Source organism: Phaeodactylibacter luteus (assembly GCF_007993045.1).
Classification (GTDB): Bacteria; Bacteroidota; Bacteroidia; order Chitinophagales; family Saprospiraceae; genus Phaeodactylibacter; species Phaeodactylibacter luteus.
The window spans coordinates 1-54,386 of record NZ_VOOR01000035.1 but is presented as its reverse complement, the minus strand read 5'-3'; the positions used below and the strand labels follow the sequence as shown (position 1 = coordinate 54,386).

Genomic DNA, 54,386 nt, shown 5'->3' with positions numbered 1-54,386 from the left:
CTTTATCAACTTTGAGCTGCGCGGTGCCCGCCCTGCCCCCGATGGAATTTTCCGTATCCTGGATGCACAGGGGCGGCTTTTGCAAAGCATCCCGGCACGGGAGGCCCCGGGCACGGTAGTGGTGCCCGTGCACGATTGGGCAGCGGGCGCGTATGTGGTGCAGTACCTGGAAGGCGGGCAGCTCAGGGCGGTGGAGCGGTTTGTGAAGGTGGAGTGAGGGCAGCGCCCCATCACGCCACATGCCGTTCCACCAACGCAATCACCTCCTGCTCAAGGGCATCCGCTTGCCGGGCCATATCCGCTGCAGCCTTCAGTTTTGCCTCCACCCAAGCTTTGTCCTCGATATCGCCGGCATTGATGCGCACATTGAGCCAGGCACCGTGCACGGCGGCCCGTGCACAAAGGGCACCTACGCCTGCATCGCTGGCAGAATTGGGGTTGCCGGCCTCAGCCATAGCCTTGCATAGAGAAAAGCAAGCCAACGCCTGCTCCATCGTCCGGAAAGGGACTTCTGTAGCATATTTCGTAGCCGCCTGCATAGCTTCCCGACGAGCAGCCTTCTCTTCTTCTGTACCTTTAGGCAAGCGTACAGCATCAATGATCGCATTGAAAGAGCGGGTATCCTCCTCCACCAGGTCAAGCAGGGCGCGGCGTATGCGCTGCCCTTCCTCTGCATAACCACTGAACTCCTCCCAGCGGTCGTCCCATACCCGGCGATGAGCAGAAAGATTGGCGACCATAGTGCCAAGCGATGCCCCAAGTGCTCCCACATAAGCTGAAACAGAGCCTCCTCCGGGCGCAACGCTCTCGGAGGCTGTCTCCTCAGAAAATTGGCTCAGCCGCATATCCAAAAGGGGCGTAGGCCGGTCAGCAGCGAGCTGATACTCAATGATCTTTTGCTGTGGGTCGAAAGGGCCGAGCTCGTCCAAGCCCATAGACTTGACCGCGATTTTGATGACCTCAGATTCTGGTATGCCCAGGGAGCGGCGCTGCTTGCGCAGAAAATAGTAGCCAGCGTCTAGCATGACCTGCAAAGGGACCAGCCCCACGAGTTCGGAGCCTGTCACACGGAGCCCCCGCTCGTTTGCGCTTTCGTAACAGGCCTCGTAGGCCATATGGAAGGGCGTTGCCCGTATATCAGTCAGGTTCATGGAAATCTGGGCTACGCCATACTCCTCAATGAACCAGCCGATGGCCTTCACGGCTTTGCAGCGCCCCGGCTCCCTTACCGGATTGCCCTGCTTGTCCTTTACAATTGCCCCATTGACTTTTCCGCCTTCGCGCTTTATGCGGCCTTTTTCCCGCACATCAAAGGCAACGGAATTGGCTCGGCGTACCGAGGTCGTATTGAGGTTGACGTTGTAGGCGATCAGAAAATCCCGGGCACCGATGGCGGTAGCCCCTGCACGGGCATGGAAAACAGCAGGCCCATAATCCGGCTTCCATTCGGGCTTGCCCAGTTTATCGGGCAAAGCCTCGTATTCGCCCGCCCGGACGGTGGCCAGGTTGCGGCGCTCCGGGCGGGTAGCTGCATTTTCGTAAAGGTAAACCGGTATAGAGAGCTCCTGCCCTACCCGCTCTGCCAGGCGGTGCGCCCAACCCGCTACCTCTTCCATGGTAATGCCAGAAATAGGGATGAGCGGGCAGACATCGGTAGCGCCCATTCGAGGGTGCTCCCCTTCGTGCTTGCTCATGTCTATCACTTCGGCCGCGCGGCGTATCGCCTGGAAAGCAGCCTCAACGACAGCTTCCGGGCCGCCTACAAAAGTCACTACCGTACGGTTGGTGGCCTTGCCGGGGTCTACATCAAGCAGCTTAACGCCTTCCACTTGCGCTATGACGCTGGTAATCTCTTTGATGACGGCTGGGTCGCGCCCCTCGCTAAAATTGGGCACACACTCGATCAATGCTTGGTTCTGCATGGTTTTAGTTTTGAATTGCTGGAATAGGGCTATTCAATGTGGTAGCCGGCGGGCAGCCGCTGCTGCCCCTTAGCCTTGGCACACAATTGGCCAATATGGCCATTTGATGAGGCCGAAAAATAAACTTTTCAGGGCGGAGGGCTATTATTTTGGGGATAATATTACCCAAAAGGCAGCAGATGCAGCGGTGCAGCCCCTCCGCTAGCCCTATCGAAAGTACAGCACAAAAACTATGCATTTATCGACACCCTTGCCAGAACCGCACCAAAAATGCATGGCAGAAGCCAGCAAGTTCCTCCGCTTGTTCGCAAAAGAGCAGCAGCATACGGAGCATTGGCTCGGTCAACGCCTGGCCAATGTAGCAGAAGAGCTAGACGAAACAGGTGCTTACCGGCTCACTACCGAAGAGCTGGCCTTCGGGGCTCGCGTAGCTTGGCGCAACGCTACGCGCTGCATCGGCAGGCTGTACTGGAAAAGCCTGCATGTGTTCGACCGCCGGGAAACCACTACTGCAGAAGGCGTTTTTGAAGCCCTCTGCGAACATTTGTCCTTCGCCACCAACGGGGGCAACATCCGCTCTGCCATTTCCATCTTCCCGGAAGCCCGCCGGGGCAAGGCCCCTGTCACCATCCACAACCATCAGCTGATCCGTTATGCTGGCTATAAGGACGACGCCACGGGGCTCGTCATTGGCGATCCGGCCAGCGTAGGCTTTACCCGGTTTTGTGAAGCATTGGGCTGGAAAGGGAATGGCACGGCGCACGACATCCTGCCGCTCGTGGTGGAAACAGCTGGACACCCCCCGGCCTGGTTCGAATGGCCGGAAGCGATCACTTTGGAAGTCCCCATAGAGCACCCTACCGAGCCGGGCATCACTGCCCTTGGCATGAAGTGGTATGCGGTGCCTGTGATCTCAGATATGCGGCTGGAAATAGGCGGCATCAGTTACCCGGCAGCCCCGTTCAATGGCTGGTACATGGGCACCGAGGTGGGCGCGCGCAACCTGGCGGATGCTGGGCGCTACGATATGCTGCCCAAGGTGGCAGCAGCCTTGGGCCTGGATACGGCTCACCACTTTACCCTCTGGAAAGACCGGGCACTGTTGGAGCTCAATACGGCAGTGCTACATTCCTTCCGGGAAAATGGGGTGAAAATGGTCGACCACCATACTGCCGCCGAGCAGCATGAGCACTTTGAGCGCATCGAATGCCGCCACGGGCGGAAAGTAACCGGCGAATGGGCTTGGCTGATCCCCCCTATGTCCCCCGCCGCTACCTCTATTTTCCACAAGGAATATGATGCTACAGTGCTCAAGCCCAATTTTTTCTACCCCGAAAAAGAAGCCCGTGGCTGCCCTTGGTCAATGGGGTAAAACCCTACACCCCAGCTATCCCCAAACCCCTAAATAAAAAGGGGCTGCCTTCGGCATAGCCACTTTACTTTAAAAAACAACACCTTAAGTCCACCCCTTTCATCCACGCGATTTGAGCATTGGCAGCCCTCCAACTAGGGCTACAGCAGGAAGGATTGTGTATTTTCTGCCTGCAGAAGCCATCACCAAATACCACGCAAGGCATGAAACTCCTGACTACCATCTTATTATTGGCCGCTACCGTTGCTACTTGCAGCCCGGCCGAAAATGCCCCAACCCCCGCCTCTGGCGATATGCAGGAAATAACTGATTTTGGAGACAACCCCGGCCAACTGAAAGCCTGGCAATACCTGCCGGAGGGCCTGCCGGAACAAGCAGCCCTAGTGGTTGTGCTTCACGGCTGTGGCCAAAACGCAGCCGAGATGGCCCGCCTAACCGGCTGGAACGCCCTCGCTGCGCAGCAGGGGTTTGCCGTGCTCTACCCAGAGCAACAGGCCTCGAACAACATACAAAATTGCTTCAACTGGTTTCAACAACAAGACATCACCCGCAGCAATGGCGAGAGCCAATCGATTTGGCAGATGGTCTCCTATATGCTGAGCAACTACAATATAGCCCCCAAGCGGATCTACCTCACCGGCATGTCGGCCGGTGGCGCAATGAGCAGCGCCCTTATGGCCGCTTATCCTGACGTCTTCAGCGCAGGCGCCGTACAGTCTGGCGTGCCTTATGGCGCTGCTTTTGACCTGGCCGCTGGCTTTCAGGCCATGCAGGGGCAAGTGTCCAAGTCGCCCGAGGCTTGGCAGGAAGCCGTTGCCAATGCCTACCCCAGCTATGAGGGCGCTTACCCCAAAGCTATGATCTTTCACGGTACAGATGATGCCATCGTGAATGCGCAAAATGCAGAAGAACTGGCCAAACAATGGGGGGCAGTGCACCAAACTGGCCGTACGCCGGCAGCGATAGACACCACGTTTGCCGGGAACCCCGCTGTGCGCCGGCTGAGCTACCAGGAAGCAGGTGGGGAAGAGCGGGTCGTACGCTTTGATATTGAAGGATTGGGGCACGCCATGGCAGTAGACCCCGGAGAGGGGGAGCAGCAGGGCGGAGAAACTGGCCCCTTCGCTAAAGATGTAGATTTCTACGCTACCTACTGGATCGCCCGCTTCTTTGGCTTGCTGTAGAACAAAGAGCGCACTCGCCCTGCTCGGGCCCAAACTAAAAGATGGCTTATGCTTTCCGGGCTTTGGGCTGGCATTGGCCTAGCGCTGCGCAGGGGTGGTAAGCCCGATAGGGCCGAGCGGAAAGCGAGCCCCGTAGCATAGCGGCACCTGCCCGCTGCCCCCTCCTTGCGGCAGGGGCAGGCCCCACACACTATGTAGGGGCAGGCCCAAAAAACGGACAGCCTGGCTAGCGCCCACAACTTGCCCTTACCGCTTCAGTTTTACTTCATATAGATCTTTCCTGCGGTCCTTCAAGGTATTGACGCTGCCATACTCGTGGAGCTCCTTGAGCAGCTCTAGGTTCACGTCGGCAATGACTGTCATCTCAGTGTTGGGGGTGGCTTCAGCCCGCACTGCATTGGTAGGGAAGGCGAAATCAGATGGCGTGAATATGGCAGATTGGGCGTAATTGATGTCCATATTATTCACCCTGGGCAAGTTGCCCACAGCCCCGGCAATAACCACATAGCACTCGTTTTCTATAGCGCGGGCCTGCGCGCACAGCCGCACCCGGTTGTACCCGTTTTGGGTATCGGTCAGGAAAGGGACGAACAGGATCTGCATGCCTTGGTCTGCATATACCCTTGCCAGTTCGGGGAATTCCACATCGTAGCAGATCAGGATGCCCACTTTCCCACAATCGGTATCGAACACTTTGAGCCGGCTGCCGCCTTTCATCCCCCAGGCGTCCCTTTCTGAAGGGGTGATGTGGACTTTCTGGTATTTCTCCCAAGTGCCATCCCGGCGGCAAAGGTAGGAAACATTGTAGAGGTGCCCATCTTCCTCCACCTTGGGCATGCTGCCGGTGATGATGTTCACGTTATAGCTTACCGCAAACTCCGTGAACTTCTCGCGCAGGGCATTGGTATACCCGGCCAGTTCGCGGATAGCGCGGGCCTCCCCCAAATGGTTGTAATCAGCCATGAGCGGGGCTTCGAAAAACTCCGGGAACAGGATGAAATCAGACTGGTAATCGCTGACGGCATCCACGAAGTACTCGACCTGCCGGATGAGCGCATCGAAGTTGGGGAACAAGCGCATTTGCCACTGCACGATCCCCACCCGTATGGTCGTCTTCGTAGCGTTGATCAGTTTTTCCTCCTCTTGGTAGTAGATGTTGTTCCACTCGAGCAGGGTGGCGTACTCTTTTGAGGCTTTATCTTCTGGAAGATAGTTTTTCAAAATCTTACGGACGTGAAAATCGTTCGACAGCTGGAAGGTGAGCGTGGGGTCATAAATCTCCTTGAGCTTCACCTGATCGATATACTGCCGTGGCGTCAGCTCTTTGGCATACTCCCTGTATTTGGGGATGCGCCCCCCGGCAATGATAGAACGGAGGTTGAGCGACTCGCAGAGCTCTTTGCGGGCATCGTACAGCCGCCGCCCCAGCCTCATGCCCCGGAAATCGGGGTGCACAAAAAGCTCTATCCCATAGAGCACGTCCCCCTCCGCATCGTGTGTGGAGAACGTCTCCTGCCCGGTAATGAGGGAGTAGGTGTGTTTATCGCCGTATTTGTTGTAATCGACAATGATAGAAAGCGCACAGGCCGCCACCCGGCCTTCCACGACCACACAGAGCTGCCCTTCCGGGAAAATATCCAGCAGCTTTTTGATGGCGTCCCGGTTCCAGTGCGTCACCCCCCCTCCGGAATAAGCTTGGATCATGGCCTCTTTAAGGCCGATATAATCTTCGAGCGTGAGGTTCCTCAGCTCGATTTTCTTAGTCATTACAGTCTCTTCCATGGTCTTGGTTTGTCCATTCCTATAACATCGGGGCGAATATCGATGTTTGCTGGGAGAAAATAATAGCCCCCGCTGTTCCGCGAAAGCGGCTGCCCGCCTTGCCAGGCAGCCCTCCTGGGCTTGAAGGCGCAAATTGTCAGCCGATACACCATAGGAAAGGCAAATTCGCGTTACCTTGTTGTAGTGGGCTGGCTCAGCCCGTAATTGACATTACCATCCATAATACCCTGCGACTACCATGAAAGTTAATTCCATTCTGCCCCTACTGCTTTTGTTTTGCACAGCCCACCCCTTGTTCAGCCAAAGCGCTGAAAGCCTGGCAAAAGCCCTTCAGTCTGTTTTGGGCCAACCGGAAGTAGAAGAAGCCCTCCAAACCTATTGGCCGGAAGGCACCGCTTTCCACCTCCGTGCCGACGAAGGGCAGAGCCGGCTCAAGAGCAGCTTTTCGCAAGCTTTTACAGCTTTGCAGCCTGGGGATGTGGAGACACCGCAAGGGCGGGCCTTCAACCCTTTGTTCCCAGGAGAGGAAAGCCAGCTGCCGGCAGAATCCAGAGACTGGGGCATCATCGACTTGGGGGGCACATTCCGGGGCGATGTGCTGTCCCTGCATTTTTTTGCCACCCTACCGGGCGGGCGTCAGCAGATGCTGGGCAGCTACGTGCTGCGCCAGAGCGGTGGCAGCTGGGCCATTGAGCAACAACAGTTCAGTATCCGATAATGAAAGGGCGAGCGGTATCATGGCTGCGGGGGCACCCACGTACGGTGCTGTTTTTTTTTGCCGTGCTGCTGGGCTGGTATGCCTTTTCTTTGCCACGCCCGCTGTTCCGCCCCCCGTACTCCCTGGTACTGGAAAGCCAGACAGGCACCCTGCTTGGCGCCCGCATAGCCAAAGATGGGCAATGGCGCTTTCCTGTGCCGGAGGAGCTGCCGCCTAGCTTTACCGCAGCATTGGTTGAATTCGAAGACCGGCGTTTTTACCGCCATCCGGGCATCGACCCTATCGGCCTAGGGCGCGCTTTGTGGCAAAACCTGAAGGCTGGGCGGGTCGTCAGTGGAGGCTCGACCCTTAGCATGCAGGTCATCCGCATGTCGCTTGGCAACCCGCCGAGGACGGTACTCCGGAAAATACAGGAGCTCATCCTGGCCACGCGGCTAGAGCTCAGCTACTCCAAACAGCACATCCTGCAGCTGTATGCAGCACATGCCCCGTTTGGAGGCAATGTAGTAGGCCTGGAAGCTGCCGCTTGGCGGTATTTTGGCAAGCCGCCTGCCCTCCTCACTTGGTCAGAGAGCGCTATGCTAGCTGTTTTGCCCAATAGCCCCGGGCTGATCCACCCCGGCCGCAACCGGGCGGCCCTGGCCGCCAAACGAGACCGCCTGCTGGAGCGGCTGTGCCAAGCTGGCTACTTCAGCCAAGCCGACCTGCAGCTTTTCCGGCAAGAGCCCCTGCCCGAAGCCCCCCGGCCGTTGCCACAATATGCCCCCCATCTCCTCAGCAGGCTACAGGCCGATGGCAGGGAAGGGCGCATCACAAGCACCATAGATGCCGTTTTGCAGCAGCAGCTTACCGAGCTCGCCGCCCACCATCAGTCGGTCATGCGGGCCAATCAGGTGCACAACCTGGCTGTACTGGTTTTGGATACCGAGACAGGAGAAACCCTGGCTTACATCGGCAACGCCCCCAATGCCGGGCAACCGCACAGCGAGGATGTAGACATCATCCCTGCCCCGCGCAGCACCGGCAGCATACTAAAGCCTCTTCTGTACGCGTACAGCCTACAGGAAGGCCTTATCCTGCCCTCCACCTTGCTGCTCGACATCCCTACCCGGTTGAGCGGCTACCAGCCTGAAAACTTCCATGAAGACTACGATGGCGCTGTCTCTGCAGAACGGGCCTTGGCCCGGTCCTTAAACGTGCCCATGGTAAGGCTGCTGCAGGATTATGGGCTGGAAAAGTTCCACCTGCGGCTGAGGCAGCTCGGGCTCGGGCACATCCGCTACCCTGCCAGGCACTATGGCCTGCCCCTTGTCTTGGGCGGGGCGGAAGCCTCCCTATGGGAGCTGACAGGCATCTATGCCAGCATGGGGCGCACCCTGCTCCATCAATATGCGCACAACGGCTGGTACACGCCCTCCGATTTCCGGCCTGCAGTTTTCGAGCCTGCCCCCCTGCCAGAAAGGCCGCTTCAGCAGGAGCCTGCCCCAATGAGCGCAGGGGCCGCCTGGCTCGCCTTTGAAGCGATGCAGCACTTGGAACGCCCTGGGGCAGAGGGGCAGTGGGAGGCTTTTTCTTCCAGCCGGAAGATTGCCTGGAAGACAGGCACGAGTTTCGGCTTCCGGGATGCCTGGGCAATAGGGGCCTCACCCCGGTATACGGTTGGCGTTTGGGTGGGCAATGCCGATGGGGAGGGGCGGCCGGGCCTTGTGGGGGTGCGTGCAGCAGCCCCTTTGCTTTTTGAGGTGTTCAACCGGCTGCCAGCTGCTGAGGGTTGGTTCCCGCCACCGTGGGACGCCCTCCACCCGGTGCAAGCCTGCAGGCAAAGCGGGTATGCGCCTTCGCCACACTGCCCTGTGGATACGGCCTGGGCAGCGGCGCCTCTCTTGAAGACAGGTGCCTGCCCTTACCATCAAGTGCTGCACCTGGAGCGGGATAGCAGGCTCAGGGCTCATGCCGGATGCGCCCCTGCAAGTATGCTGATACCGGAGCCTTGGTTTTTGCTCCCCCCTGCAGCAGCCTATTTTTACCAAAAGCGCAATCCAGCTTATGCCCCTCCTCCTACATGGGCCCCGGGCTGCAAAGACGGACAGGACGATAACATGGCTTTGATCTACCCGCAGCACCCCGCAAGGGTAAAAGTGCCTGTAGATTTGGACGGGCAGCCATCAAAGGTGATTTTCTCTGCCGCACACCGCTTCCCCGGGCAGACGGTATATTGGCACCTTGACGAAACCTACCTGGGGGCGACTACCACCTTCCACAGCATGGAACTGTCGCCAAGCCCGGGCCATCATCTGCTCACCCTTGTAGATGAGGGCGGGCAAACGCTGCAGCAGCCTTTCTTTGTGCTTGAGTGAGCGCCTATCCATGCGCAAGGCCGGATAAGCTGCTGAGCCTCCCTAAGAGATGTTGGGATGTTGGCCTTCTAGCCGAAAACCGGAGTTTAGCCAAGTCCCGCTTTTTATGCACAAAAGCGGGAAGGATTTTCGGGGTAAAGTATGAGCGAAAAAGTGTCCCGCTGTCTAGCGGGATAGACCGATTACTAAAGCCCCAACAAGAGGACAGGATGGGAAGTGAAGGCAAAAAAAACTCCTACATCAGGGGAGGTTGAATCAGATGTAGGAGCACTAACATACTATGAGAAAACTACACGCTCAAAGATAACCCGGCAGCACTTGCCATTCGCGCCAAGTTAGGAAACGGGTGGGTGGGGCAGCATTGTGGCGGAAACAAAGTAGAAAAAGGTAAATGTGAATGGCAGGAAATAAAGGCAGGCCTAAAAATCAAAAAACCTGCACCGGGATAGGTGCAGGAGGTTCAAACAAACATACTATGAGAAAACTTTGAACAAAATAATACATTCAACCGGGAGCTGCACTGCCCATTCTGCTTACGGTGGAGGTGCAGGAGTAAACGGCAGGAATGGTTGAACAAACGGTACTTGCAAAGCAGCGCAAACCAAGTGGCCGTTCTTTTAAGGGGGCCTGCACCTGCCCGCGAGCAGGTGCCGCTATGCTCCGGGGCTCGCTCTTCGCTCGGCCCTAACGGGCTTACCACCCCTACGCAGCGCTAGGCCAGCACAAACGCCTGCGACATTTTAGTTTATCCCCTTTGCAAAGTCAGGATATTTTGCCCAGGTTGATCTCGCGTATCGGGATGAGGATTTCCACCCGTGTCCCCTGCTCCTTGCCCCCGCTCTCTTCAGCCAGGTCAATGGTGCGGACAGATTGCTCGTGCCCCCGTGCTTTACGTAAGATACGCAGCCGTTCCTCTGTAATGGAAGTGCCCCGCGAGCGGTGGTTTTGGTACCGGGGGTCATTGAGCTTCAATTGCCGGGCTTTATTGAAGCCTATGCCGTTGTCCTCCACCCTGCAAAGGATGGTCTCCTCGTCATAGAGCAGGAAGAGGATTTTGATCATGCCATCGCTGCGAGTGCTGAGCCCATGCTCAATGGCATTTTCCACATAGGGCTGAATGATCATGGTAGGGACCCCCAGTATATCTTCTTCTATTTCCTCATCAATGATGATTTCGTGGTCGAGGCGGTCGTTGAAACGGAGCTTTTCATTGATATAAAGGTACTGCTCGAGGAATTGGATTTCCTCTTCTAGCGAGATGACCTCTTGATTGGAGTACTCTAGGCTCTGCCGCATAAGCTGTGCAAACTTGGCCAGGTACTTGGTAGCGAGGTTGACATCGTGGGAGGTGATATAGTTTTGGATGGAATTGAGGGCGTTGTACATGAAGTGAGGGTTCATCTGAGCGTTCAGCGCTTTGAGCTGAAGCCCGGTCGCCTGCAGCTGCAGCATTTCGGCTTCCTGCCGTTTCTTTTCTGCCTCGTACTTGGCCTCGATCTCCCTTTGGCGGTCCTGATCAGAGTTGGCTATCTGCTCCTCGCGGTACCGGTCGTAGTGCGCAAAATGGGAATAAGCCTTTTCGAAGTCGCCCCGGTCCGCAAAATAAGCCGCCGTGCTTTTGTGAACGGTAGCCAGGTACTCTGGGTTCTGCTCCGCCTGTGCATGCTGCAGGGCGATCCTCAGTGCCTCTTCTGCCTTTGCATACTGCTTTAGCTCCGTGTAAATCTGGCTCCGCCAAAGATCGATTTTCATCTGGTTCTCCGCCATATCCTCCTCCCGCTGCCGGTAAGTCTGCTCTGCCCGGTCAAAAAGGCTGAGGGCGTCGCCATAGTCGCCTTTTTCCATGGCGCAGTACCCGAGGTTGGAATAAGCGAAAGCACGGGCGATCTCGCTGCTGTCGTCCGAAATTTCAATGGCCCGGCGGAAGTAAGCTTCAGCAGTTTCCTGATCATTGAGGCTCATGTAGCCATTGCCAGCATTGACGTAGTGCCAAGAAAGGCGTGCATGTAGCGCTTTGTTTTCACAAATAGCTACTACCCTGCCGTAAGCCGCAGCGCTCTTTTCCCGTTCGCCGCTGAGCTCATACACCCGCCCAAGGCCGGCTTGTATCAAAGAGAGGAAGTAGTAGTCTTTCAGAGCCAGCTCCCCAAAGCTATTGAGGAGCTGATCAGCCCGGAGCAGGGCTTCGACCGCCCCGGAATGATCGCGGGAGTAAAGCCTGACGAACCCTTCTCTGCACATCAGGCGCGACTCCAGCCTTGAATCCGGGAAGCTTTTGAGCAGGGCCTCCGCCTTTTGGATGTAATCAATGGCGCGCCCCATGTCCCTGAGGTTGATGCACACCCCTACAAAGTCGATATAAGCGTCTATCTGTTCGCGGGCGGTGCCCCGCTCCTCCACCAGCTTGATGGCCTGAAGGATGTGCTCCTGAGCCTCCTCGTACTTGTTGAGCTGATTGGCTACCGTAGACGCCAAAAGGTGATAATTGACCAGGATGTCTTTATTGGACTCCCCCTCCAAAATACCGCCCAGCTCTTCCAGCAGCTCCTCGGCACGCTTGACGTTGGTATAGGCATACCGGGAAAGGAGCTTATCGAGCAAAAGCAAGCGCTGCCGGCTGTCAGCCTGCTGCTTCAGCTTTTCCTCCAGCGCTAAGGGCTGCAGCTCGTCCGGGTTGGGGTTGTCATAAAACATAACCTCTAATATATTAAAAAAGGCTATACTTGCTTATGCAAGGACAGCCTTTGTTTTTGCTTTACTCGTGTGGGGGGTTCAGAGCCAGCTACTGCGGTACAATATCGCTGCAGCCGTTGTTATAGTTCTTTTTACCCTTACCTCCGACGATTTTGTTCTGATCAGACTTCTTGATGGTTTTGATCTCCTTTTTGAGGTCTGCCAGGTTCTTTTTTGATTTTCCCATAGTAGATAATTTTGTGCACGAAGTGTAAAGTGTTTTCGGGATCTCTACCACGTACCTGCTGTAAAAGTAACAAAACATTCAGCGGAATGGTAACGGGAACCCTTTTTGCTAAACATATTTTATTCACAAATAGATAGTTGAAACATACAAGCAAGCTCCTTGAGCGCTTGGGGCAACGACTGTACCGCCCCAAAGCCATACTTGAAATGTGCAAATCTGTTTGTGCGTAAAATAGGCCGGCGTGTTGTCATATCACAAGCGGCCGGCTTGTGCGTGTCAGTGCTGTTTGCTTACCGGAAGGCATGGAAAATGCGCTCTTGCAAGGGCTTTCACTGACTGTTTTGACTGGAAACTTATCTACATATAGGGCTGTGCGCTGAAGCGGCCTAGCAGGCTTTCACAGCGCCATCCCCTCCTGATACCGCTTAATTTGCTCCATAAAAGCAGCCCGGCGGCGGCGGGAAACTTCAATCTGTATATTGTCGTCCATGATAAGGTACCCCCCATCACCTTTGACGAACTTATGCATATAATTCAGGTTGATGACATGGCTCTTGTGCACCCGGTAGAAATTGAAAGGGGTGAGCATATCTTCAAACGCTTTGATGGTCTTCGAAGCGGTAATCTTTTTCCCTTCTTTGAGGAAGATGTGGGTATAATTGTCTTCAGCTTCACAGCGCACGATATCGGTGATGTGCACGAAGTAGATCCCGTCAAGGGCTGAAATGCCCAGCTTATTGAAGGCGTTCGGGTTTTTCTGGTAAGCATTGAACAGCTCCAGCCTTTTGTCCGTTTCCGGTTTCCGGCGGAGGTCTACCCTAGCTACGGCCTCCTTGAGCTGATCGGGGTCGATGGGCTTCATCACGTAGCCAATAGAACTGTACTCACAAGCCTTGATGGCGTACTTTTGGTAAGCCGTGACAAAGATGATCTCAAAATGGACGGGCCGGATGCGGTTCAGCAACTGAAAGATCAAGCCGTCTGGCAGGCTGATATCGAGGAACGCAAGGTCTGGCGTGGTCAGCTTAAAAAGCGATTCTGCCTCTTCGAGGCTTTGGGCTGCACCAATCACCTCAACGCCCGGGCAATGCTCCCGGAGCATATTCTTGAGGTTATTGAGGCCATTGATCTCATCTTCAATAATGACCGTTTTGATCACAGGCTAAGGTTTTACCAAGCTTCCGCAGCGGCGGGCTGTCGCCCGGAGCACTACATCCGCTGTTGTGTAAAAAGATGTTGTTGCTCAAAGATAAGGGATTTCAATGAACTCTAGGCACAGGCTGCCCGGCAATTACGTATTTGCGCCTATACAATATCAAAAGAATCCTCAACTAACCTATGCCTGGCAGCGCAATCTTTGTGACAGGGCATCCGTGCCGGTTCCCTTCTGAGCCTTTCAGCCGCCTTGCCCACTTTTTTTTACATTAGCCTTGATGCCTCGGGCCCGTGTAGTGGAAAAAATGAGCTATTTTCAACCACGCGCCGGCTTTTTTTAAGAGCTTAGCCTCAACGAAGTGACTGAAAAAGGCATAGCGCGGGCCGGAAAGCGCCATTTCAATCCTGCGATACCCCACAGCACATCAAGCCGATTAGAGCAAGGCAGCTGCCTTTACAACTCAAACTATGGAGGAACCATCTTTTAGCCCTGGCCGCGAACGCCTGCACGAGATCATTTTTGAAGCCGACACCCCTGCGGGCAAAGTATTTGACGTCCTGCTGCTGATTTTTATCGCAGCCAGCGTCATCACCGTTATGTTGGAGAGCATTGAGCCGCTGCAAGCGGAATATGCGCAGCTGTTCACGCTTGTTGAATGGGGCTTCACCTTGGTTTTCACAGCAGAGTATCTGCTGCGCCTGTACTGCGTCTACCGGCCGTTGAAATATGCTGCCAGCTTTTTTGGGGTGATCGATCTTCTGGCCATTCTGCCTTCCTACCTGGCGCTGATACTGCCAGCTTCTCAGTATTTCCTGATCATCCGTGCCTTCCGGCTGATCCGGATTTTCCGGGTCTTCAAGCTAGGGCATTTCCTGAAAGAAGGGGAGGTCATTGTACAGGCGCTGAAAGCCAGCCGGGCGAAGATCATTGTATTCCTCACTTTTGTCAGCCTGCTCGTCCTGATCATTGGCGCTTTGATGTACCTGATTGAAGGGGGCTCCAACCCTGGTTTTTCCAGCATACCCAGATCGGTCTACTGGGCCATCGTCACTTTGACGACGGTGGGCTACGGTGACATCACGCCCACTACAGACGTCGGGCGCTTCATATCCGGGGCTGTCATGATCTTAGGCTACGCCATCATTGCCGTGCCTACCGGGATAGTGTCGGCTGAGTTTGTAAGCGAGTACTACGGCCAGAAAGTCAGCACCCAAAATTGCCGCTACTGTGGCCGTGAAGGGCACGAGCACGATGCCATCTACTGCAAATATTGCGGCGAGCAGCTCAACCCTTAATTCCCGTTCACCTCACAATCAGCACGGGCACGTGAAAATCGAACTTCAGCAGCTGCGCGGCAGTGCCGCCGAGCAGGATGGCCGGCACTGCGCTCTTCCCTTTTGCGCCAAGCACAATCAGATCCTTCCCCTGGCTGATGGCATAGTCGTACACCGATTGTGCCACAGTGCGGTCCTCTGCATAAATAAACTGGCAAGGGGTATCCTGTACCTCCTTGGGCAAAGCCTTCCGGAAACGCTTGTATTGCTCTTTGGCCTCTTCTTCCATCGACTTGCGGAAGCCCTGCACAGGGATAAAAGGGAAATAGTGGTTGGGGATTTTGTATATGTGCTGGCAGGATACCACGGCTGCGAGCTGATGGGCTTTTTTGAGCGCACGCGAAGAGGCCTGCGAGAAATCAATGGGCACCAGCACGCGCTCAAGCCGGTGGGGGGCTGTTTCCGGCACCGCCATCAGGTCAGCTTTAAAACCGCTTTGCCTCAGCAGCTTTTCCGCTACTGCGCCAGAGCCCCGGTAAGAGAGCTTTTTGCCGGCAAGGACAAGCTCTGCACCAACCTCATTGCTCATGCGGGCCAGTTCCTGAGCAGTTGATGCGCCCTCTGCCACCAAGACTTCCCAGGAAACGCCTTCCGGCACGCTCCCGCTGAAGTGCTCCTCTACCTGCTCTGTGGCCTCTTCCCCGATAAGCTCTCCCAGTGGGCGTTCTAGCCCAGCCATCAACGCCTCAGCTTCTTCCGGGTAATCAAAGCGGATGTTGTGCACAAAGTATGCCTTTTCAATGCCCGGCATGGCACGGCACAAGTGGGCTGCGTAACGGATCATGACCTGGTCCATATTCGTGAGGTCTAAGGCAACAAGTATCCGGGTGTATGTTTTCATAGTAGGAAAATCTCGTTTAGTATCATGGTTTTAAATAGGCTTGATGCAGCGCCCTTACCTATGTCCGGGCAGATGGGCACAAACCAGATGGCTTTTTTTGCCTGCCCCCTCCGCAAGGATAGGGGCCTGCCCCTGCCGCAAGGAGGGGGCAGCCGGCAGGTGCCGCTATGCTACGGGGCTCGCTGTCCGCTCGGCCCCTCGCCCTACAGGCGTCGGGTCTGGCCTTCGGCCACCCCTTCGCAGCGCTAGGCCGATGCCAAGCTATAAAGCCCGAAAAGCATAAACGCCCGTGGCATTTTGGTTTCGCCCGGGCAGATTGCCCTGCGCATACAGGCTGCCAATACTGGCTCACTCCTTCTTTTGCCCGGCAGAGGAGCCTGCCCTTTGCTGCCGTTTCTGTATGAGCCCTTCTAATACTTTCCGGTAAGACTCCCGCTCCTTTTTTTCCTTTTGGGCCATTAGCTCTTCGTATTCTTCGGTTAGGGCCTTGTACAAGCTGTAACACATAATCAGCAGGAGCAGGGTAAAAGGGAGCCCTGTAGAAATAGCCGCTGTCTGAAGGGCTTTCAGGCCGCCGCCCAATAGGAGGGTTGCTGCTACAGCACCTTCCGACAAGGCCCAGAAAATGCGTTGCCCGACCGGCGCATCAAGCTTGCCGCCTGAGGTGATGCTGTCTATCACCAGGGAACCGCTATCAGAGGAAGTGACAAAGAAGCTCGTCACCAATAATATGCCTGCGATAGAGGTGATGAAGCCTAGCGGGTACTCCTCCAACAGGACGAACAGGGCGGTGGCGATGTTGTCGTTCACCGCTTCTGAAATATTGCCCACCCCGTTCAGCTCCAAGTATAGCGCGGAGCCTCCAAATACGGACATCCAGAGGAAGGTCAGCAGGGAAGGGACCAGCAATACGCCCAAGAAAAACTCCCGGACAGTCCGTCCTTTTGACACCCGGGCGATGAACATCCCTACGAAAGGCGACCAGGATATCCACCACGCCCAGTAGAACGCAGACCAGTCGTTCTGCCAATTGGTCTGTGCATAGGTTTCTGTCCAAGCCCCAAGGGAGATCAGTTCCTGCATATAAGCGCCTGTATTTTGCATGAAGGAGTCCAGCAGGAATACCGTGGGCCCCAATATCAACATGGCGATCAGGAAAACCAGCCCCAGCCGCATGTTGAGCTCGCTCAATACCCGGACGCCCTTATCGAGCCCGAGGACAACGGAAATCGTGGCCATACCGGTAATCCCTGCAATCAGCAATACCTGTACGGTTATGGTATCCGGGGTGCCGAAAAGGTGGGCCAGCCCTGCTGAGACCTGCTGTACGCCGAAGCCCAGAGAGGTCGCCAGGCCGAACAAAGTGGCCACTACGGCCACCACATCGATGATATTGCCCAGGGTGCCGTGTATACGGTCGCCCAGCAAGGGGTAAAAAACAGACCGCAAGGTGAGGGGCAGTTTTTTATTGAAGGTAAAAAAAGCCAGCGACATGCCCACGATGGCGTAGATAGCCCATGCGTGCAGGCCGTAATGCAGAAAGGTGAACTTCATGGCGTCCTGTGCTGCCACGACAGGGTCGGTTGCGCCCCTTGGCGGATTGGAATAATGCATAATGGGCTCCGCCACGCTAAAAAACAACAGCCCAATGCCCATGCCTGCTGAGAACAGCATCGCAAACCAGGCGAAAGTGCTGAAGTCTGGCTTGGCATTGGGCCCGCCAAGGCGGATGCGCCCCATTTTGCTAAAAGCGAAATAAAGCGAGAAAGCCAAGAAAATATTGACCGCCATGACCAACAGCCAACCGGCATTGGTCGTGATCCCATCTGTGGTGCGGCTGAACACCTCCTCCATCGGCTTGCCAATGGCCAGCGTCAGCCCTATAAAAAGCAGGATGATCACCGCGGAAGGGTAAAAAACCGGGGCATGTATATCGAAGTATTTGTTCTTCATTATGCTCTATTGATCAACGTGTCCAATCGCCTCAAGGGCAAAACGCAATGTGCTACCTCCCTCACGGCAGGTAGCACATCTGCTTCATTTTTGTGCGCCAGCAGGCAACACTATGCCCGCCGGTAGTGCGCAATTTGCCTCCGCACTGCGGAGCGGGCCACTTATTTTACCAGCCAGATGGCTGCATTCTGAGAATTTGAGCCGCCTAGGCGCTGTACTGCTGCACTGTAGTTGTCCGAGTTCAGGCTCTGCTCCTCTCCGGGGTACAAAAACCGCATCGGCAGCATATCGTCATTGACGTTGGCACAAGGAGGAGAGACAAAAGGCAGGCCAGCCCAGTCATTGCCGCTTTCAAAATACCAGCGGCGCAGCTCGAAGTACGGCTCCAGCCCATGGAAAAACAGGGCCACCCACTTCTGCTCCCAGATATCGACGGCAGCCGTGTAAGCTACTCCGGAGTTGGCGTAAAAATCATCAAAGCTATCCCACTGCGTATCATCGAGGCTGACCTGATGATAGCCCATAGAAGCAGCTATGCCTGCACGGTAATGGCTTTCTACGTCATCGCCTATCCAGCCTTTTTCCGCTGCTTCAGCTAGAAGGAACTCCAGCTCCGCATAAGTCATGATGATGCCCTTACCCAGCTCTATGCCCAGCTGATCCGCAGTCGTCTGCGCCCCATCTACAAAGTAGGCAGGGCCGAGGCGGGAGCCGATTTTGTCACATGAGCCAGCCCCTGCGCCGTTCTCCGCTCCATCGAAGGTGCCATCGGGGCCGTAGATGCCGTTGTCGGGGCGGGCATAACGGAAGAGGCGGGGGTCGTCGTAGCTGCTCAGCAGGTTTACAGCGTTTTGGCTGATGGCCACCGCATCGAAGTCGCCTGTTTTCAGTGGGATGAGCGGGAACTGATTGGGGAAGCCGTCCAAGTAAACAAGGGCAGCGTTGTCCTCATTGCTCTCCATGATATTGCCGGCTTCCACAACCTCAGCAAACTGAGCGCCGGTATCGGCCAGCTGATTGTTGGCGGCCATCAGGAGGCGCAGGCGAAGGGAATTGGCCAGCTTTCGCCACTGCGCGGCGCTGCCGTTGTAAATGATATCGCCAGAGATGCTGCCGGCGGCCTCCGGGGCCAATAGGGCATCAGCTTGTGCCAGCTGATCCAGCAGGTCGGCATAAATGACCGCCTGCTCATCGTAGGCCGGAGTGAAATTGCTCTCTGTACCGCCTTTTATGGCTTCAAAATAGGGGATGTCACCGTAGGCATTCGTCAGTGTAGAAAAAACCCAGGCGCGCACGACCATGGCTGCACCCTGCATTTTCTCATTGCCCTGCTCCAAGGCAATGCGCTCTACAGCATTCACGTCTGTCAGGCTTTCGTACAAGCCTTCCCATACGGTAGGGAAAGCGTTCCAGTTGTACGCATCCACCTCGGTACGGAGGGTCTTGGCGGTCAGCTGTGCAGCGTTGTTGCCTAGCAGGAAAGACTCCGTGACCATGGTATTGACACTGCTGCGCAGGGCTGCAGTCATGAGCACGTCAGCAGAAACCTCTGTCGGCTCGTTAGGGTTGGCATTGAATTCATCAAACTGCTCGCAGGAAACAAGCAAGACGGTTGCCAGGAGCGCCACCAGTGAAAGTGGTTTTATAGAAATCATATTAGATACGATGTTTAAATCAAAAAATATGCTGGGCGGCCAACCGCCCTCACAACTAAAGGCATGGCAGAGGGGCACGCTATGCCCCTCTGCCCAATTGCTGTACCGCTCTAGAAGCCAAGGTTCAGCGAGATGCCAAAGCTGCGGGTGGAAGGCATCTGTGTGCTTTCAAACCCATTCACAAACAAGCCGTTGCGGATGGAGTAAGTCTCCGGGTCGATTGACGGCACTTGTGTGAACAAGAGCAGGTTGCGGCCGACCAACGCGATGCGGGCAGACTGCAGGCCTGTATTTTTGATCAGGCTTGAAGGCAAGCGGTAGCTCAGGCTGACTTCGCGCAGTTTTACGTAAGTAGCATCGTAGGTAGCGGCTTCGATGTTGTCCCGGTTGAAACCGTTGCCATAGTAGGTGTAGAAATAACCGGTATACCCTGCGCCGCCCGGCTCGACAGCTACATCATTGGGCACATATTCAGGGTTCTCGTCTGTGCCGATGTTTTTCACGCCAGGGCCGACAATACCGCCCATTTCTTCCAGGTTGTACACAGGGTCTCCGTTGCCATCATAAGAAACGGAGTAGACGGTGCGCCCGTCTGTCGTCTTGATCGGCAGGTTAGGGTCATCTTCATTAGTGATGGTCCCACCAGTCGCCATAAGGGCATGGGTGCGGGAGTAGATCTTTCCACCAAACTGCCCATCGAACAGAATGCCAAGGCTGAAGTTGCCAACGTTGAGCGTATTGTAAATGCCCGCCCGGAGGTCAGGCTGATAAGATCCGGCAGACACTTTCTCCTCGGTCAGGAGCGGCAGCCCATCCTCGTGGATGATCTGCCCGGCAAAAGGCCCTTCCTGCACCCGCTGAAAACCGAGGCCGTACAGCTGCCCGAGCAGCTCGCCTTCTTCGGCGACCAGCTCGAGGTCGGAGCCCCCTTCGTCTCCAGGGAACACATCGGCGATTATGGAGTAACGCCCACCGCTGATCACGTCAGGCAGGCTTTCTACGATGGCGCGGTTGTGCCCCAGGTTGAGGGCAATATCCCAGCTGAAGCGCTTGTTTTTCACGGGCGTAGCGCTCAGCATCACTTCCACCCCTTTGTTGCTGATCTCACCACCGTTCGTGAGCCGGAAATCATAGCCGGAGGCCGATGCTACCGGCAGGAAGATGATCTGATCGAAGCTCAGCATATTGTAGTAGGTCGCGTCAATGCGGAAACGGTCGTTCAGGAACCTCGCATCCACGCCCAGCTCGATTGCACGGGTACGCTCGTTGCGCAGGTTGGCCTCTGCAATCGTACGGTTGGTGCTGAACACAGAACTGCTGCCAAAGGCAGGCTGCGGGGTGAAGGTGGTGCCAAAAGCATAAGCCGGGGCACCGTTGCCAACCTCAGCGTATGAGCCTTTCAGTTTCAAGAACGAGAGCGGCGAGTTGGCGCTCAGGTTGAGTTTTTCCGAAAGGATAGCACTGAGCGATACCGAGGGGTAAGCGAAGCTGAAGTCTGAATCTTCGAGCCCGGAAACCGGGTTGACCAGCGTACTGCTCCAGTCTTGGCGCAGGGCTGCGTCCAGGTAGAGGAAGTTGTCGAAAGACAGGGTAGCCGTACCGAACAGGCTGTTGATGCCCACCTGTGTTTTCTGCGACTCTACAAGCACGCCGGAGCGGCTGTTGGTCAGGGTGTAAATGCTTTCGTCCGTCCCAAAGAATTTCAGCTCCGGGTTGTTCGCGATCAGGAAGTTGGCATTTTGCCGCATGATGTTGCCCCCCAGCTTTACGTCAAGCGCAAAACGCGAGTTGCTCGTGCGGTCGGTATGGTAGCCAATGATGGCCTCCGCGTTGGTTTCTGAAAAAGAGATCTCATCTTCGCGGTAGCTGCCCCTAAGGACGGCTTTGGTAGAAGGCGCCCGGCGGTATTGGCGCTGATCGTCCACCACATCTGCCCCGTAGCGCAGACGGATGTCAAAGTTGTCGTTGAGCTTGTAGTTCAGCTGGAAATTGCCGATGACACGGTTGCTCTGAAAGCTGTTGGTGTTCTCGTTGGCAATAAACCAAGGGTTGTTCACCCAGAGGTCCTCCACATAGCGCTGCTGTACGCCTTCGAGGCCCGGCTCCCAGTAGTCGCGCAGGTCATCGATAGCGACCTGACGAGGGTACCACAGCCATCCGTACATGATGGCGGAAGATTCGTCATAGCCGGTATTGGGCACGTTGTCAGAACCTGAGCGCACATACATGGCATTCAGCCGGACCTTAAGGCGGTCATCCAGCATAGACCGTCCGATGCTCGTCTGAAAGGTGTTCCGTCGGAGATTGGAATTGGGCACAATGCCCCGGCTGCCCGTATTGGTGTAAGACAGGCGGAAATCGCCGCCTTCGCTGTTGTTGTTGATGGCGAAGTTGTTGATGCTCGTGATGCCGGTGCGGAAGAAGTTGCGGATATTGTCCGGTGCCGGTGTAAAAGGCACAGCTTCCCCATCAGAATTGAACTGCTTGATGAGCTGCCCGTTCATGCGCGGGCCCCAATTCTCGCCGTAGGCTTCGTAGTACTGCTTGTCGCCAATATAGTTGGTGCCATCGAGGTAGCTGTATTTTCCACCGCCGCCAAAGCCGTACTCGTTCTGATAGTTGGGCAGCTTGAGGATGGTGTTGAACGTCGTAGTGGAGTTGACTTCCACGCCCCAGCCTTTTGCACCCGTGCCGTTTTTGGTCTCGATGAGGATAACACCGTTGGCGGCCCGGGAGCCGTACAATGCAGATGCGGCAGGGCCTTTCAGCACATTGATAGAGGCGATATCGTCCGGGTTGACAATCTGAGCAGCGTTGCCAAAGTCAATCGTTGTGGAGCCATTGAGCCCGTCGTCAAAGCTGTACAGGTCGTTGGTGATCGGGATGCCGTTCACCACAAACAAAGGCTGATTGTTGCCCAAGAGGGAAGCAGCGCCACGGATGTTGATATTGGCAGATGCCGTAGGCCCGGCAGCGCTTCCGGTAACGTAGACCCCTGCGGCCTTGCCGGCGAGCGCATTTGTCACGTTGGTGGGCTTGACCGTAGCAATCTGCTCCGCGCCCAGCTTTTGTACAGAGTAGCCTAAGGCTTTTTCTGAGCGCTCAATGCCCAAGGCTGTGACCACTACCTCGTCCAGCTCAATTTCTGAGCTCATGATGATATCGTAGCTGTCCTTGCCGTCTTCCAGCCTGACTTCTTTGGTCGCATAACCTACATAAGAGAAGACCAGCACCTCTGCTTCAGGGCTGGCTTGAAGCTCAAACTTCCCGTCAAAGTCAGTGATCGTCCCTTTGACTGTTTTTTTCACATAGACATTAGCGCCAATCAGCGGCTCGCCGTCTGTGTCCTGAACCATCCCGGTGATGGTACGTGCAGACTGAGCCATCCCCGAAAGGGATAGGCCAAATAGAGCTGCCAATGCCAATACATAACGTATAGCACGTAAACGTAATCTCATAAACCTAGTCGTGTTTTGTTTAAAAAAATGGAGGGGTATAACTGGGAAAACTTGGATAATAACCCTCTGAGCTTTGAGTAAAAGGTTAAGCTTTGTCTATTTTGGGCACAAAATTGATGAATTTATGTCAAAAAATCACTCATTAATCCTGCTTTTATTTTTTTTAATGAATTTTAGCCCAATTAATTCACAAATAAATCACCCCAAGGTGCTCAAGGCCGGCGTCAAACCCGCCCCGCCTTTCCTCATACAATCCACAGACGGCCGCTATAGCGGCATCAGCCAATGGCTGTGGGAGGGCCTGTCGGAGGTAGCCGGCTACGAATGCGAGCACACCCAAGCTACGCTGAAAAACCTCCTTTAAAAGCTTGAAAAACAATAACTTGATACCTGACCCCCCCTCACGGTGACGAGCAGGCGCATAGAAGAAGTTGACTTTACACAGCCATTCTTTGTCTCGGCATCTGCCAGAGCCACACGCCGCTCATCTGGCATACGCTCCGCTTTTTCTTTTGTGAAGAAATTCTCCTCCTCCGATTTGCTCAAAGCGGAACCTGTGCTTTTTGTCGTCATTTTCATCTTTGGGCTCACCACTTGGCTCTTTGAGCGGCGGCACAACCCGGAGGAGTTCCCCGGAGGTTGGAAAGGGCTATGGGAGGGGATATGGTGGCCTGCTGTGACGATGACCACGGTAGGGTACGGCGATAAATCGCCCCGTTCTGCTGGCGGGAGCGTGGTGGCCCTGGTGTGGATGTTCACCGCCATTATCATTATTTCGGGCCTCACGGCCAGCATTGCTTCTTCCCTTACGGTCAATCAGCTGAGCGGGGACATCAACAGCCTGGAAGAACTGAAACAATACGAGGTTGGGACGGTAGCAGGCTCTGCCACACAGGGCTTCCTTTCCGGCCGGAACATAGCAGCAAGAGGCTATACCGACCTTGGGACAGGCATAGCCGCGCTGCACGCGGATGAGATAGACGCCCTGGCATACGGCGAGCCTATCCTAAAGTATGCGCTGCAGGAAAAAGGGGAAACAGCCTTGCAGGTCCTCCCCTACCGGTTTAACATCCAATACTACAGCTTTGGCCTGCCTAAGGGCAGCCCCCTGTCTGACGAGCTCGACCCCATACTGCCGTGCCTCTTAGAGCAGAATAGCTGGCGGGCTATGCTGGCAGAATACGGGCTGAGCGAGCTCTGATTTTTATGCTAAAAAAATGCGCTGCCCCAGTGCTTGGGACAGCGCATTGATGATCAGCGCTAATGTGGCGAGTGCAAACCAAGTTGCCGTTTTTTTTGGGGCCTGCCCCTGCCAGCGGGCAGGTGCCGCTATGCTCCGGGGCTCGCTGTCCGCTCGGCCCTAGCGGGCTTATCACCCCTTCGCAGCGCTAGGCCATGCCAGCCTAAAGCCCGAAAAGCATAACCGCAGGCAGCATTTTGGTTTATGCCCAATATGGCTAGTGCGGCTAGGCTGGATTATTTGACTGTACTTCCACGCTTAGAGCGTGTTCTGGCCGAGGCCTTTAATGGTCAAAAATTTACGGCTCAAGCCACTAGCCTGAACGGTGTGCTAGATCATATTTTCAGGGCGCACCCATTCGTCGAACTGCTCTGCGGTCAGCAGGCCGAGCGCTACAGCAGCCTCTTTGAGGGTTTTGTCCTCTTTGTGCGCTTTCTTGGCTATCGCCGCTGCGTTGTCATACCCGATATGCGTATTCAGCGCAGTGACGAGCATGAGCGAGTTGTTCAGGTTCTCCTTGATGCGGCTGTGGTTGGGGGTGATGCCAACTGCGCAGTGGTCATTAAAGCTAGCGCAGGCGTCGCCGATGAGGCGGGCGGAGTTCAGGAAATTGAATATCATCATCGGCTTGAACACATTGAGCTCGAAATGGCCGGTGCTGCCGCCTATATTGATGGCTACATCGTTGCCCATTACCTGTGCCATGGCCATGGTGAGGGCTTCTGATTGGGTAGGGTTGACCTTGCCCGGCATGATAGAAGAGCCCGGCTCGTTGGCAGGGATGATGAGCTCCCCTATGCCGCAGCGCGGCCCGGAGGCCAGCATCCGTATATCGTTGCCGATTTTCATTAGGGAAACGGCTGCCGTCTTCAATGCGCCATGAGCCTCCACTATAGCATCGTGTGCAGCAAGGGCTTCGAATTTATTGGGCGCGGTGACGAAAGGCAGCCCGGACAGCTCCGCGATGTGGCGGGCTACATTTTCCGCATAGCCTTCCGGGGTGTTCAGGCCCGTGCCTACGGCAGTGCCCCCCAAAGCCAGCTCCGACAAGTGTGGGAGGGTATTGCGGATGGCGCGCAGGGCGTGGTTGAGCTGGGCTACATAGCCGGAAAGCTCCTGCCCGACGGTTACCGGGGTCGCATCCATAAAGTGGGTACGGCCAATTTTCACCACATCCATAAATGCCTCCGACTTCTCTTGCAGGGTGTCGCGCAGTTTTTCGATGCCCGGCAGGGTTACCTCCGCCAAAGCCTGGTAAGCTGCAATGTGCATGGCTGTGGGGAAGGTATCGTTAGAAGACTGCGACTTGTTCACGTCGTCATTGGGGTGGAGGAACTTCTGCTCGTCGTCAAGCTTACCGCCTTTCAGCACATGAGCCCGGTTGGCGATCACCTCATTGACATTCATGTTGCTCTGTGTGCCGGAGCCCGTCTGCCAGACCACAAGCGGGAACTGATCATCGAGCTGGCCAGCCAGGATTTCGTCGCATACTGCTGCTATGGCGTCCGCTTTGTCTGCTGGCAGCACCCCTGCTTCCTGGTTGGCGCGGGCTGCAGCTTTTTTGAGTATGGCAAATGCACGGATGACCTCCTTGGGCATTAGGTTGCCCCCAATGCGGAAGTTCTCGGAAGAGCGCTGCGTCTGTGCCGCCCAATATTTGTCTGCAGGCACATCTACATAGCCTATGCTGTCTTTTTCCTTTCTGTACTCCATAGTTGGTATTTGGTTTGTTCAGGCTTGAAGCGGCCAGGCCCTACTGCAGCTGCCCCAAATGGTTTGTGGGCGTTTGCCAAGTGCTGGCCTGTGCCGGCCTGTGATACATCAAGCCTTTTGGTTTCAAAAGGTGGCCAAAAGCGTGGCAAAGGTAAGGCTAAAGGCCTAAAATCAGTGCCTGCCGATGGCACAAACGAAGAAAAATCAGGCGTTGACCTGCCTTTGCACGGGCTTGCGTAAACTTATCGAACAGGGCAGCGTTCTTTTGGGTGTAAGGCGCTTGCAGCGCCGGCAAAACGAAATATTCCATCACCAAAAATTCCAAAACAATATGGCTTTCAAACTGCCCAAACTCCCTTACGCCTACGATGCGCTCGAACCACACATTGACGCGCGCACCATGGAAATCCATCATACTAAGCACCACGCCGGTTATACGGTAAAGCTCAATGCCGCTATTGAAGGTACCGAGCTGGAAAACAAAAGCATCAAGCACATCCTCGCTGAAGTATCCAAGCACGGTGCAGGAGTGCGCAACAACGGCGGCGGCTACTACAACCACAAGCTCTTCTGGGAAGTCATGTCGGCAGATGGCGGCGGCGCGCCTTCTGAGCGCATGAACATCCACAAAGCTATCATGCGCGATTTCGGGTCTTTCGAGCAATTCAAGGACGAGTTCGCACAAGCTGCGGCGACACAGTTCGGCTCGGGCTGGGCATGGCTCTGCGTGGACAAGGACGACAAGCTTTTCGTCACTGCTACCCCTAACCAAGATAACCCCCTGATGGACGTGGTAGAGGCGGAAGGCACGCCTATCCTCGGCTTGGATGTGTGGGAGCACGCTTACTACCTGAACTACCAAAACCGTCGCCCGGATTACATTGAGGCGTTCTTCAATGTCATTGACTGGGGCAAGGTGAGCGAGAACTATAACGACGCCAACGAAGGGGCATCCTCCTTCTAACGCAAGGCTCGGCTGAGCCAAGCTTTTACCGCAAAAGGCTGACGGGGGCTCCCGTCAGCCTTTTGTCATTTACAGCGCCTACGGAGCGGCCGTTGCGCCGCACGGATAATTCCCTTATCTTTGGAGAAGATCATACCGAATGAGAAAACGGCAAGCGCTCAAAGCGCTGCCCAAAAATGCTCCTTCCCATACTGCAAAATCCAACTTTCAAGACATCCCCCCGGTAGAAGGCTACCGGGAAAAGAGCAATTTAGAGCCTGTTTTTTCATTCAAATTTTTTCCCATGATCATTCTGAGCATTTTGTTACTCATCCTGGTGGTTTTCAACTTCGACCTCGTCAAAGAGGCTTTCTAAGCTGCCTCCCCTTTATGAGTAATGTACGAAAACCGGTTGTGGCAAAGGCAGCTTCTGCCTTTGCCCACCACACTCCCCCAACTCAATCCTGTTTTGTTCATAATGGCCCCTAAGCCCGAATGGGCTTGCGCAGCAGGCTGATCCGCACCGGCGCGGGCGTGAGCCAAGGCGCAGGAAGCCTCAGGCCTCAGCAGCTTCAAGATGGCACCGGCCTAGCGCTGCGTAGGGGTATAAGCCCGATAGGGCCGAGCGGACAGCGAGCCCCGGAGCATAGCGGCACCTGCCGTCAGGCAGGGGCAGGCCCCTGAAAACGATCTGCATGGCTGGCCCTCACCCCGTATTCAGCCCTATCACAAGGCTGAAACCTTCATTAGCCGGGCAAGATCATTGCTGCTTGACCGCCTCGTACATCCGCTCTGCCTCCTGCAGCGCAAGCGTGCTCGCCATGCCAGACTGGAAGACAATCTCCTGATCGCCCTGCAGCACAATATACCGGAAGCCATAGTTCAGCGTGGTGCTGTCCAGCGCCATTTCGTAGAGGAACCCGTTGACCTCCTCTTTGATCAGTTTGGAAAAATACCGGCTGCCTTTGACACTGGCCAGCTGCTCTGCTTTGACACGGGCCAAGTCGTTGGAAGTAGCGGAAGACGCCATGACCTGCAGGTCGTATCGCCCATCTTCGCCCTTGAGGGTCACATCCTTGATGATGCCGCCTAGGTCGGTCGACTTCACAGCTACGCTATCCGGTGCCAAAACGGTAACCGGTATGCCGTAGGGCATCAGGTCCTTAGGGGACAGATCGGCAGTAGGGCTGCTCTGACAGCTGCCCAGCAACAACAGTAGTGTTATGCTAAAAAGAATCGTTCTCATATGTTCGTCTTAACAGGTGCAAGAATATCCGGGGCCTGGGGAGCCCTGCCTAAGGGCAAGCACCCGGGGTGGGGCCAAAAATAACAGAATTAAGCTGAAAATATAGCGGGGCCGCTTTGATAAACGCGGGCAATTGCCCAAATTCGGGCTGCCCGGGCCACAATACGAAAAGGCGCTCGTGGTCTGGGGTAAAAGGGTTAACTTTGCCCAGAATTTCTGAATACCGCTATGATTGAAAGTCTTCAGATACGCAACTACGCCATTATAGAGGAGCTGACCATTGACTTCTCGAAGGGGCTGACTATTATCACGGGCGAGACCGGCGCGGGCAAGTCTATACTGCTGGGCGCATTGGGCCTCATTATGGGCAGGCGGGCAGACATCAAGTCGCTGTACAACCTTGAGGACAAATGTACCATCGAAGCCCACTTCCACATTGGCAAGTACGCTTTGCAGCCTTTCTTCGAAGCGCACGACCTCGACTACGACGACCACCTCGTCATCCGTAGGGAGATCACCCCTTCCGGGAAATCGAGGGCTTTCATCAATGATACCCCGGCCACCTTGCCGGTCCTTCAGGACCTCAGCTCAGCGCTTATCGATCTGCACCAGCAGTTTGACAACCTCGATATCCACAAGGTCTCTTTTCAGCTGAGGCTGCTCGATGCCTTGGCGGAGAACCGGCCCTTGCTGGGGCGCTACCAAGCCCTTTTTTCGGCTTACCAACAAAACCTGCGCAAGCTTGGCCAGCTGAACGAGCGGCAGGCCAATGCCAGCAAAGAGCTGGATTTCATCCGTTTCCAACTGGATGAGCTGCAGGCGGCTGCCCTAGAGGAACAAGAACAGGATACCCTGGAGGACGAGCTCAACCGGCTGACCAACGCTGAGGACATCAAACGGACTATGGCCGGGGCCTTCCAACAATTGAGCGAAAGCGAGGTCTCGGTGGTCGGCCAAGTGGAAGAGCTGAGCACTGCCCTCAAACAGGTGAAAAGCTTTGACCGCAGGCTAGAGCCCTTATACCACCGCTTCAATGGGCTGGTAGAGGAGCTGCGTGATATGGCGCAAGAATTTGAAGCCATAGCAGAAGATACGGAGCATGACCCCGAACGGGCTCAGGAAGTACAGGAGCGGCTCGACCTGATATACCGCTTGCAGAACAAGCATCAGGCTGCAGACATCAAGGCCCTGCTCGACATACAGCACAGCCTGCAGCAGCAGCTCGATGGCATTGGCGACCTTAGCCAGGAGATCGAACAGCTTGAGCGCCAAACTGCACAGCAGGTGCAGCAGCTCGAAGGCATGGCTGAGGAGCTCAGTACCCGCCGCCACCATGTCGTGGCCGGGTTTGAGAACCAAGTAGAACAGATGCTCGCACAGCTCTCTATGGGCAATGCTAAACTGAAAGTAGATATCTCCCGCCTCGAAAAGCTCAACAGCACCGGTTTCGATGAGGTCAACTTCCTATTTGCAGCCAATAAGGGCGGGCGCTTGCAGCTCATCAAGGATGTGGCTTCAGGGGGAGAGCTCTCCCGCCTCACCCTCGTGGTCAAGTCGCTAGTGGCCAGTGCGATCCCGCTGCCTACGCTCATTTTTGATGAAATCGACACTGGCATTTCCGGAGATGTCGCCCTGAAAATGGGCAGCATACTGCGCGAGCTGAGCAATGAGCACCAGGTGGTCTCCATCACGCACTCCCCTCAGATCGCCTCCCGGGCTAATGCCCACTATTTTGTTTATAAAAAGGATAAGGCCGACCGCACAGTGACAGAAGTGCGGGCCCTTGATACCGAAGGGCGCATTTACGCCATCGCAACGATGCTGAGCCAAGACCCGCCGAGCGAGTCTGCCATCAGCAATGCTAAGGAACTATTGCAAAAAGCCTGACTCCGGCCATTCGTATCATAACAAGCAGAATAAAACATGAGTAACAACTTATTAGCAGGAAAGCGGGGCGTCATTTTCGGAGCCCTCGATGAAGACTCCATCGCGTGGAAAGTAGCCGAGCAGTGTGTCGCGCAAGGCGCTAAAATCACACTGACCAATGCTCCGGTCGCGATGCGCTTCGGCGGTGTACAAAAGCTGGGCGAAAAGCTCAACGCTGAAGTCATCCCCGCAGATGCGACTAGCTTGGAAGACCTGGAAAACTTGTTTTCCAAATCCATGGAAGCGCTTGGCGGCAAAATCGACTTCGTCTTGCACGCCATCGGTATGTCGCTTAACGTCCGTAAAAACCGTGGGTATACCGACCTTAAGTACGACTGGATGCAGAAGACCTTCGATATCTCTGCGATCTCCTTCCACAAGGTCATGCAGACGCTCTACCAAATGGATGCGATGAGCGACTGGGGCTCTATCGTGGGCCTGTCCTATATAGCTGCACAGCGTACCTTCCCTGACTATAGCGAGATGGCAGAATCCAAAGCCCTGCTCGAATCATTCGCCCGCAGCTTTGGCTACCATTTTGCCGAAAAGAACAAGGTGCGGGTCAACACCATTTCACAGTCGCCTACTATGACTACGGCCGGCAAGGGCATCAAAGGGTTTCAGGAGTTCTTCGACTATGCCGATAAAATGTCGCCACTGGGGAACGCCTCGGCAGAAGCCTGCGCCGACTACTGCGTGCTGCTCTTTTCCGACCTTAGCCGCATGGTCACTATGCAGAACCTCTACCACGATGGCGGGTTCTCCAATATGGGCATGAGCCCAAAACTGATTGAAGGGTAGGCAGAGACCTGCTCTTCCTGCCGCGAAACGGGCATACAGCTTTACTGCTGTGTGCCCGTTTTTTTTTGGCTTACGCTCCAAAAATGTCATTTTGGCATCTAAAATCACAGGTTAATGCCATTTTGACACCCTCATTTCATTTGCCTCGGAAAGAACGTCAGCTCTGAGCAGTTGGTACGCCAATTGTACAAGGGTAGTTGTAACCGTTCAGAACGGGATTCTTCAAAAAAGACTAAAAAAACATAACCATGGCTTTTGTAACCGTAAAACCAGCCGCCCGCAGCCGATATACCGCCCGCGCCCCATTCAATGATCTGGGGCAGGTGTTCAACAGCCTGCGCGCTGCCGCCCCCACAGCCCCTGTATTCCGCCCTGCAGTAAATGTGATGGAGCACGAAAGGCAGTTCACCCTGCAGGTCGCTGCCCCCGGGCTTGAACGAAAAGACTTCGAGCTTTCAGTAGAAAAGGGAGTGCTGCAGATTGTAGCACAGCGCGATGCATCGACAGCAGAAGGCTGCACTTTACACAGGCAGGGCTTTGGGGCTTATCAGCTAAAGCGCTCCTTCCGCTTGGGGAAAGAAATAGATGAGGCCAACATCACCGCTGTCTACGAGCAGGGCATACTGACGGTCAGCCTGCCCAAAACCGCAGCTGCACAGCCGAAGCCCGCCCGGAAAATCGCTATTGGCTAAAACATGACTGTCTTATGACAGCCTGCCCTCATAACTTTATCTAATCATTTGTTAATCAAAATGTAAGCACTATGAAAAGTGTAGCAAATCATAGCCCAATGGGCCTGACCAAGTTCTTTGATGATTTTTTCAACCACAGCATTACCGATGTCTTTGGTAGCGACTACAGCTTGTCTCAGCCAGCCATCAATGTCTTGGAAGACAAAGCGCAGTTCACCATAGAGGTGGCAGCCCCCGGCTTCAACAAAGAAGACTTTGATATTCAAGCAGATAAAGGGCGGCTGACCATCAAGGGTGAACATTCTGCCAAAGAAGAGGTTAAAGAAGAGAAAATAATGCGGAGGGAGTTCAGCTTCTCCAGTTTCAGCCGCAGTTTTCAGCTGCCTGAAAATATCGAAGCTTCCCAAATTGCCGCCAAGTACGAGAACGGCGTGCTGCGCATTGCGCTGCCCAAAGTGGCCAAGGAGGAAGCTGCCGTTAAGAAAATAGAGATAGGCTAGTGCCCGAGGCATCAGACAAGAGCCATTCTTTTCATGAGTTTTAATAGGGTTTTAGGTGTTTAATTAGCAGCCGGCACGGGAATCTACCGTGCCGGCTTTTTTATTCGCTGCAATCCCCTGCCCTTGGGCGCAAACCAGATTGTCGTTTTTTTGGATGGGGGCCTGCCCCTGCCTGAGGGCAGGCGCCGCTATGCTGCGGGGCTCGCTGTCCGCTCGGCCCTATCGGGCTAATACCCCTCCGCAGCGCTAGTCCGGTGCCACCCTGATGCCGGTATGGCATAAACGCCTGCGACAATTTGGTTCAATCCCCTGCCCTTTTGTATACAAATTTGACGTGAAGCCAGAGGCTTTCAAACCGAACGTGCTGCCCAAAGGTTACTTTACAAGATTGGCAGGCCGGCACACCTAGCCCAACTTACAGGAAGGCTGATCAAGAGTTAGCCTGTTTTAAACCTAAGCAGACAAGCTGCCCCGGCTGATTGCCTCCGAAACGCCCCATTAGCGCTACGTATATGACCCAAACCATTCTTATTACCGGTGCATCCTCCGGCCTTGGGCGGGCACTCGCTCAGCATCTGCAAGCTGCTGGCTATCGGGTATTTGGCACAAGCCGCTCCCCCAAAAGCGAATGGGCAGGCGGGGTGCGGATGCTGCAGATGGACGTCTGCGATAGCCAAAGTGTGCAGCAAGCCGTACAGGCCCTTGTAGAAGAAGCCGGGCGGTTAGACGTACTCATCAACAATGCTGGCATAGGGATTGCCGGGCCCGTTGAGGAAGTAGATTTGGAGGAAGCCCGCCGGGTTTTCGATACTAATGTTTTTGGCGTTGTGCGGGTCTGCAAAGCGGTCTTGCCGCATATGCGCCGCCAAAGGGGCGGCCGGATTTTCACCATCAGCTCTATCGGCTCTCGGGTCGGGCTGCCTTACCGGAGCATCTACTGCAGCAGCAAGGCTGCGGTAGACCTGATCACAGAGTCGCTCAGGCCCGAAGCCCGGCCTTTTGGCATCCAAGTAGCCGGCATACACGCTGGAGATGTCCGGACCAATATCAACGCCCACCGGATCAAGACCTACCGCCCGGACGGCCCCTATGCTGGCCCTTTTGAGCGCACCTATGCGATGATAGACCGGGAGGTAGAAGAAGGGATGCCTGCCGCCGAGGTTGCCCGGGAGATCGCCCGGCTGATCGAACGCCCTTACCTGCACCCCTTCTACTCCGTTGGCAAACCGCTGCAAAGGCTCTCCTTGATATTGAAGCGGGTACTGCCCGGCAGCTGGTTCGAGCGCCTGCTGAGGTGGTATACCGGGTAGCAGGCAGTGGCTTGCCATAGCTTACATTTACTACAGCTGTTACCGGCTTCCCTTGAATTTTGCGTATCTTTCCCAACCATTTCAATCCAAAGATTCATGCTATGAAAAAGATTTGGCTCCTTTATCTCTTCGCCTTGGCCTTTACCAGCTGCCAGAGCGATACACCTGCGGAGGGCACCGACAGTATGGATCAGGATCAGCTCAGCGAATCCATCCTGGCCCTGTCCGCCACCCTGAAAAAGCAGATGGACAGCCCTACCCTCGACACCGCTACCGCTCAGGCCCTGGTAGCACAATCTATCGCCTACGGCGAGCGTTTCCCTAAGGACTCCCTGACGCCCCGATTTTTATTTGAAGCTGCGGCTGTCGCAAGGGGCATGGGCGATTTCCAACAGGCTGTAGAGACTTGGGGGCATATCTCGATGGACTACCCTGATTACGAAAAAGCGCCCGAATCCATTTTCTTCCAGGCTTTCACTTATGACAATGACCTGCGAGATACCAGCCGGGCAAGAAAGTATTACGAATTTTTCCTGGAGCAGCACCCCAAACACCCAATAGCAGGAGACGCAAGGATGCTGCTTGAAATCATCAAGACGGGCAAAACGCCCGAGGAGGTCATACGCGAGTTTCAGAACCGCCCGCAATGACCTGCCAACAAAAAACAGTACCGACTATGCACTGGCTTTTACGACTACTTACTTTTACGGCCGCCCTCATGGCTATTGGGCCGCTCAGCGGGCAGGGCATTGAGTTTTTCCATGGCACTTGGGAAGAAGCGCTGGAAAAAGCCGCCGCTGAAGAGAAAGTCATTTTTGTAGATGCTTTTGCCGAATGGTGCGGCCCTTGCAAACGCATGGCCCGGGAAGTCTTCCCCCGCGAGGACGTAGGCGGCTTTTTCAACCGCCACTTTGTCAATATGAAAATTGACATGGAGAAAGGCATGGGGCTCGACTTTGCCAAAAAGTACCCGGTATCAGCCTACCCCACCCTTTTCTTCATTGATGCGAAGGGGGAAATCGTACAGCAGGTGAAAGGCGCACAGCAGCCTCAAGGGCTGCTCGATATCGGGCAGCGCATATTGGAAAAAACCGACCGCAGCGAGGAGTACACCGCCCAATACGAAGCGGGCGAGCGCAGCCCCGAGTTTATGCTGAAGTACATCAAAGCCCTCAACCGGGCGGGCAAATCCAGCCTTCGCCCTGCCAACCTCTACTTCGATGAAAAACCCGATATGGGCAATGCCATCAATCAGCGTATCCTGCTAGCCTCGGTGACCGAAGCCGACTCCCGTTTGTTCGGTACGCTGATACGGTACCGCCCGGAGCTGGAAAAGCTTGTCGGGGCCGCTGAAGTAGCGCGGCAGATCCGCTCCGCCTGTGAAGCGACAGCGGCCAAAGCTGCGGAGTTCAAATCGGAAAGCTTGCTCGAAGAAGCACAGGAGAAAATGAAAGCGCACGCAGCTGCCGGGGCAGAAGCATTTGAATACGAAAGCAGTATGCAGTTCCTTGCTGCTGTAGGAGATACCAAGGCTTACGCCAAAACCTGCAAAAAATATGCCCGCAAAATTCTGGACGGGCAGGCAGAGCCGCTCAGTCAGCTGGCCACCGATATGATCAAGCGGTTCAATGCCGACAGCGATGTGCTGGACGAGGCCACGGCTATTGCGGGAGAAGCCGCAGCCTTAGCCCCCGGAAACTACCAATACCAATTGTTGCATTCTAAAACCTTACTGCTCAACGGCAAGAAGGAGGAAGCCCTGGCTGCCGCCCAAAAGGCGCTGGAACTGGCCCGGTCCGAAAGCCCGCTCGCAGTGCGCACCGTTGAGCTTTACATCAAACAAATACAATCTTAAATGAAGTATTTCCCAATCCCTGTTCTGGCGCTGTTTGCCGTCATTAATCTTTCCGCCCAAGCTGGCATTCAGTTCGAGCAGAAGCCTTGGGCCGAAATCTTGGAGCGGGCAGAACGCGAAGACAAACTGATCTTCCTTGATGCTTATGCAGAATGGTGCGGCCCGTGCAAAATGATGTCCCGCGATGTCTTTACCGACGCCGGCGTCGCCAAATCCTACAACGCACAGTTTGTCAATGCCAAAATTGACATGGAAAAAGGCGAAGGTGTAGGCCTCGCTGAGCAGTACCAAATCCGGGCCTACCCTACCCTGCTCTTCATCAACGGGAAAGGGGAGCTGATGCACCGGGCTGTAGGCTATCACGATGCGGAAGCCTTCCTCGCTCTGGGCAAAGATGCGATGGACCCCGAGCGTCAAATCGGCGCCCTACAGCGCAAGTATGAAGCTGGGGAGCGCAGCCCTGCTTTCCTAAAAAACTATGCACAGGCCGCATCTCAAGCCATGGACCCCGCAGCAGGCGAGATAGCAGCGGCTTATCTTAACACGCAAGATGACTGGAGCAGCACAGCTGATATGGAGCTGGTCATGGAAGCTGCACAATCTGGGCAAGAGCCTTTCTTCGGTTACCTGCTGGAGCACCGCACCACATTTGAAGAAGCACTCAACGCCCGCTACGTGAACGCTATCATCCAAAGGGGCATCATCAATGCACTGGACAACTCGAAAGGTCCGGATGCCATGCTCGAACAGGCCAATGGGATGTTCAAAAAGGCCTATGGCGAACAAGCGCCATCCCTGTTTGCCAACTTCAAGATGAACTTCTACAGGATGTCCGGGCAAATGGAGGCCTATGCAGAAGCTGCTGCCGCCTACCTCAGTGAGTATGGGTCGGAAAATGCGCAAGAGCTGAACAGTATAGCGTGGGCATTCTATGAAAATGTAGAGGACAAAGACATGCTGATGAAAGCCGTCACCTGGGCCAAGCAGTCGGTAGCACTGGAAGATGCGTTCTACAACAACGACACCCTCGCTGCCCTCTACTACAAGCTCGGTATCAAACACAGCGCAAAAATGGCTGCGAAGCATGCGATAGCCTTAGCTAAAGCCAACGGGGAGGACCCTTCCGAAACCGAAAAGCTGCTCGAAAAGATCAACCAATTATAAGAGATAAGGGGCCTGCCCCCTTGGAGCATGTGTTTGGAGATGGCTCCTATTACGGATCAACGCTTGATGAACCTGGCTTCCTTGCTCTATTTTCGTTTAGCCCGCTAAACTCAAGTTCAGCGGCTTCGCCAGGACACAGCAGGCGGGTATAGATTCTTGATTTTCATTACGCAACTGCTCCAAACAAGCTCGTATCAGAAGGCTTTTTTTTATGCCAAATACACAAGAAGGACAGCCCGGGCGGACAGATGTCAACACCTTGGGCGAATTTGGGCTCATCCACCACCTTACCAAGGCTTTCCCTATCCGGAACGCCTCCACCATAAAAGGAGTAGGAGATGATGCTGCGGTCATTGACAACCGGGGGCTGCAAACTGTAGTCTCCACTGATATGCTGGTGGAAGGGATCCACTTTGACTTGGGCTACACCCCACTGCGGCACCTCGGCTACAAGTCGGTCATCGTCAACCTCTCGGACATCTATGCTATGAATGCACAGCCCCGGCAGATTACGGTCTCCGTTGCCCTTTCTAACCGTTTTTCGGTAGAAGCGATGGAAGAGATTTATGCCGGTATACACAAAGCCTGTGAAATTTATGGGGTAGACCTGGTTGGCGGCGATACCACCTCCTCTCCACGAGGGCTGGTCATCAGCGTGACCGCCATCGGGCAAGCCAAAAAGGAACAGCTGGTTTACCGTAGCGGGGCACGCCCCGGCGACCTGCTTTGCATCACCGGCAACCTCGGTGCGGCTTATATGGGGCTGCAGATTTTGGAGCGCGAAAAGCAGATCTACCTTTCAGACCCCAATATTCAGCCCAACTTGGAAGGGCATGATTACCTCATTGAGCGGCAGCTCAAACCTGAGGCCCGCAGGGACATGATCGAGGCGTTTGCAAAAGCAGGCCTGCTCCCTACCGCTATGATCGACATATCTGACGGGCTGGCCTCCGAGCTGCACCACATTTGTCAGCAGTCGGGCGTAGGTGTGCTTTTGGAAGAAAGCGGTGTGCCCATTCATCAGGATGCACAGTTCCAGGCTATCGACTTCAACCTCGATCCGATCACGGTCGCGCTCAGTGGCGGGGAAGACTATGAGCTCCTATTTACCATAGACCCCAAAGATGTGGACAAGGTAAAGTACATGCCCGACCTTTATATCGCTGGAGAAGTTACCCCAGCCGATGATGGGCTCAAGCTCAACTCCAAAGGGGGCAAGCTCCACGAGATTACAGCCCAAGGGTGGGTGCATTTCAAACCTAACGCATAAACAGACTCCGCTTACATCATGATCATCAAGACTTTTCTCCCAGCAGGGCTCATAGCGCTGTTGGCACTTGGGCTGAGCAGTTGCGGCAGCGGCTCCGGCAATGAAAGCCTTCCTCCGCCACCACAGCCAGCGGCAGTACAGGTCCCCAAATTTGAGCGCGACTCTGCCTATACCTATGTGGCCAGGCAAGTGAGTTTTGGGCCAAGGGTGCCCAACTCAGAAGCCCATCAGCAATGCAAACAGTGGCTGCTGTCTACTTTCGAACGGTTTGGGGCAGATGTGATCGCCCAAGACTTTGAAGCCGAAGCCTATACGGGAGAAGTGCTGAAAGCCACCAACATCATTGCCCGCTACAACCCCGGGGCAAAAAGCCGCATTGTGCTCGCTGCACACTGGGACAGCAGGCCCTTTGCCGACTCCCCCATCAATGAAGAAAGGCGGGACGAAGCCATCTTGGGCGCCGACGATGGCGGCAGTGGCGTAGCGGTGCTCCTCGAAGTTGCCCGGCAGCTGCAAGCCAGCCCCATCAGCATTGGCGTAGATATTGTGCTCTTCGATGCAGAAGATTACGGGGAAAGTGGAGGGGAAAACCCGGACACTTATGCTCTGGGCTCTCAGTACTGGTCGCGCAACCTTCACTTCAACGACGGCCAGCAAGCCCGGTACGGCATCCTACTTGATATGGTCGGTGCCAAGGGCGCACGCTTCCCCAGAGAGTATTTTTCGATGCAGTTTGCACCGGGCCTGGTGGACAAGGTCTGGAAACTTGCGCAGAACATGGGCTATGGCAATTATTTTGTAGACGAGCAGGGCGGTGCCATTACCGATGACCACTACTACGTCAACACCATTGCCCGTATCCCGATGATCGACATCATCAACCGCGCGCCGGGCACGCAAACGGGGTTTGGCGAGCACTGGCACACTCATGAAGACGATATGGACATTATCGATGTCCGCACTTTGCGGGCAGTCGGGCAGGTGATGCTGGCCATTCTTTACCGGGAGCATAATGGTACTTTTTAAAGGAGCTGCGCCCGGCTGAAGAAAAAGGCGCTTGCGTGCTCTGATGCCAGCCAGGCTGCCCAAAAAAGTGTTAGGGTTTCGTTAGCAGGCTGCCGGGCAAGGGCCCAACTGCACGTAAATCGTTACCTTAAGCGCGTTGTCGTGGCCATGCGTGCACTGTGGCATGGCCACAGCACCCTGTACCGCACCTTTCCCTAACCTATTGCCAATGCCGCAAGAGCAGCTAAGAAAGATAAGCTGGTGGAGCGCTGCCGCTATCGTGGTAGCCAATATGATCGGCACAGGGGTGTTTACCAGTCTGGGCCTTCAGTTGTCGCACCTTTCCGATGGCTGGACCATACTGCTGCTCTGGCTTTTGGGCGGCATATTTGCCTTGCTCGGAGCCCTTAGCTATGCAGAGCTCGGCACCCGCCTCCCCCGCTCCGGGGGGGAATACCACTTTATCCAACGGATCTATGGCCCTTTCTGGGGGTACTTGGCAGGTTGGGTTTCTCTCACGGTTGGGTTTTCTGCATCGGTCGCGCTGGCCGCATTAGCTCTTGGCGCTTATCTGGAGCCGGTCACAGGTATCCCTCAGCAGCCTATGGCCATGGGGGCCATCATTGGGATTTCCCTACTCCACTCCGTGAGCATTAAGCAGAGCAGTGTTTTCCAAAATACGGCCACGCTGATCAAACTGGGCTTGCTGGCTCTGTTCATCGGGGCCTGTTTCAGTTCGCCTGGCGCCTCAGACTCAGCCCTGAAGGCGCCGCTCAGCAGCATATCGCCCTGGAGCCCCGCTTTTATGGTAGGCTTGGTTTATGTGGCCTATGCCTTCTCTGGCTGGAACGCGGCCGCATACATTGTAGAAGAGATACGGGCTCCCCAACGCAGCCTGCCCAAGGCTTTACTCGCCGGCACCATTGCCGTCAGCCTTCTTTATGTGCTGCTGCAGGCCGGTTTCTTGTACCAGGTAAGCCCGGAGGCCCTGCGGGGGCGCATTGATATTGGGCAGCTCGTAGGGGCCGAGGTTTTTGGGACTGCTGGCAGCAAAGCCATTGCCGTTTGCATTGCCCTTTTCCTGGTCTCCAGCATCAGTGCGAGTATATGGGTAGGGCCAAGGGTAGTACGGGCTATGGCCGACGATTTCAGGATCTGGGGCTTTCTCGCCCGAGACAATGCGCGCGGCATCCCGGTGCGGGCAGTTTGGCTGCAAGGGGCCATCAGCTTGTTCATGGTAACGGCCAGCCACTTCGACGAAGTATTCCTGTACAGTGGGTTTGTGCTGCAACTGTTCACGACCCTTGCAGTAGCCGGGGTCATACTGCTGCGCCTAAGGCATGGGCCTCCTTCTGGCTACCGCAGCCCGGGCTACCCTTGGGTACAACTGGCCTTCCTTGCCCTCAGCGTATGGATGCTGGGGGTGCTGCTTTACGATCAGCCGAGGGAGAGCCTGATGGGGCTCGCCAACCTCGGTGTCGGGGCGGTTTCTTACTTTTGGAGCCGCCGCTTCCGGGGCTCATCCGGCTAAGGCCAACACTTACCTGCCAACGATACGGTTGAGGAACTTCACCGTAATAAGATAGGTAGGGCGCACCCCATCGGCCCCAAGGCTACCGGAGGCCAGGGTCTGCCCAGAAATGAGGGGGTTGTCAGAAGCATAATAGGCATAACGCAGCACCACCCCTTCTTGTATGCTCTTCCGGATTTTGGAAGCAGCCTGAATGGCCTTCTGATAGTGGGCGCCTTCCATTTCGAGCCCGGCTGCGTGCCAGGAAGATTTCAAGAAGTAGTGCAAGATGTCCTTGTTCTGTAGGGAAGTCCCAAGCACAGAGATCATGGGGCCATCTACCACCCGGAGGCCGTGCCCTTCAAAATCTTCCACCGTAAGGTCATTCTCAAAAGGATAATTGTCCGCTGTGCCTTCAAAAACATGGGCATTGGGCACCATGATGTCGCCCTTGCCGCCTTGCAGGATGCCAGCTTTGCCCATGATGTTCACCGAAGCCACATTCAAAGGGTACTTCTCCCCTTCTGCTTCGTAGGGCTTGAGGAGTTCGTCCATGGTTTCATAAGCCTGCTCTCCAAAGGCATAGTCCATCACTATGATGACCGGCTTGTGCTCACTGACAACGGCTGTGTCCCAATGTAGCTCCCGGGGGAAATGCCGGGCAGGGATAGCTGCCGTATCGAAAATCTGTACGGAGATATTGGTCCCGCTTGTATCATCCAGCTGAGCCATGCCGTTTTGGATGGCGTAGCGCTTTACTTTATCCCTCAAGCCTTCGTTGGCCTCTATGCTCAGCTCCCGGGCGAGGTCCTCCAGTTCATTTTCCTGCTCTAAAGCGGCCCCGGCGTACAGGGTGTTCATAACGCTGTGGAGGTTGGCGCTGATAATGTGCAGGGGGCGGCCCAGCAGCCCATTATCTTTAAGGTATTGCTTGATATTGCGGGCCCAGAGCTCGCCGTAATAATGGTGCCCGATTTTTTCGCGCAAAGCAGAAGAGAAGCTGATCTCCCGGTCATTCCCTTCATGCGCCTCTTCAGAAGCCAGCCTCCCCAACCAATAAGTGATGTGGAAGATGCTATTGACATCGGTAGCCCGTTCGAAGCGCCTGCAAGCTTGTACTGTCTCTTCGTAGGTGCGCCCAAGCAATGTGCTCAGATAAGTATAGGCGATCTCTTGGTTGTACTCCTCGCCCCGGGCTTCCCGGTTGACGATGTCTTCGAGCATAACCCATTCCCGCCGCTTGCGGGCCTTATGGTCTTCACTGTTCCGGCGGATCTTCTCTGCCTCGATGTACAGGAAAGTCAGGTGGGTGAGAATGTCATAGATATCGCTCCTCCCCCTTGTCATTTCGATATACATCTGCTCCTGATCGATCCGGTAAGAGTTGCGGCGGCGCTTGCTTGGGATGATGGGCTCAAAATCGCTGTCCTCAAAGCCTTCCCGGGAGATGAGCTTGATGTAGCGGCACTCTTCTATGCCCCTAGGCAGGCGCTGGAAAATGTACAGCAGCCCATCGAGCTCCACCCGTTCGGGGTCATTGATAGAGCCGTAGATCTCTGGCCTGAGCTGTGTCAGGGCTTCAATCATGGCTTCGCCGGAAACCCCCAGCGGCTTATAGCTTCCTCGGATAAAAAGGTGGCGCATAGCAATATATAGCCGCTGTATGGCGGCCCGGGACTCCTGTGCCCGGGAGCGCTGCGTGGGTCGTAATGCTGACATGGACAATTGTTTTGATCACAAAATCGCTTTTCCAGGGCGAGCCCTGAAACGTTGCGCAAAGAAACGGGCAATGTAGCATTTGTGGTATAAACCAGGGCATTAATTTTACTGCCGCACTAGGGGAAATGGCATACAACGCCTCAGAGGAGCTGCTGGGCCGCTGCAAAAAACAGGAACTGCCACGGGGCGCAAACCAGATTGTCGTTTTTTTTGATGGGGCCTGCCCCTGCCAGCAGGCAGGTGCCGCTATGCTACGGGGCTCGCTGTCCGCTCGGCCCTATCGGGCTTGCCACCCCTTCGCAGCGCTAGGCCGATGCCAGGCTATAAAGCCCGAAAAGTACAAACGCCCGCGACATTTTGGTTCACGCCCCTGCCATGCCCTTCTTCATCTCTACCCAAGATGAGCCAACCGGCCTCATCACACGGGCGCAAACCAGCTTTCGTTTTTTTGAGCCTGCCCACGGGCAAGGGGAAGCCCCATAGCCTTGTATATACTTTAAACAACCAACAAGCCTACTGCTTATCATAATGTTGTGGAAGAGGGCTGAAGGGTTAGGGCCGAGGGGCAGAAGCGGAGCGGGCAAAGCTAAAATGCAAAAGGCAGCAAACTTTCGCCTGCTGCCTCCGCGTTTTTGTCGGCTAGTAACCTAGCCTCTCAAAGCTCTCGGAGAAAATAAATGCCGGAGGGGGGTCCAAAGCATTCAGCGTTCCTCCAAAATAATGGGGGGATGATTTTGACGCAAGATAGACATTTACATTTAGCCCTGCAAAAAATGCCCCCGCTGTTTATCAACGGAGGCATAGAAACTATGGGAAGTTGTCAAACCGGGGCCGATTGCCTTTCCGGTTTGTGAAGCCCGCTTTGCAATAGGGCTTGGGAATGCCTGCTATCTTCCGGCTGCACAAATGGAAAGGGCCCCTTGGGGATTTTTTTGGGAAAAAGCCCGGGCGTTGGGAAAGCGCCCGGGCAAGATGGAGCTTATTCCATCAGGATCATTTTTTTAGTTGCTGCGTAGTTGGCTGTGCGCAGCTGATAGTAAAGCAAGCCTGAAGCAGACAGGTCTGTACCTTTGATGACGATTTCGTGCGTGCCGGCAGCGTAGTACCCTTCCTGGTTGTAGAGCACCTGCCCCGCCATATCGTAAACCGTGATTTTGGCTTCTCCTGCGATAGGGAGCTTGAACCCTATGACGGTGTGCGCGCTGAATGGGTTGGGCCGGTTTTGATAGAGCTCGTAACCTTCTACCCGTACCGATCCTGTTGCCGTGATGGCCTGCCCGAAGTTGAGCGTTATATCGAGGACATCGCCCTCCATATTGTAGGCTTCTTCACGGGTAGGGACGCTGGTTACGCTCAGCAGCTCTTCGAGCGACTCGATATCTTCCCGGGCGCGGAAAGTCACAGCAAAGAGTTCTGTCATTTCCGCTTGGGGCACAATGTCCATGACATTCCAGCTGGTGGTGATCCAGCCATCCTGTGTCCGGAGCAGATTGTAATTGCCCTCTGACATATTGGGCACTGCGCCAGGTGTAAGCTCAACATACTCGAGCAATTCCGTATTGTAGCGGAGCGTAAACTGATAACCAAGGATTTCATTGAGCCCAGCGGTGGTGAAGGGGAGGGTGAATTCCTGTCCGGCCTGCACGCTCACGTCTGGCACATTGAGCACCATAGAGCCCTGAGGGTCGCGCTCTTCAACCATGCCGTAGTCGTTGGCGCTAGCTGAGACGTCGACATCTCCTACCTTGATGGCTACAAAGTTGGCGTCCATATGATCTTGCTCAAAGCCATTGATATTGACCATTTCCGGGAATGGTGTCGCAAACGGGTTATTGGGGTTGAGGAAGAGGTGGTTGGCATCCACAAACCGCCAAGAGGTATTGCCGTTTGGCAGGTTGACCTCAATGCCCAGGATGAGCTTTCGTAGCGCGATCAGGTCTAAGGTAGAAATAGCGCCGGAGCGGTTGACATCAGCTGCGATCATCTTGTAGGGGGTATTGAGTGGCGCTACGCCAAGGATGTGCCGGCTGATCAGCAGCAGGTCGAGGGTGGAAACGCCGTTCAGCACATCCTCGTCCCGGTAAGGGCGCAAGGTATAGTTGTTGCCGAAAGGCACCCCTAAAAGCTCGAAGAAGCCATTGTCTCCGGTAAATGCGGCCAGTGGGTCATCTGAGACCACCTCTACCATTACCCCTTCAACGTACTCCCCCATCTCAGTGGAGATCTCGCCTGCAATCATTCCGCTAGCCGCCGCAGGGCAGATGTTGTTATTGTCCTGCACAGCGATTACGGTCACACAGAAACTGCTGTTGCCTGCGTTGTCCTCTGCCCAGAACTCGATGGGCTGCCCACCTGCATCCTCGCAGGTGAAAGTGAGCTGTGTTGTCGTTGGGCGCACCCCAGGCAAGCCGGTGCCTGCACGGCGGATGGAATACTTCAGCAAGTTGGCATCGGTGCAGTTGTCAGAAGACCCGCCGTTGAACGCAGGCGCGTTGATCATCGCCATGGGCTCGCCGTTCATCATCGCCAAATTTACGGAGAGGCCTACAATACAGACCGGCTGTGGCGGCGTCATGTCTTCTACAGTGACAGATACCTGGCAGCTTGCTGTATTGCCGCAACGGTCTGAAGCTACAAAAGTGACTAGTGTAGTGCCGGAGGGGTACTCCCCGCTCGCGTTCGCCCCTGCCACATCCGCAAAGGGAGAATTGTTGGTGATCAGTACATTTGAACTACAATCTTCCGCCATTACTGGCAGGAGGTTAACCTGTGAAGCATTACAATCTGGCCCTAGGCCGACCACCACATCCTCTGGGCAGGAGAGTATGGGCTTGGTGTTGTCTTCTACCTTTATAACTTGGACATCCGAGAACCGCCCTTCTGTGTTAGGGTCTTCAGGATCGTACTGGCACCAGTCGAGGATCACCCATTCGCGTAAGATTTTGTAACAGGCTGGGAAGGAGATATCAAAGAACTCATCGCTGTAGTTGATGCCGATGCTGGCACAGCCGACATCAGAGAGGACGGGGCGGTCAAAGCCATCGGGGAGGTCGTCCGGGTCGGTAGCCGCACCACAGATTTCAATGGTGATATCGTCTGGGAAATCGATATTCGACAGGCTGAAGGGCGATTCATTCACGATGGTGATGGTCTGAATACAGCCCCCAATATTGCCGGAGGGGTCGATGGCGGTGTAAGTCCTGGTGATGGTGCCCGTGCCACAATCGTCTACTTGTATTTCTTCTTCCAGGGACAGTTCTGCGGAGCAGTTGTCCATAGCCATAGCTTCCCCGAAGATGCTGAGGTCTGAATAATCCTCCCGGCAGTCAATGGTCATATTTTGCGGGCAAGCCACATCGGGTGCAACTTTGTCCTGTACTTCCACATTGACCATACATTCTGTGTAGCGGCCGAACAAGTCGCCATTTGGCAACTCCCGGACCGGCTGTACCGGGCCATTGCCAGGGTCTACTTCATAAACCCTCATGATGACCTGCAAATCTTGGGCGTCCAATTCATCGCAGCAGAAGCGCACTTCATCATCAAACCACTCCTGATATCCTGCGATGGCGTCGGAATCATCGCCATTGAGGCCGCCGCAAGCTCCTGTCACCATGCGCCGTGCTTTGAAGAACAGCTCTGGGGCGCAGTTGTCGTTGCTGCCACCATCGAACGAAATGGCATCCACAATACCTACTCCACCGGAAGACACACTGACAATCAGCGTTTCTTCACAGACAGCCGTGGGCGGTTCTTGGTCCACTACATTCAAGGTGGTGGTACAAGTGCGGGAATTATTGCACTGATCGCGAGCTGTGTACTGTAGGGTGTGAGTGCCAACTGGCACAAATGGGTGAGGCCCGGTCCCCACTGCTCCGTAAGTGGTACTGACCACGAAGGATGCCTCTGCATCGCAGTTGTCTACCACACTTGGAGAAGGCAGGTTGACCGTAGCATAACAAGCACCGGTATTGGTGTTTACGGTGATGGGGCCCGGGCAGATGATCTGGGGCGCAATGGTATCTACAACATTGATGAGCTGTATATCCGTAGCCATTGTCTGGGTACAGGCTTCTGTCACGGTCCAGGTGCGCTGGATTTGAAACTCAATATTCCCGCACAGCAAAAGGGTATCATCTCTGAAAGTGACCGATAAATCGCAGCGGTTGGTCTGCTCGATAATCATGCCCTCCAAACGAGGCTGATTGGTCACTGCGGGGCTGAGGTCAGTAACACCGCAATTGAGCACGGTATCCTGAGGGAACTCCACATCGTTGAGGTCTGGGCGGTCTAAGAAAATAAGCTGGGAACAGCTGGACTGGTTGCCCTGCTCGTCTTCTGCGGTAATAAGCCGCTCAATAAACGCCGCAAAAGAGTTGACGCAAGTGAAGTCGTTGTAATTATCAAAGTAGGCTATAGATAGGTCAGAAGAGCAGTTGTCTGATACGGCCGGCAGCCCAAGCACGGCCACACTGGTATCTGCGATACAGCTGATGGTATCATTGACACATTCGATGACCGGAGGGGTAACATCTACAGCACGGATGAAGCTGTTGCAAAAAATCCCTTCGACCACGTCTGTTGTCATCACCGACAGGGTCTGCCCTGTATAGGGGATAGGGTCAAAAACAACCATATTCACCCCTTCGACAATGAGGTTGTTGAACTCATCCCTTACCGTGAGCACTTTGTCGCCGGGGCAGGTAATGGGCACTTCGAGGACGTCTTCTGGCGTGAGGGATACCTGGCAGTTTTCATCTACTGGGATCAAAAGCGGGACATCAGGGTTGCCGCCGTTGCAGGCCAAGTCGCACTGTGCCTGCAGGGGCATGCCCATTAGCAGTGTAAGCATCACTGCGAGGGCGGCTTTCAAAAGCCGTTGCCAGGGGGCTGTAAATGCCCTTTGCCCGGCGTTGTTGGAAGTTTGAAATTTCATTTTCGATGTAGTTTATGAACAATAAAAAAGTTTCCGTAGCTCATTCAGAGCATAGCTGCGCCAGGGCTGCCATGAGCTGTTCATGGCATGCCTGCTTTATATGTGGCTATGTCTCTTTACCCGGCTTATAGCTGTGCGCGCTCAAGAGAGCGGCCTATATACAGCACGGGGTACAGCAAAACCTATGCACTCTGCATGAGCCAAGTGTGCAGACTGCCCTCTAGCGAAGAGGCCGGCAGGCACGCTTTCTCAAGTAAGTACATAGTTGCACTATGCAAGCTGCTCTGCTGCGCATACCCCACTTTGAGCGGAGCACCGGCATACAGCATCATAGCTGCAGCGGGGTAGCGCGCGCAGTGCGCACTTTTCCAATCTGTTTGTTTGTTGTCATTCCTGGCGTACCATTTTGCCTAAAGGGCATAAGGGTACAGTCCCTGCCGAGGTTTCCACACGCCCTGGCAGGCCGTTGGACCGGCACACAGCCTAAACTGCCTTGGCGCTAGATTCCGCCCTCTTGCCGTTCAGCTTGTCCGGTTTTATCCTAAATCATCTGATGCATACGATATCCGTACAGCGCAGCGCACTTTCCTGACACCGTAAACAATGTAAACCTATTTCACAAAGCACATTTGTGGGGGCAGGCATCATCTGTCCCGGGCACAGTTACCCCTCGAAAAGGGCTACCCCTCTTCTATGGAACAAATCTACGTGCTGCCCAATACTGTACCTATTGCAAATGCAATGCCAAAAATGGATACGCGGCAGCAATGCACCCTAAACAGTGCCGTGTGATCGAGCAAATCAAATTTCGCCCTTCCATAAGGATGCCCTTTGTGGCAAGCCTGGCTTAAAACCGCTGGCGCAGCCCATTTTAGGCTGCCCGCCGGTACTTTCCCATGCTCTGCCAGCCAAAAAATTGACCTTAGCCCATTTTGAGGGTTTCCCTCATCATGCCTCCGGCTGGGGTTGATAATGGCTGTATGTACAGCAAAAGCCAGCTCCTGGCAAGCCCCCGCTGTTGCGGCCAGCGTAGGCTGGGCCATCTTTTCGCGCAGCCGGCTTCGGAAAATCGCTGCCCGCTCATCGGTCAGCGCCCTTACCGGCACACCATATGTACTGCGAAAAGCGTGCCAAAAATGAAGGTCGGCAAAAGGGCCGCAAACAAAAAGCCCCCCTTCCGAGTCCGGAAGAGAGGCCATCCCAAAAACCGATTTAAGTAAAATCTTAGAAACCAGTTGCTGGTTAAAACATACAATCCAATCGCCTTTGTATTCTGCTCCCGCAGGAGCTACACAGGCATTTTACGGTAATAAATGTAGAAAGTTGCAATTTGTGCCCCTACCATTTAGCGGAGCCCAAAACCTACCCCCTCCCCCTCCGGCTTTTGCGTTCAAAAACCGGACGGGGGAGGTGCAGCAGGTTGCTTAGACCTACTGCATGCAGGCGCAAATAACTACATCAAAATGATTTAAGGCAGCTGCATTCAGCTGCATGCAGGGCACTTTCCTTCAATGGGCAGAGCCTGCTGTTTTTCTAAGTGTTTCACTAATAAAGATGCAGCCCGCGTTCAGGGCTCCTCAGTGTATATAGCAATTACCTTGCCAAAAACAGTTGGCCTGTTCTAACCAATATCCAAACTACCTACAGGGGCTATCGGCGGCGGGCGGAGGTGCTCTTCTTCCGGTCAAAACTGACCATGAGGGTCACCTCATGCGAACCGTTGTTGTAGCTCTGGAACTCTTGGAAAAAAATGTCGTAGCTGTAATACAGTTCAAACTTAGACAGCTTAGTACCGAGCAGCAGCCCTAATGCTCCGGTAGAGCGGTAAGAAAGGCCAGAAGTAAACTGCTCTTCCAAAAAACGAGCCATGAGGTTGACATCAATCTGCGAAGGCACATCTCGGATATTGCGGACCATAACGGAGGGCTCGAGCGAAAAGTTGAGGTCTTCCACTATGAGTTTATGGCTGGCAAAAAAGGTATAGTACTTCAGGATCGACTCATCCTGTTCTTCCTCTGAAAGTCTGGACCGAACGAGGTTGGAAAAGGACAGCCCCACGCGGGTATGCTCCCCAAATGAACTGTATACGCCAAGAGCTGCATCAAAAACGCCTTTCCCGTTCATAAAGTCTTCTACAACTTGGTCGTTGAGATCGACAAAGCTGTTGTTGAGCACCCCGTTGTCCAGCGTAATTTGCTGGTACTCTGTCTGAAAGCCTGCCGCAAGCTTCACCTTGTCGCTCACCTGGAAGCGGAACGCATAATTGAGGTGTGCACGCAGCCGGTTCAGCTGTGCTGCTGATTCCGAAAGCACGCCGAGCCCAATGGCAAAGTTGTCGCCAAGGGGGCCATTGAACTGCGCCGCGTAAGTGGTCGGGGCATCCGTAAAGCCAGACCACTGCGCACGTGCATTTAGCTGAAGCTGATAGTCTTCATCGAAACCCGCCGCACTAGGGTTGATCAGTACCGGGGTAATGTTGTAGTGGGAGAAAATCGCTCCGTCTTGAGCAAAAGCCAGCTGCCCTATAGCCAAAGCAAGCGTGAGTAGAAGTAATTTTTTCATAGGATTAAATCGGTTGTGGGTATGAAGATGGGTAAGAGCGGCCTGTACCTTTTGGGACAGTACAGGCCGCCCGGTTTTACTGTTCGCGCAGGATAGTCAATGAGCCTTTCTGCTGCTGGGCGTTTCCATCTGGGTCGGTATAAGTGAAGACGTAATAGTACGGCCCTTCCGGCAACTGACTGCCGTTCATGTGCCGGCCGTTCCAATCGTTGCTGTAGTTGTCCGCCTCAAACACGGGTTCGCCCCAGCGGTTGTAAATTTCCAGGCGGTTGTCCGGGTAATCTGACACACAGAAGATGACAAACTCCTCGTTGGCGCCGTTCCCATCAGGTGTTAAGATAACCGCTTCTTCCAAGCATGGGAAGCGCCGGTTTTCTACTACGACTGTAGTCAGCTCGGAAAGGCACCCGTTAAGGTCTGAGACTTGCAGGAGGTACTCTCCAGTACACAGATTAGGCACTTGAGGGGCATCAGTATTGAGGGTAGCCCAATTGTACTTGTATGGTTCTGTACCGCCTTCTGCCGTAGCGAATACCGCGCCATTGCAAGCCTCGGTATCCGGCTCCACTTCAAAACTGATGGTAATCGGATCGGGGTTTTCGACCGTGAAACGCCCTACCTGTTGGCAATTGTTGGCATCAAACACAGTCACGTTGTAATCGCCAGCTTCAAGGAAAGCAATGCGGTTGCCCTCACGCTCGTTGCTCCAGAAAAAGTCAAACGGTTCTACGCCACCTTGTGTAGTCGCTGTAATGATGGCGTCTTTGCCATCGTGGCAGGTAATATCCTGAATAATGCCCGCTACCTGTAGTGTATCTGGCGCGGAGAGCTCGATCTGCTGCGTCATGGTGCAGCCAAATTCATCAGATACCATGACCTGGTAAGTGCCTGGCTGAAGATTGTTCAGGTTCGTACCTGTGCCAACCAGCATTTCGTCTTCCAGGCGAGTCCATTCGTACAGGTAGCCTGTACTCCCGGAAGCTGCCGCGCTGACCGCGCCATCTGCCGCATCATAACAGCTCACCTCAAAACCGTTGTACTCAGATTCAGCCTGCAGCGCAACTTGTAGCGCAGATTCTGTCTCTACGACCACCATACGCGTCAGGGTATTGCCCGAGGGCTCTGTGATGATGAGCATATAAGTACCCGGCATCAAGCCTTGGGGGTCTTCTTCATCAGAAACCTGCTGCCCTTGTCCGTTATTCCAGATGTAAGTGTAGCCGGGGTCGCCTCCTACTACATCTATTTCGATAGCCCCGTTCGCGTCTTCCGGGCAGCTTGTGCCAGTGACTGAAGTGACCGTTACATCAAAGTTGTTGATGGCGACAGCAGGCACTTCTACCTCACAGCCGTTCGCATCTGTTACGGTTGGCGTGTAGGTCAGCCCACTGCACAAGCCAGTGATCGCTGGCCCGTCGGGAGCACCGTTGTTCCAAGTGACATTGTAGCCCGGCGTGCCCCCTGTTATGTTGAGGGTGATCTGGCCATTGCAGTTGCCCTCCGTAGCATGCCGGTAGTCTGGGTCGGCTACGACAAGAGGCGCGGGGCTTTCGATAATGACCGTTTCGTTGACAGCATTGCCCTGTGCATCTGTGATGACGATGCTCGTCGAGCCAGCGGGGAGCCCGGCCTGGCTAAAGGCATTGTTGGTTGAAGTACCGGTAATGACGTCCCCTTCTGCAGTAGTGATTTCAATCATAAAGATGGGCACCCCACCGCTTATCTGAATGTTCAAAATGCCATCTTCTGTATAGGAGCAGGAAGTGTTGGTCACATTGACAACCGGCTGCCCAAGCGGAGCTACAAAGAATACATCAAAGCAGGTATCTCGGCTACAACCATTCCCAAAATTGCTATCCGTGATGGTAACACAATAGGTGCCCTGTACTAAGCCCGAAATATTAGGCGTAGTGGCTGTAAACCCGTTAGGGCCCGTCCAGCTGTAGGTGAAAGGCAGTACGCCCCCACCGGCATTCAGGGTGATGGCGCCATTGGCATCGCCCGGCGCACCGGTAACCGGAACGAGTACTGGGTCTAAGGTAATCTCCGGTGATTCTTCCACCACAAAGGTCATCGTCACCATATCCCCTGCACTGTCCATTACCGTTACAGAGTAAGTTCCGGCAGCCAGGTTGATGAGGTTGGCCCCTGTAGAAGCCGAATTGGACCAGCTGTACTCGTAAGGTGGCATCCCGCCATCAGGCACCACTGAAATAAACCCATTTTCTTCGCCAAAACAGGCATCTGTGATATCGCCATTTACGCGCAATACACTTTCCACGATTGCGCAAGAGCTGACCTCACAGCCATTCGCATCCGTGACGGTAACGCAGTATTCGCCTTGAAGGGTCAGCCCAGTCAAATCTGCACTGCTGGAAGTGAACCCGTTAGGGCCTGTCCAGCTGTAGTTATAAGGCATGGTGCCCCCCGTCAAGTCCAATTCTACGCCACCCTGTGTAGAGGCGGTAATGTCCTGAGGGGTTATGCCAGCGAACGCAAGCGCATCAGCAGGCTCATTGACCTCGTAAGTGGCCGTTATTGTGCAGTCATTAACATCTGTCGCTGACACTTGGTAGGTCCCTGCCGCCAGCCCATCGATGGCTGCCGTCGATGCCGTAAAGTTGTCAGGGCCCGTCCAGCTGTAGGAAAAGCCTCCCGCGCCACCAATTACGCTAAGCTCAATGGAGCCATTGGCTTCATCTGCACAGGCGATTGGGGATACTTCTGCATCTATTTCGATTGAGATAGCGCCATCTACAGTGAATGTGCCCGTGCTGGTACAAGAAGCACCATCGATTACCGTGACAGTGTAGCTGCCAGGGGCCAGGTTATTCAGTGTTCCAGAAACAGAAGGCTGCCCAGGAGCGGTGCTCCAGAAATAGGTGGCTTCGCCAATAGCCCCAGTAAGAGCCAGGCTGATTGAACCATCCTCCTCCCCTGCGCAAGAAACTGGCGTTACGGTCTCCATGATAGTGGCTCCAGCACCTGTACCATTGGGGATATTGAAGCAGCGGTCTGCTGCACAGCCGTTGGCATCGGTCACCGTCACACAATAAGTACCGCCCGGCAGGTTGGAAGGGTTCATAGTGCCCGCCTGTATGCCATTATCCCAGCTGATATTATAGCCTGAAGTACCTCCTTCGACAGAAAGCAGGATGGAGCCGTTCGTCCCTCCGTTGCAAGTAGGAGCAGTAACCCCGCCGGAAACATTCACCGCGCTGACAGGTGCGTCCACTGTATAGGAAGCGGTCGTGGTCAGCCCTCCTAACCCTTGGTCGGCTACCGTTACGGTATAGCTGCCACCGGGCAGGTTTGTAATCTCGCTGCCTGACATGCCATTGCTCCAGCTATAAGTGTAGGGCCCGCCTGTGCCACCGTTTACCGTCAGTGCGATAGCACCGGTAGACTGCCCGAAGCAGTCTACATCCGTAATATCAGCAAAAGCGATAGCAGGAGGCTGTACCGCAGAAATGTTTACGGTACCTGAAAGGCTAAAGAATGGGATGACCTCTCCATTGCTGTCCGATACTTCAATTGGGGTAACACCACTGCTGAAGTTCAGGTCAGAAGCTTGCCCGTCGTTGCCGATCGCGACAAAACACATCTCAAACAAAACTGCGCCATTGGGCAAGTTGGTAGGCTGAATGCTCTGATTGAACCAGTTGACGGAAATATTGCCCGCCCCAATCTGGGCTGGCAACCCGAAATTCGCATTAACCGAAAACTGAGACAGGTTGGGGTTCAGGTTGGTTACGCTTTGAAACTGTAGCTGTGCAGGATCATAACTAATAGTAAAAGCAATGCCCACTACATCGTTGAAGTTCAGCACAGTGACGGGCAGGCAAAACTGATCGCCAGGTTGGACGGTCTCATCTGCGATGGTCAGCCGGAAGCCGTCAAATGCTGAATTGACACAGATGGTCCCTGAATTGCCCTGAAAGGCTAATGTGCCTAGGTCGCTGCTCGTAAAGCTAACCGGCTCCGAAGAGCCCGTGATGTCAAGGTCAGTACAGGAGTCTTCCCCTCCAACAGCTGTAAAGCACATTTCAAACAGCGTGGCTCCATTCGCTAGGGTCACAGGGCTGCCATTGCTCCAAGATACCGCAATACGCCCAGGTGTGGCCATATCGATATCAGCCATATCAAAGCCCGCAACCATGGCATTCAGTGCAGTGACTTGGTCCAGCTGTAAGATATTGGCATCATACTCAACTGTAAAGCCAAAGTCCGTAACATTCGTAAAGTTGCTGACGGTAAGGGGAACACACACGCTTTGATCTAGATCCACAGCCGCATCGCTGATCGTAGCGGTGACCTGCCCTGGCACGTTATCCTCAATACTGAAGGTCGCATCTTCAAAGAAAGCAGGGATGACGTTCTCGTTGACGTCTGAAAACTCGATAGCTGCTACATCGCCTGTAAAGGCTAGGTCTGAGGAGGTCCCATCTGTTCCTACCGCATCGAAGCAGACCTCAAAAAGGACCGCGTCATTGGGAAGGCTGACAGGGATCAGGCTCTGTTCGAACCAGTTGACCGTAATGAAACCAGGGCTAGGGTTGCCCACGTTTGCGGCCACTGAAAAGCCTGTTAGCCCGGGGTTGATATTGGTGACTTGATCATATGCCACATGCCCTGCGTCATAATTCATCGTGAAGGACATGCCCACGATACCTGTAAAATTGCTAACCGTTACCGGCACACAAAAGCTTTCGGCCGTGCCAACTGTGACGGATTCAGCGCTCACCGTCAGTCCGGAAGGGTCTCCAGTTATGTTGATGGTGCCAGATTCGCCATTGAATGGGATCACATCCTCATTCGCATCCGAAAACTCTATCGCAGCCACATCGCTCGTGAAGTCGAGGTCTGTGCTCACGCCACTACCTAGCGCTGTAAAACAAATATCGAAAACCACTTCTCCATCAGGGAGAGAGGTCGGTATGAGGCTCTGCTCAAACCAGTTGACCGTGATGAAGCCAGGGCTGGGATTACCAATATTCGCTCCAGCATTGAACGCAGGAAGGTTGGAGGTCAGGTTTGTAACCTGATTGAACTGCAACAGGGCAGGGTCATAAGTAATGGTGAAAGACATACCTACAACATCATCAAAATTGAAGGCTGACACAGAAGTACAAAACTGGCTTCCAGGTGCTATAGTCTGGTCTGCAATTGTAAGCGTCAGCCCATCCACAGGTGGATTGCCAGAAATATTGATGGTGCCGCTGTTCGTCACTGCAGGGATGACATTCTCATCCACATCCGAAAACTCTATCGCCGCAATATCCGAGGTGATGTCTATATCCGTGGTCCCTCCGCTGATTGCAGTAAAGCAGATGTCAAAAAGA

37 protein-coding genes are annotated in these 54,386 nt (G+C 54.6%); 21 read left to right on the top strand and 16 right to left on the bottom strand.

Annotation, left to right across the window (positions count from 1 at the left end; translation table 11 throughout):
* Positions 1–217: hypothetical protein (locus FRY97_RS22430; protein ID WP_170254683.1), on the top strand; the 217-nt coding region annotated here is incomplete at its 5' end.
* Positions 218–230: 13 nt separating this feature from the next.
* Here the strand turns inward: FRY97_RS22430 and ftcD are convergent.
* Positions 231–1,922 carry a glutamate formimidoyltransferase gene (gene ftcD, locus FRY97_RS15500; protein WP_147168470.1) on the bottom strand — a complete coding sequence of 564 codons (1,692 nt, stop codon included), beginning with the start codon at positions 1,920–1,922 and terminating at the stop codon, positions 231–233.
* Between the two features lie 274 nt (positions 1,923–2,196).
* Here ftcD and FRY97_RS15495 point away from each other — a divergent pair, with 274 nt between their 5' ends.
* Both FRY97_RS15495 and FRY97_RS15490 read left to right on the top strand, forming a co-directional pair.
* Positions 2,197–3,294: a nitric oxide synthase oxygenase gene (locus FRY97_RS15495; protein WP_147168469.1), complete on the top strand. Its 1,098-nt coding sequence runs from the start codon at positions 2,197–2,199 to the stop codon at positions 3,292–3,294.
* 203 nt (positions 3,295–3,497) lie between these two features.
* The gene (locus tag FRY97_RS15490) at positions 3,498–4,478 is read left to right on the top strand and encodes an extracellular catalytic domain type 1 short-chain-length polyhydroxyalkanoate depolymerase (protein WP_147168468.1); all 981 of its coding nucleotides are present in this window, start codon (positions 3,498–3,500) and stop codon (positions 4,476–4,478) included.
* A 246-nt stretch (positions 4,479–4,724) separates the two neighbouring features.
* Here the strand turns inward: FRY97_RS15490 and FRY97_RS15485 are convergent, their stop codons facing one another.
* Positions 4,725–6,260: a bifunctional GNAT family N-acetyltransferase/carbon-nitrogen hydrolase family protein gene (locus FRY97_RS15485; RefSeq protein ID WP_147168467.1), complete on the bottom strand. Its 1,536-nt coding sequence runs from the start codon at positions 6,258–6,260 to the stop codon at positions 4,725–4,727.
* 238 nt (positions 6,261–6,498) lie between these two features.
* Here FRY97_RS15485 and FRY97_RS15480 point away from each other — a divergent pair, with 238 nt between their 5' ends.
* Together FRY97_RS15480 and pbpC are read left to right on the top strand one after the other, a co-directional pair.
* Entirely contained in the window at positions 6,499–6,978 is a 480-nt protein-coding gene (locus tag FRY97_RS15480; RefSeq protein ID WP_147168466.1) for a hypothetical protein, read from the top strand.
* Positions 6,978–9,335 carry a penicillin-binding protein 1C gene (pbpC, locus tag FRY97_RS15475; RefSeq protein WP_147168465.1) on the top strand — a complete coding sequence of 786 codons (2,358 nt, stop codon included), beginning with the start codon at positions 6,978–6,980 and terminating at the stop codon, positions 9,333–9,335. Before FRY97_RS15480 ends, pbpC begins: the two co-directional genes overlap by 1 nt.
* 762 nt (positions 9,336–10,097) lie before the next feature.
* On the opposite strand, the gene FRY97_RS15470 is transcribed toward pbpC, so the two are convergent.
* The 3 genes from FRY97_RS15470 to FRY97_RS15465 all read right to left on the bottom strand — a co-directional run bounded on the left by FRY97_RS15470 (position 10,098) and on the right by FRY97_RS15465 (position 13,414).
* Positions 10,098–12,029 carry a histidine kinase gene (locus FRY97_RS15470; RefSeq protein ID WP_147168464.1) on the bottom strand — a complete coding sequence of 644 codons (1,932 nt, stop codon included), beginning with the start codon at positions 12,027–12,029 and terminating at the stop codon, positions 10,098–10,100.
* A gap of 88 nt (positions 12,030–12,117) precedes the next feature.
* Positions 12,118–12,255, bottom strand: a complete 138-nt coding sequence (locus FRY97_RS22425) for a hypothetical protein (protein WP_170254682.1) — start codon at positions 12,253–12,255, stop codon at positions 12,118–12,120.
* Positions 12,256–12,652: 397 nt separating this feature from the next.
* Positions 12,653–13,414 carry a LytR/AlgR family response regulator transcription factor gene (locus tag FRY97_RS15465; RefSeq protein ID WP_147168463.1) on the bottom strand — a complete coding sequence of 254 codons (762 nt, stop codon included), beginning with the start codon at positions 13,412–13,414 and terminating at the stop codon, positions 12,653–12,655.
* A 464-nt stretch (positions 13,415–13,878) separates the two neighbouring features.
* On the opposite strand from FRY97_RS15465, the gene FRY97_RS15460 reads away from it, so the two are divergent.
* Positions 13,879–14,706, top strand: a complete 828-nt coding sequence (locus FRY97_RS15460) for an ion transporter (protein ID WP_147168462.1) — start codon at positions 13,879–13,881, stop codon at positions 14,704–14,706.
* A 7-nt stretch (positions 14,707–14,713) separates the two neighbouring features.
* Here FRY97_RS15460 and FRY97_RS15455 read toward each other — a convergent pair whose 3' ends face one another.
* The 4 genes from FRY97_RS15455 to FRY97_RS15435 all read right to left on the bottom strand — a co-directional run bounded on the left by FRY97_RS15455 (position 14,714) and on the right by FRY97_RS15435 (position 22,652).
* Positions 14,714–15,586, bottom strand: coding sequence for a universal stress protein (locus FRY97_RS15455; protein WP_147168461.1), 873 nt, complete (start codon positions 15,584–15,586; stop codon positions 14,714–14,716).
* A gap of 348 nt (positions 15,587–15,934) precedes the next feature.
* Positions 15,935–17,539: a BCCT family transporter gene (locus FRY97_RS15445; protein ID WP_147168459.1), complete on the bottom strand. Its 1,605-nt coding sequence runs from the start codon at positions 17,537–17,539 to the stop codon at positions 15,935–15,937.
* Between the two features lie 161 nt (positions 17,540–17,700).
* The gene (locus tag FRY97_RS15440) at positions 17,701–19,194 is read right to left on the bottom strand and encodes a SusD/RagB family nutrient-binding outer membrane lipoprotein (protein WP_147168458.1); all 1,494 of its coding nucleotides are present in this window, start codon (positions 19,192–19,194) and stop codon (positions 17,701–17,703) included.
* A gap of 110 nt (positions 19,195–19,304) precedes the next feature.
* Positions 19,305–22,652 (bottom strand): SusC/RagA family TonB-linked outer membrane protein, encoded by a 3,348-nt coding sequence (locus FRY97_RS15435; protein ID WP_147168457.1) that lies wholly within the window; start codon positions 22,650–22,652, stop codon positions 19,305–19,307.
* Between the two features lie 208 nt (positions 22,653–22,860).
* Between FRY97_RS15435 and FRY97_RS22420 the strand changes: the two genes are divergently transcribed.
* Positions 22,861–23,016, top strand: coding sequence for a hypothetical protein (locus tag FRY97_RS22420; RefSeq protein WP_170254681.1), 156 nt, complete (start codon positions 22,861–22,863; stop codon positions 23,014–23,016).
* A 42-nt stretch (positions 23,017–23,058) separates the two neighbouring features.
* Complete coding sequence (locus FRY97_RS15430) at positions 23,059–23,853, top strand: ion channel (protein WP_147168456.1); 795 nt, start codon at positions 23,059–23,061, stop codon at positions 23,851–23,853.
* A 369-nt stretch (positions 23,854–24,222) separates the two neighbouring features.
* On the opposite strand, the gene fumC is transcribed toward FRY97_RS15430, so the two are convergent.
* Together fumC and FRY97_RS22415 are read right to left on the bottom strand one after the other, a co-directional pair.
* Positions 24,223–25,605: a class II fumarate hydratase gene (fumC, locus tag FRY97_RS15425; RefSeq protein WP_147168455.1), complete on the bottom strand. Its 1,383-nt coding sequence runs from the start codon at positions 25,603–25,605 to the stop codon at positions 24,223–24,225.
* Positions 25,606–25,762: 157 nt separating this feature from the next.
* The gene (locus tag FRY97_RS22415; protein ID WP_170254680.1) at positions 25,763–25,930 is read right to left on the bottom strand and encodes a hypothetical protein; all 168 of its coding nucleotides are present in this window, start codon (positions 25,928–25,930) and stop codon (positions 25,763–25,765) included.
* A gap of 6 nt (positions 25,931–25,936) precedes the next feature.
* On the opposite strand from FRY97_RS22415, the gene FRY97_RS15420 reads away from it, so the two are divergent.
* Positions 25,937–26,569, top strand: coding sequence for a superoxide dismutase (locus tag FRY97_RS15420; protein WP_147168454.1), 633 nt, complete (start codon positions 25,937–25,939; stop codon positions 26,567–26,569).
* 139 nt (positions 26,570–26,708) lie between these two features.
* The gene (locus FRY97_RS15415; protein ID WP_147168453.1) at positions 26,709–26,924 is read left to right on the top strand and encodes a hypothetical protein; all 216 of its coding nucleotides are present in this window, start codon (positions 26,709–26,711) and stop codon (positions 26,922–26,924) included.
* A gap of 384 nt (positions 26,925–27,308) precedes the next feature.
* Here the strand turns inward: FRY97_RS15415 and FRY97_RS15410 are convergent, their stop codons facing one another.
* A complete protein-coding gene (locus tag FRY97_RS15410; protein WP_147168452.1) occupies positions 27,309–27,794 on the bottom strand; it encodes a hypothetical protein in 486 nt (161 codons plus the stop codon).
* A gap of 228 nt (positions 27,795–28,022) precedes the next feature.
* Between FRY97_RS15410 and recN the strand changes: the two genes are divergently transcribed.
* The 11 genes from recN to FRY97_RS15355 all read left to right on the top strand — a co-directional run bounded on the left by recN (position 28,023) and on the right by FRY97_RS15355 (position 39,848).
* Positions 28,023–29,681, top strand: coding sequence for a DNA repair protein RecN (gene recN, locus FRY97_RS15405; protein WP_147168451.1), 1,659 nt, complete (start codon positions 28,023–28,025; stop codon positions 29,679–29,681).
* Positions 29,682–29,717: 36 nt separating this feature from the next.
* Positions 29,718–30,521, top strand: a complete 804-nt coding sequence (locus FRY97_RS15400; protein ID WP_147168450.1) for an enoyl-ACP reductase FabI — start codon at positions 29,718–29,720, stop codon at positions 30,519–30,521.
* 248 nt (positions 30,522–30,769) lie between these two features.
* Entirely contained in the window at positions 30,770–31,213 is a 444-nt protein-coding gene (locus FRY97_RS15395; RefSeq protein WP_147168449.1) for an Hsp20/alpha crystallin family protein, read from the top strand.
* A 71-nt stretch (positions 31,214–31,284) separates the two neighbouring features.
* Positions 31,285–31,713 carry an Hsp20/alpha crystallin family protein gene (locus FRY97_RS15390; RefSeq protein ID WP_211356885.1) on the top strand — a complete coding sequence of 143 codons (429 nt, stop codon included), beginning with the start codon at positions 31,285–31,287 and terminating at the stop codon, positions 31,711–31,713.
* A 512-nt stretch (positions 31,714–32,225) separates the two neighbouring features.
* Entirely contained in the window at positions 32,226–33,023 is a 798-nt protein-coding gene (locus FRY97_RS15385; RefSeq protein WP_147168448.1) for an SDR family oxidoreductase, read from the top strand.
* Between the two features lie 101 nt (positions 33,024–33,124).
* Positions 33,125–33,673 carry a tetratricopeptide repeat protein gene (locus tag FRY97_RS15380; RefSeq protein ID WP_147168447.1) on the top strand — a complete coding sequence of 183 codons (549 nt, stop codon included), beginning with the start codon at positions 33,125–33,127 and terminating at the stop codon, positions 33,671–33,673.
* Positions 33,674–33,699: 26 nt separating this feature from the next.
* Entirely contained in the window at positions 33,700–34,878 is a 1,179-nt protein-coding gene (locus FRY97_RS15375) for a thioredoxin family protein (protein ID WP_170254679.1), read from the top strand.
* Positions 34,879–36,042 (top strand): thioredoxin family protein, encoded by a 1,164-nt coding sequence (locus FRY97_RS15370; RefSeq protein ID WP_147168445.1) that lies wholly within the window; start codon positions 34,879–34,881, stop codon positions 36,040–36,042.
* Positions 36,043–36,253: 211 nt separating this feature from the next.
* Positions 36,254–37,312 carry a thiamine-phosphate kinase gene (gene thiL / locus FRY97_RS15365; RefSeq protein WP_147168444.1) on the top strand — a complete coding sequence of 353 codons (1,059 nt, stop codon included), beginning with the start codon at positions 36,254–36,256 and terminating at the stop codon, positions 37,310–37,312.
* Between the two features lie 18 nt (positions 37,313–37,330).
* A complete protein-coding gene (locus tag FRY97_RS15360) occupies positions 37,331–38,338 on the top strand; it encodes a M28 family peptidase (protein ID WP_147168443.1) in 1,008 nt (335 codons plus the stop codon).
* Between the two features lie 208 nt (positions 38,339–38,546).
* Positions 38,547–39,848: an APC family permease gene (locus FRY97_RS15355; protein ID WP_147168442.1), complete on the top strand. Its 1,302-nt coding sequence runs from the start codon at positions 38,547–38,549 to the stop codon at positions 39,846–39,848.
* Between the two features lie 9 nt (positions 39,849–39,857).
* Here FRY97_RS15355 and FRY97_RS15350 read toward each other — a convergent pair whose 3' ends face one another.
* From FRY97_RS15350 to FRY97_RS15335, 4 genes are all read right to left on the bottom strand, one after another.
* Positions 39,858–41,546, bottom strand: a complete 1,689-nt coding sequence (locus FRY97_RS15350) for a DUF6909 family protein (protein ID WP_147168441.1) — start codon at positions 41,544–41,546, stop codon at positions 39,858–39,860.
* Positions 41,547–42,525: 979 nt separating this feature from the next.
* Positions 42,526–46,482: an HYR domain-containing protein gene (locus FRY97_RS15345; RefSeq protein ID WP_147168440.1), complete on the bottom strand. Its 3,957-nt coding sequence runs from the start codon at positions 46,480–46,482 to the stop codon at positions 42,526–42,528.
* 1,650 nt (positions 46,483–48,132) lie between these two features.
* Entirely contained in the window at positions 48,133–49,044 is a 912-nt protein-coding gene (locus FRY97_RS15340) for a PorP/SprF family type IX secretion system membrane protein (RefSeq protein ID WP_147168439.1), read from the bottom strand.
* 76 nt (positions 49,045–49,120) lie between these two features.
* Positions 49,121–54,386, bottom strand: a 5,266-nt coding sequence (locus FRY97_RS15335) for a cohesin domain-containing protein (protein ID WP_147168438.1), incomplete at its 5' end; no start/stop codon positions are given.

Coding starts and splice junctions, on each gene's coding strand:
- FRY97_RS15410 (WP_147168452.1), bottom strand. CDS start 27,794: ATGAGAACGATTCTTTTTAGCATAACACTACTGTTGTTGCTGGGCAGC.
- FRY97_RS15390 (WP_211356885.1), top strand. CDS start 31,285: ATGAAAAGTGTAGCAAATCATAGCCCAATGGGCCTGACCAAGTTCTTT.
- FRY97_RS15480 (WP_147168466.1), top strand. CDS start 6,499: ATGAAAGTTAATTCCATTCTGCCCCTACTGCTTTTGTTTTGCACAGCC.
- FRY97_RS15380 (WP_147168447.1), top strand. CDS start 33,125: ATGAAAAAGATTTGGCTCCTTTATCTCTTCGCCTTGGCCTTTACCAGC.
- FRY97_RS15420 (WP_147168454.1), top strand. CDS start 25,937: ATGGCTTTCAAACTGCCCAAACTCCCTTACGCCTACGATGCGCTCGAA.
- FRY97_RS15415 (WP_147168453.1), top strand. CDS start 26,709: ATGAGAAAACGGCAAGCGCTCAAAGCGCTGCCCAAAAATGCTCCTTCC.
- FRY97_RS15360 (WP_147168443.1), top strand. CDS start 37,331: ATGATCATCAAGACTTTTCTCCCAGCAGGGCTCATAGCGCTGTTGGCA.
- FRY97_RS15400 (WP_147168450.1), top strand. CDS start 29,718: ATGAGTAACAACTTATTAGCAGGAAAGCGGGGCGTCATTTTCGGAGCC.
- recN (WP_147168451.1), top strand. CDS start 28,023: ATGATTGAAAGTCTTCAGATACGCAACTACGCCATTATAGAGGAGCTG.
- FRY97_RS15355 (WP_147168442.1), top strand. CDS start 38,547: ATGCCGCAAGAGCAGCTAAGAAAGATAAGCTGGTGGAGCGCTGCCGCT.
- FRY97_RS15395 (WP_147168449.1), top strand. CDS start 30,770: ATGGCTTTTGTAACCGTAAAACCAGCCGCCCGCAGCCGATATACCGCC.
- ftcD (WP_147168470.1), bottom strand. CDS start 1,922: ATGCAGAACCAAGCATTGATCGAGTGTGTGCCCAATTTTAGCGAGGGG.
- FRY97_RS15460 (WP_147168462.1), top strand. CDS start 13,879: ATGGAGGAACCATCTTTTAGCCCTGGCCGCGAACGCCTGCACGAGATC.
- pbpC (WP_147168465.1), top strand. CDS start 6,978: ATGAAAGGGCGAGCGGTATCATGGCTGCGGGGGCACCCACGTACGGTG.
- FRY97_RS15470 (WP_147168464.1), bottom strand. CDS start 12,029: ATGTTTTATGACAACCCCAACCCGGACGAGCTGCAGCCCTTAGCGCTG.
- FRY97_RS15490 (WP_147168468.1), top strand. CDS start 3,498: ATGAAACTCCTGACTACCATCTTATTATTGGCCGCTACCGTTGCTACT.
- thiL (WP_147168444.1), top strand. CDS start 36,254: ATGCCAAATACACAAGAAGGACAGCCCGGGCGGACAGATGTCAACACC.
- FRY97_RS22425 (WP_170254682.1), bottom strand. CDS start 12,255: ATGGGAAAATCAAAAAAGAACCTGGCAGACCTCAAAAAGGAGATCAAA.
- FRY97_RS15375 (WP_170254679.1), top strand. CDS start 33,700: ATGCACTGGCTTTTACGACTACTTACTTTTACGGCCGCCCTCATGGCT.
- FRY97_RS15445 (WP_147168459.1), bottom strand. CDS start 17,539: ATGAAGAACAAATACTTCGATATACATGCCCCGGTTTTTTACCCTTCC.
- FRY97_RS15435 (WP_147168457.1), bottom strand. CDS start 22,652: ATGAGATTACGTTTACGTGCTATACGTTATGTATTGGCATTGGCAGCT.
- FRY97_RS15350 (WP_147168441.1), bottom strand. CDS start 41,546: ATGTCAGCATTACGACCCACGCAGCGCTCCCGGGCACAGGAGTCCCGG.
- fumC (WP_147168455.1), bottom strand. CDS start 25,605: ATGGAGTACAGAAAGGAAAAAGACAGCATAGGCTATGTAGATGTGCCT.
- FRY97_RS15485 (WP_147168467.1), bottom strand. CDS start 6,260: ATGGAAGAGACTGTAATGACTAAGAAAATCGAGCTGAGGAACCTCACG.
- FRY97_RS15370 (WP_147168445.1), top strand. CDS start 34,879: ATGAAGTATTTCCCAATCCCTGTTCTGGCGCTGTTTGCCGTCATTAAT.
- FRY97_RS15495 (WP_147168469.1), top strand. CDS start 2,197: ATGGCAGAAGCCAGCAAGTTCCTCCGCTTGTTCGCAAAAGAGCAGCAG.
- FRY97_RS15385 (WP_147168448.1), top strand. CDS start 32,226: ATGACCCAAACCATTCTTATTACCGGTGCATCCTCCGGCCTTGGGCGG.
- FRY97_RS15440 (WP_147168458.1), bottom strand. CDS start 19,194: ATGATTTCTATAAAACCACTTTCACTGGTGGCGCTCCTGGCAACCGTC.
- FRY97_RS15340 (WP_147168439.1), bottom strand. CDS start 49,044: ATGAAAAAATTACTTCTACTCACGCTTGCTTTGGCTATAGGGCAGCTG.
- FRY97_RS15455 (WP_147168461.1), bottom strand. CDS start 15,586: ATGAAAACATACACCCGGATACTTGTTGCCTTAGACCTCACGAATATG.
- FRY97_RS15345 (WP_147168440.1), bottom strand. CDS start 46,482: ATGAAATTTCAAACTTCCAACAACGCCGGGCAAAGGGCATTTACAGCC.